At 43.7% G+C, this 51049-nt stretch carries 46 protein-coding genes, 4 pseudogenes and 1 riboswitch; of the genes and pseudogenes, 10 read left to right on the plus strand and 40 right to left on the minus strand.

Going from position 1 to position 51049, the window contains the following annotated elements:
* Positions 1-180: 180 nt before the first annotated feature.
* The 13 genes from BHE18_RS03360 to BHE18_RS03420 form a co-directional block, all read right to left on the minus strand.
* The gene (locus tag BHE18_RS03360; RefSeq protein ID WP_071617235.1) at positions 181-714 is read right to left on the minus strand and encodes a GNAT family N-acetyltransferase; all 534 of its coding nucleotides are present in this window, start codon (positions 712-714) and stop codon (positions 181-183) included.
* 731 nt (positions 715-1445) lie between these two features.
* Positions 1446-1727: a cupin domain-containing protein gene (locus BHE18_RS03365; protein WP_071617236.1), complete on the minus strand. Its 282-nt coding sequence runs from the start codon at positions 1725-1727 to the stop codon at positions 1446-1448.
* A gap of 50 nt (positions 1728-1777) precedes the next feature.
* Positions 1778-3067 carry a TRAP transporter large permease gene (locus BHE18_RS03370; protein ID WP_171910644.1) on the minus strand — a complete coding sequence of 430 codons (1290 nt, stop codon included), beginning with the start codon at positions 3065-3067 and terminating at the stop codon, positions 1778-1780.
* Positions 3064-3540 carry a TRAP transporter small permease gene (locus tag BHE18_RS03375; protein ID WP_071617237.1) on the minus strand — a complete coding sequence of 159 codons (477 nt, stop codon included), beginning with the start codon at positions 3538-3540 and terminating at the stop codon, positions 3064-3066. The genes BHE18_RS03370 and BHE18_RS03375 overlap by 4 nt, the downstream gene beginning before the upstream one ends.
* 69 nt (positions 3541-3609) lie before the next feature.
* Positions 3610-4632 (minus strand): TRAP transporter substrate-binding protein, encoded by a 1023-nt coding sequence (locus BHE18_RS03380; protein WP_071617238.1) that lies wholly within the window; start codon positions 4630-4632, stop codon positions 3610-3612.
* Between the two features lie 23 nt (positions 4633-4655).
* Positions 4656-5306 (minus strand): bifunctional 4-hydroxy-2-oxoglutarate aldolase/2-dehydro-3-deoxy-phosphogluconate aldolase, encoded by a 651-nt coding sequence (locus tag BHE18_RS03385; RefSeq protein WP_071617276.1) that lies wholly within the window; start codon positions 5304-5306, stop codon positions 4656-4658.
* A 17-nt stretch (positions 5307-5323) separates the two neighbouring features.
* The gene (gene hxlB, locus BHE18_RS03390; RefSeq protein ID WP_071617239.1) at positions 5324-5872 is read right to left on the minus strand and encodes a 6-phospho-3-hexuloisomerase; all 549 of its coding nucleotides are present in this window, start codon (positions 5870-5872) and stop codon (positions 5324-5326) included.
* Positions 5869-6492, minus strand: a complete 624-nt coding sequence (gene hxlA, locus BHE18_RS03395; RefSeq protein WP_071617240.1) for a 3-hexulose-6-phosphate synthase — start codon at positions 6490-6492, stop codon at positions 5869-5871. The genes hxlB and hxlA overlap by 4 nt, the downstream gene beginning before the upstream one ends.
* 9 nt (positions 6493-6501) lie before the next feature.
* Positions 6502-7455: a sugar kinase gene (locus tag BHE18_RS03400; protein ID WP_071617241.1), complete on the minus strand. Its 954-nt coding sequence runs from the start codon at positions 7453-7455 to the stop codon at positions 6502-6504.
* 18 nt (positions 7456-7473) lie between these two features.
* Complete coding sequence (locus BHE18_RS03405; RefSeq protein WP_071617242.1) at positions 7474-8475, minus strand: LacI family DNA-binding transcriptional regulator; 1002 nt, start codon at positions 8473-8475, stop codon at positions 7474-7476.
* A gap of 257 nt (positions 8476-8732) precedes the next feature.
* Positions 8733-8870 carry a hypothetical protein gene (locus BHE18_RS23540; RefSeq protein ID WP_235860241.1) on the minus strand — a complete coding sequence of 46 codons (138 nt, stop codon included), beginning with the start codon at positions 8868-8870 and terminating at the stop codon, positions 8733-8735.
* A gap of 103 nt (positions 8871-8973) precedes the next feature.
* Entirely contained in the window at positions 8974-9801 is an 828-nt protein-coding gene (locus tag BHE18_RS03415; RefSeq protein ID WP_071617244.1) for a permease prefix domain 1-containing protein, read from the minus strand.
* A complete protein-coding gene (locus BHE18_RS03420; RefSeq protein ID WP_071617245.1) occupies positions 9798-10139 on the minus strand; it encodes a PadR family transcriptional regulator in 342 nt (113 codons plus the stop codon). The genes BHE18_RS03415 and BHE18_RS03420 overlap by 4 nt, the downstream gene beginning before the upstream one ends.
* A gap of 496 nt (positions 10140-10635) precedes the next feature.
* Between BHE18_RS03420 and BHE18_RS22645 the strand changes: the two are divergent.
* From BHE18_RS22645 to BHE18_RS23730, 4 genes and pseudogenes are all read left to right on the plus strand, one after another.
* Positions 10636-10863, plus strand: a pseudogene (locus tag BHE18_RS22645) (BlaI/MecI/CopY family transcriptional regulator); the annotation flags it as partial.
* Positions 10841-11062 (plus strand): annotated as a pseudogene (locus tag BHE18_RS03435) (DinB family protein); the annotation flags it as partial. The pseudogenes BHE18_RS22645 and BHE18_RS03435, both read left to right, overlap by 23 nt.
* Before the next feature lie 870 nt (positions 11063-11932).
* The gene (locus BHE18_RS03440) at positions 11933-12760 is read left to right on the plus strand and encodes a type II toxin-antitoxin system SpoIISA family toxin (protein ID WP_071617247.1); all 828 of its coding nucleotides are present in this window, start codon (positions 11933-11935) and stop codon (positions 12758-12760) included.
* Positions 12761-12840: 80 nt separating this feature from the next.
* Positions 12841-12969 (plus strand): hypothetical protein, encoded by a 129-nt coding sequence (locus BHE18_RS23730; RefSeq protein ID WP_268876289.1) that lies wholly within the window; start codon positions 12841-12843, stop codon positions 12967-12969.
* A 107-nt stretch (positions 12970-13076) separates the two neighbouring features.
* On the opposite strand, the gene add is transcribed toward BHE18_RS23730, so the two are convergent.
* The gene (gene add / locus BHE18_RS03445; RefSeq protein ID WP_071617248.1) at positions 13077-14075 is read right to left on the minus strand and encodes an adenosine deaminase; all 999 of its coding nucleotides are present in this window, start codon (positions 14073-14075) and stop codon (positions 13077-13079) included.
* A 52-nt stretch (positions 14076-14127) separates the two neighbouring features.
* Positions 14128-14227: riboswitch (purine riboswitch) on the minus strand.
* 507 nt (positions 14228-14734) lie between these two features.
* The gene (locus BHE18_RS03450; RefSeq protein WP_071617249.1) at positions 14735-15094 is read right to left on the minus strand and encodes a hypothetical protein; all 360 of its coding nucleotides are present in this window, start codon (positions 15092-15094) and stop codon (positions 14735-14737) included.
* Positions 15095-15254: 160 nt separating this feature from the next.
* Here BHE18_RS03450 and BHE18_RS03455 point away from each other — a divergent pair, with 160 nt between their 5' ends.
* Together BHE18_RS03455 and BHE18_RS23115 are read left to right on the plus strand one after the other, a co-directional pair.
* Positions 15255-15455 (plus strand): hypothetical protein, encoded by a 201-nt coding sequence (locus tag BHE18_RS03455; protein ID WP_071617250.1) that lies wholly within the window; start codon positions 15255-15257, stop codon positions 15453-15455.
* A 19-nt stretch (positions 15456-15474) separates the two neighbouring features.
* Entirely contained in the window at positions 15475-15651 is a 177-nt protein-coding gene (locus BHE18_RS23115; protein WP_171910645.1) for a hypothetical protein, read from the plus strand.
* Between the two features lie 323 nt (positions 15652-15974).
* Here BHE18_RS23115 and BHE18_RS03460 read toward each other — a convergent pair whose 3' ends face one another.
* The 13 genes and pseudogenes from BHE18_RS03460 to BHE18_RS03520 form a co-directional block, all read right to left on the minus strand.
* The gene (locus BHE18_RS03460; RefSeq protein ID WP_071617251.1) at positions 15975-16634 is read right to left on the minus strand and encodes a hypothetical protein; all 660 of its coding nucleotides are present in this window, start codon (positions 16632-16634) and stop codon (positions 15975-15977) included.
* Between the two features lie 138 nt (positions 16635-16772).
* Positions 16773-18050: a TIGR02679 domain-containing protein gene (locus BHE18_RS03465; protein ID WP_071617252.1), complete on the minus strand. Its 1278-nt coding sequence runs from the start codon at positions 18048-18050 to the stop codon at positions 16773-16775.
* Entirely contained in the window at positions 18028-22143 is a 4116-nt protein-coding gene (locus BHE18_RS03470) for a TIGR02680 family protein (RefSeq protein WP_083573603.1), read from the minus strand. The genes BHE18_RS03465 and BHE18_RS03470 overlap by 23 nt, the downstream gene beginning before the upstream one ends.
* On the minus strand, positions 22136-23308 hold the full coding sequence (locus BHE18_RS03475; RefSeq protein ID WP_071617253.1) for a TIGR02678 family protein: 1173 nt from the start codon (positions 23306-23308) through the stop codon (positions 22136-22138). The genes BHE18_RS03470 and BHE18_RS03475 overlap by 8 nt, the downstream gene beginning before the upstream one ends.
* Positions 23286-24803, minus strand: a complete 1518-nt coding sequence (locus BHE18_RS03480) for a TIGR02677 family protein (RefSeq protein WP_071617278.1) — start codon at positions 24801-24803, stop codon at positions 23286-23288. Before BHE18_RS03480 ends, BHE18_RS03475 begins: the two co-directional genes overlap by 23 nt.
* Positions 24804-25374: 571 nt before the next feature.
* Positions 25375-26925, minus strand: a complete 1551-nt coding sequence (locus BHE18_RS03485; RefSeq protein WP_071617254.1) for an IS1182 family transposase — start codon at positions 26923-26925, stop codon at positions 25375-25377.
* Between the two features lie 163 nt (positions 26926-27088).
* Positions 27089-27694 (minus strand): flavin reductase family protein, encoded by a 606-nt coding sequence (locus BHE18_RS03490; RefSeq protein WP_328585868.1) that lies wholly within the window; start codon positions 27692-27694, stop codon positions 27089-27091.
* A gap of 37 nt (positions 27695-27731) precedes the next feature.
* Entirely contained in the window at positions 27732-28967 is a 1236-nt protein-coding gene (locus BHE18_RS03495) for an MFS transporter (RefSeq protein WP_071617256.1), read from the minus strand.
* 7 nt (positions 28968-28974) lie between these two features.
* Complete coding sequence (locus tag BHE18_RS03500; protein WP_071617257.1) at positions 28975-30480, minus strand: sodium:solute symporter family protein; 1506 nt, start codon at positions 30478-30480, stop codon at positions 28975-28977.
* 3 nt (positions 30481-30483) lie between these two features.
* Positions 30484-30735 carry a hypothetical protein gene (locus BHE18_RS03505; protein WP_071617258.1) on the minus strand — a complete coding sequence of 84 codons (252 nt, stop codon included), beginning with the start codon at positions 30733-30735 and terminating at the stop codon, positions 30484-30486.
* A gap of 43 nt (positions 30736-30778) precedes the next feature.
* Entirely contained in the window at positions 30779-31387 is a 609-nt protein-coding gene (gene leuD / locus BHE18_RS03510; protein WP_071617259.1) for a 3-isopropylmalate dehydratase small subunit, read from the minus strand.
* Positions 31384-32811 (minus strand): annotated as a pseudogene (gene leuC, locus BHE18_RS03515) (3-isopropylmalate dehydratase large subunit). Before leuC ends, leuD begins: the two are co-directional and overlap by 4 nt.
* Positions 32812-32819: 8 nt before the next feature.
* Positions 32820-34022, minus strand: coding sequence for a CoA transferase (locus BHE18_RS03520; RefSeq protein WP_083573602.1), 1203 nt, complete (start codon positions 34020-34022; stop codon positions 32820-32822).
* Positions 34023-34184: 162 nt separating this feature from the next.
* Here BHE18_RS03520 and BHE18_RS03525 point away from each other — a divergent pair, with 162 nt between their 5' ends.
* Both BHE18_RS03525 and BHE18_RS03530 read left to right on the plus strand, forming a co-directional pair.
* The gene (locus BHE18_RS03525) at positions 34185-34832 is read left to right on the plus strand and encodes a GntR family transcriptional regulator (protein ID WP_071617261.1); all 648 of its coding nucleotides are present in this window, start codon (positions 34185-34187) and stop codon (positions 34830-34832) included.
* Between the two features lie 18 nt (positions 34833-34850).
* Entirely contained in the window at positions 34851-35735 is an 885-nt protein-coding gene (locus BHE18_RS03530) for a hydroxymethylglutaryl-CoA lyase (protein ID WP_071617262.1), read from the plus strand.
* Between the two features lie 126 nt (positions 35736-35861).
* Here the strand turns inward: BHE18_RS03530 and BHE18_RS03535 are convergent, their stop codons facing one another.
* The 8 genes from BHE18_RS03535 to BHE18_RS03570 form a co-directional block, all read right to left on the minus strand.
* Positions 35862-37115 (minus strand): ATP-binding protein, encoded by a 1254-nt coding sequence (locus tag BHE18_RS03535; protein WP_071617263.1) that lies wholly within the window; start codon positions 37113-37115, stop codon positions 35862-35864.
* A gap of 34 nt (positions 37116-37149) precedes the next feature.
* Positions 37150-38046 carry a glycosyl hydrolase 2 galactose-binding domain-containing protein gene (locus BHE18_RS03540; RefSeq protein ID WP_071617264.1) on the minus strand — a complete coding sequence of 299 codons (897 nt, stop codon included), beginning with the start codon at positions 38044-38046 and terminating at the stop codon, positions 37150-37152.
* A gap of 99 nt (positions 38047-38145) precedes the next feature.
* Positions 38146-39210 carry a BtaManbiosPhlase gene (locus BHE18_RS03545; protein ID WP_071617265.1) on the minus strand — a complete coding sequence of 355 codons (1065 nt, stop codon included), beginning with the start codon at positions 39208-39210 and terminating at the stop codon, positions 38146-38148.
* 27 nt (positions 39211-39237) lie between these two features.
* The gene (locus tag BHE18_RS03550; protein WP_141771805.1) at positions 39238-40182 is read right to left on the minus strand and encodes an MTP-1 family protein; all 945 of its coding nucleotides are present in this window, start codon (positions 40180-40182) and stop codon (positions 39238-39240) included.
* Entirely contained in the window at positions 40160-41779 is a 1620-nt protein-coding gene (locus tag BHE18_RS03555; RefSeq protein ID WP_071617267.1) for an alpha-glucosidase, read from the minus strand. The genes BHE18_RS03550 and BHE18_RS03555 overlap by 23 nt, the downstream gene beginning before the upstream one ends.
* Before the next feature lie 22 nt (positions 41780-41801).
* Positions 41802-42632, minus strand: coding sequence for a carbohydrate ABC transporter permease (locus tag BHE18_RS03560; RefSeq protein WP_071617268.1), 831 nt, complete (start codon positions 42630-42632; stop codon positions 41802-41804).
* Entirely contained in the window at positions 42619-43497 is an 879-nt protein-coding gene (locus BHE18_RS03565) for a carbohydrate ABC transporter permease (protein ID WP_071617269.1), read from the minus strand. The genes BHE18_RS03560 and BHE18_RS03565 overlap by 14 nt, the downstream gene beginning before the upstream one ends.
* A complete protein-coding gene (locus tag BHE18_RS03570; protein ID WP_071617270.1) occupies positions 43497-44810 on the minus strand; it encodes an extracellular solute-binding protein in 1314 nt (437 codons plus the stop codon). The genes BHE18_RS03565 and BHE18_RS03570 overlap by 1 nt, the downstream gene beginning before the upstream one ends.
* Positions 44811-45324: 514 nt before the next feature.
* Here BHE18_RS03570 and BHE18_RS03575 point away from each other — a divergent pair.
* Positions 45325-46341 (plus strand): LacI family DNA-binding transcriptional regulator, encoded by a 1017-nt coding sequence (locus tag BHE18_RS03575; RefSeq protein ID WP_071617271.1) that lies wholly within the window; start codon positions 45325-45327, stop codon positions 46339-46341.
* Between the two features lie 5 nt (positions 46342-46346).
* Positions 46347-46880: pseudogene (locus BHE18_RS03580) on the plus strand (aldo/keto reductase); the annotation flags it as partial.
* A 368-nt stretch (positions 46881-47248) separates the two neighbouring features.
* On the opposite strand, the gene BHE18_RS03585 reads toward BHE18_RS03580, so the two are convergent.
* The 4 genes from BHE18_RS03585 to BHE18_RS03600 all read right to left on the minus strand — a co-directional run bounded on the left by BHE18_RS03585 (position 47249) and on the right by BHE18_RS03600 (position 50812).
* Positions 47249-47956 (minus strand): M48 family metallopeptidase, encoded by a 708-nt coding sequence (locus BHE18_RS03585; RefSeq protein ID WP_071617272.1) that lies wholly within the window; start codon positions 47954-47956, stop codon positions 47249-47251.
* Between the two features lie 3 nt (positions 47957-47959).
* Positions 47960-48448 carry a DUF1456 family protein gene (locus BHE18_RS03590; protein ID WP_071617279.1) on the minus strand — a complete coding sequence of 163 codons (489 nt, stop codon included), beginning with the start codon at positions 48446-48448 and terminating at the stop codon, positions 47960-47962.
* A 281-nt stretch (positions 48449-48729) separates the two neighbouring features.
* Entirely contained in the window at positions 48730-49830 is a 1101-nt protein-coding gene (locus BHE18_RS03595) for a metallophosphoesterase (protein ID WP_071617273.1), read from the minus strand.
* 292 nt (positions 49831-50122) lie between these two features.
* A complete protein-coding gene (locus tag BHE18_RS03600) occupies positions 50123-50812 on the minus strand; it encodes a copper homeostasis protein CutC (protein WP_071617274.1) in 690 nt (229 codons plus the stop codon).
* Positions 50813-51049: the final 237 nt, after the last annotated feature.

Here is a 51049-nt window from a genome sequence, read left to right on the forward strand (position 1 = left end):
TTTGGTCGCACTAATTATACCATTAGGGGGCTTTTTGATTTTGAAAAACCGAAGGTTCTTAAAAATAATTCACATGACAGTTAAAAATCAGACTTTTTCATCGGTCTCGAACCGTCCCCATGCTTCCATCCCATATTTTAGAATCGCGCCCGTTTGCTTAACGAACACCACATCAGCTTATTATACAAATTTACACATAAGAACATCATCAATATATTCACCATTATTTAACTTGTATTCTTTCATTAAACGACCTTCCTCCAAAAAGCCCATCTGCTTGTACAGGGAAATGGCTCTTTGATTGGTTGAAAATACCCCTAAACTTACCTTTTCAATTAATGGATTTTCTTCTGCCCAGCCTAATAATCCTTTTAAATGCGCCTTCCCTATTCCAATGCCTCTGTGCTTTTTACTTACCGACATTGAAACAGAGCCAGTGTGTGATAATCTCTTCCTACTTTGCGAACGAAATTCTATCGATCCGACCACTACACCATTTACTTCCGCTACGATAAGAGTTTCTTTTATGTTATCCAATATACTTTGTATTCGTTCTTTCTCCTTATGTAATGGCGTTTTCTCTACCTCTTCTGATACAACGATAAAATATTCACCCTCAGAAATAACAGATCTTCCAATATCCAAAAGCACCTCCGCATCCTCTAATTTCACATTTCGAATGGTGTATTCTGCATTATCTTTAAAGACTGGCATTTAAATCCTCCTAAGTGATGATCTTTAAGAAATAAATACGACATCGGAGTATAATATCCTTCATCAGCTATCTGGCTCCATTGTTAATGATCTGCTAAATCCTTTTACTCCGTTACCTATCTTATCCCATAGATTTTTCGACAAGTTGGTTGATAAATTGAAAAAGAGGAATGTATTTTTAGAATGTTGCACATAAATGCGGAAAAGGGAATGTAAGTGTCCTGATGGAGGGGTTTTGATTACTAAAAACGGGTCTTATTTGCTTATGACCACAGCCCAAGCCGGGCAATGAAACATTTTGTGAAGATTTGGGTCATATTTACTCCTAAAACGGGAAAAGTAGAGCAGGAGCCGGTCCCGCTCTACTTTTGATAGACAACTATCCTAAAGTTTTCCTCTATTTCGCTCTTACAAGCATAGCAGTTTCTTCAACAAACTCTTTATAAGGAGTATCCGGCAATGATTTAATCCCGTTTAATGCATAATCTGAATAACGAACAGTATTTTCCTGTTCCCCAAGTTCAAAATAACAGCGGGCAATGTATACATAAGTGACAGGTCAAAAGGGTGAATCCATTCCGGGATTTCTTTGAATTCCAGTAAGCACTTTAGTGCCGCCTCGTACTGCTTCGATACTCCCCCAGTCACCCTCTCCTCATCATGTATATCTTTACTTTTTCCTCAAAAAGAAAAAGCCCCAACCCCAAACCGGGCCGAAGCTCTTCTCCACCTTATCCCTCCAGTAAGTCCTTCCTAACCGGAGTAAACATATCCAAAATCACACACTCTTCGATCACCTTAACACGATGCTGGACGCTCGAAGGAATATACTGGGTATCTCCCACGTTCAGAATTCTTTTTTCTCCGTCTACTTCAAATTCCACTTGCCCTTTTTCTATGAAGCTTAGTTGTTCTTCGGGATGCTGGTCGATGTCGCCGACGAAGCCTTCCGCCAGTTCCACCTTCACGAGCATCATAGATCCTTCACTGCTCAATACTTCTCTTTTCACCATCGTGATTCACACTCCTTATTTAAATCCGTACATTATATCACACCGTGCCACTAAAACAGGCCTGGATTAATCAGCTTAGGAATATAGAAAGCCACGCCCGGTAAGAATGCGACGAACAATAGAACAACGAGGATAATCAATATATACGGCATGACTGCAGTGAAAGACTTCTCGATACTGAGATTGCCTATCTTTGCTGCCAGCAACAGACATAATCCGTAAGGCGGAGTGACGAGTCCGATAGCTAGAGTTATGACTACGATTAAGCCAAGATGTACTGGATCCATTCCGAATAGATTGGCTGTCGGCAAAATGACTGGTACGAACAAGATCATGGCAGGTATTGCGTCCATGAACGTCCCGATAAACAGGAAGAAAGCAATGATTATCAGGATGAAAACCCATTCTGACCCCACGTTGTTCACAAAGAATTCCTGTGCCTTGACCGACAATTGATAGTAGCTCATCAGTTCACCCAGGGCACTTGCAGCGGCCAAGGCAAAGAGTGACAGCGAGCTTAGTGCGAGGGTTTCCATAATAATCTTTGGCAGGTCTGATAATTTCATAGTTTTATAAAAAAACATACAAATCAATAACGTGTACAAGCAAGCAACTGCAGCTGCCTCAGTCGGGGTGAAAAATCCTGAGATAATACCTCCGATAATGATGATCGGTGTGATAAGGGCCGGTACCGTCTCATACACCAATTTGAAAAACTGACTGAATGTCGCCCTTTTCGATCTCGGGTATCCTTTTTTCAATGCCATGATATAAATGAAGAGCATCATGCCAAGCCCGATCAAAATACCAGGTACGATTCCACCAAGAAATAACGCTCCCACTGATGCGTTCGTCAAACCTGCGAAAATGATCATCGGGATGCTTGGCGGGATGATGACACCAATAGTGGAAGAAGCTGCAGTCACACCCACTGCCGTTTCTGTGTCATAACCCTGTTTCTTCATGTTCGGGATCAGGATTTTACCGACCCCCGCAGTATCAGCCTGAGCCGCTCCCGACACCCCTGCAAAAATCATCGAAACAAGTATGTTCGCGTGGGCAAGACCGCCCCTGATATGACCTACCATCGTTAAAGATAAGTCGATCAGCTTTTGAGAAATCTTCCCGTGATTCATCAGGTTTGCAGCCAGGATGAACAATGGGACCGCAAGTAAGACGAACGAGTCAATCCCGTTCAGCATCTTCATCGGGACCGTCACCTCAGGGATATAAGGAACCGTAAAGATACCGAGGAGAGCCACAACGCCGATGACAAAGGCAATAGGTACACCAATAAGCATCAAAACCAGAAATAATGCGACTAAACCAATACCGATCATACTTGCGCCCCCCTTCCTCTGAATGCTTTGATGCTACTGAATAATTGACTGCCTGAGTAAATCATCATGGTCGCCCCCGTGATAGGGATGGAAATCCAGACATATCCCATCTTCAATTCCGGAATCGATGTCCAATTATAATTCCAGAAGTTCTGAACTGCTATGATTCCGTAGTAAAACAGAGCAAACGAGAATAATAAAATAACCACGTCTATCACGATAAGTAATGACAATTTCGATTTCCCTTTCAATTTCCCGATAATGAAATCGAAACTGAAGTGTTCCCGTTTACTCACCATGACAGAAGCCCCCATAAATATTGACCATATGAATGAATAATTGGCCACTTCTTCTGTCCAGATGACTGATATACCAAGGTGTCTAGTGACGATTTGAACAATGATAGCCGTAAAAAAAACAAGTAAGAAAATAGCACCTATTGTCATCTGAATCTTTTCTAGAGTTTTAATCATATTAATCGATTTCCCCCTTTCAGAATTAAAGGGAAGGTACAGTTCGTCTCTTCCCTTTAACGAATGTGTTTACTTGAGATTTCTGATCTTTTCAAGCAAATCTTCTGCTCCCATGTCTTTGGCTGCTTTCTCTTGAAGAGGTTCTGCCAGCTTGATGAATGGTTCGCGGTCAATTTCGTTCACTTTCGCACCGTCATCGATTGCTTTCTCTTTGTACTCATCTTCCTGTGCATAAACGGCTTCTCTTTCTGCTTTCACAGAAGCCTCTGCTGCTTCGATGATGATATCCTGCTGTTCCTTCGAGTAGGAGTCAAATTTCTTTCCATTTACCAATAAGAATCGTGTAGTGTAATCATGCGCCGTTTCGGTGATATATTTTCCGTTGTCCGTTTTGTGGTGGTTCTGCTGAACGAAGTATGGATAGGAATTTTCAGATGAATCGACTACATTTTGCTGAAGTGCCTGATACAATTCTCCCCAAGCAATTGAAGTCGGGATTGCTCCGACTTTCTTCCAGTAGTCCGCCACTACTCCTGAAGTCTGCGTTCTGAAAGTCAAACCCTTCATGTCTTCCATCTTTTCAAGCGGCTTTTTACCATAGTAATGTCTTACCCCTGCAGACCAGTAACCGATCAGTTTGAAATCATTGTTAGACTTTTCGTTGATCAACTTAGCCATTTCCTCCCCGACTTCTCCGTCAACCGTCTTTTCCCAATGCTCGTAATTGTCAAAAAGGTAAGGCATCGCCAAAAGGTCGATTTCCTTTATTCCGGTCTGGGTCATGAAACCAGGTGACACGAGCACTACATCTGCTGCGCCAAGCTTCAGCTTTTCAACAAGCTCTGATTCTTCCGTTCCGATGGTCCCTGCGTGCACTTCAACTTCAATGTCGCCATTTGATTTACTTTCAGCGACTTCCTTGAATTCCAAAAGACCTGTTTGGTATGGATTATCTGGTGATGTCTGATTATGAGCCGCTACAATCTTGATTTTCTTGCCTGCTTCTCCCCCGGCTTCGTCACTTCCGCAACCTGCCAGAATTCCAGAAAGAGCCAATAATAGTACAAATGAAATCGAGAAAAATTTCTTCATCCTTAGTTCCCCCTTAAATTGGTTTAAATTGGTTGAACATCCTTTACCTTTTGAACGATTCTTGCATATTCGCGTGCTTTCTGAGTCAAGCGCTGAAAGTCTTCTTCATGATGTAATTGCTTTGTATTGACCAAATTGCTTCCAAGGCCCACAGCCAAAGCTCCAGCCTCGATATATTCTTCGATATTATCCAGGTTGATCCCGCCGGTCACCATCAATGGAATGGTCGGGAAAGGGCCGTGAATATTCTTGACGTAGCCCGGTCCGAATGTATTGGCTGGAAACACTTTGATCATATCTGCGCCAAGTTCATACGCCGTCAGGATTTCGGTTGGTGTCAGGGCTCCCGGTATGCTTGGTATTCCGTAGCGCTTTGTCATTCTCACCGTTTCAGGATTGAACGATGGAGAGACGATAAATTCACTTCCCGCCATGATGGCGGCTCTTGCCGTCTCCGGATCGAGGACGGTGCCCGCACCGGTCAGGACCCTGCCGTCCAGTTCCTCTCTTGCCATCTCAATCAATCTTGTAAACTTCGGAGTTTCAGCCGTAATTTCGATTACTTTCACTCCGCCTTCATACAAAGCATTAGCAATTGGAACGATGGTTTGAGGATTAGCTTCCCGGATGACGGCCACAAGTACTTCTTTTTTAATAAATTCCACTGGATTCACTGCATCACCAACTCCTTTCATTCTATATTTGCATGCCGTTTCACCATGGTTTCATTCGTGTCTTCCGGTTCAAGGGTGCCGATGATGATAGCATCCAGAACGAGATGAACCGACTGATCGAACTGGTTCCCAAGCGGCTGGATCGTCTCAGGTTCATTTTGTCCCCGGTATTTTGTCGCAGCCGGGATGCGAAGGATTCCATCACTGATCGACCCAAGTTTCGATTCCCGGTTCGTGGTCACGAGAAAGATCCGCGCCCCGATTTCTTTCGCCTTAGAGGCAAATTGTACAATCGCTCCGGTTGAGCCCGATCCTGAAATGGCAATTAACAAATCCCCTTTATCCATGCTCGGTGTGATCGTTTCACCAATGACGTAGACCAGAAAACCTCCGTGCATCAGGCGCATCGCAAATGCTTTGCCCATCAATCCCGAACGCCCTTCACCGTATACAAAGATCCGGTTTGCCTTTTTCAACTGATCTGAAAGATGAAACGCCTCTTCCTCTCTCACATTTGATAAAACTGTTATCATTTCTTCAGCTACCGTCGTTATGATTGATTTCATTCACTGATCAGTCCCTTCATCGCCCTTGCAGCCTCTGCCGGATCGCCTGCCTTCGTGATAGCGCTGCCAATTATGACCGTGTCGGGCCTTTTAGCAACAATGCCAGGCAGGGTCTCCAGTGTGATCCCCCCTGCGACTGCCGTTTCAAGTCCGCTGATTCCATGTGTCAGATCGAATAGGGTGCCGGTCCCTTCACCTGTTTCCTGCATGTCCTTTCCGATATGCAGACTGACAAGCGTGACGCCGAGTTCCTTTAATTCTTGAACTCTCTTTCTCTCAGAAACTCCCAATAGATCGATCATCACTTTCTTTCCTTGCAACTTCGCTACATCAAGGGTATCTATAATTGTCTTGTCGGCGGAGAAGGCCATGACGGTCGTGATATCCGCCCCTGCATCGAAGGCCTGGATGGCTTCGTGTTTGCCGGCATCACACGTTTTCATGTCTGCTACGATGGTTTTTTCCGGATACGCCTCACGGACCTCCCGGATGATGCTCATCCCATATTCCTTGATGACACCGGTGCCGACCTCGATCCAATCCACGTACGGAGCGGTCTTCTCCAGAATCTGAAAGCACTCTTCCCGGTTCAGGCGGTCAAGCGCCACTTGAATATTCATCCCATCACCCTATCTTTCCACTCTTTCTTTTTCTCCCAAATGGACAAGGACATCTTCCAAATATGGCAGCCCTTCATTATCACCCGTGACACTGACGACCATCGATCCGATGATGTTGGCGAAGTGCAGCGCTTTCTCCAGCGGCCACTTTTGTAAAATGCCGTAAATGAAACCTGCATCGAACCCGTCGCCTGCACCTACCGTATCCACCACTTTCTTCGCCTTCACGGCAGGAGCCTCGACATATTCACCGTTCATATATCCAACCGATCCTTCTTCACCTTTCTTGATTGCAAGATGAGAAATACCAAATGCCTTGCAATGCTCAATGATTTCGTGTGGATCTGCAGTTCCGAACAGTAACTCCGCTTCTTCCACTCCAGTTAAAAGGACGTCTACATATGGAAGAAAACTTCTTAGCACATCCCTTGCTTCATCCTCACTCCACAACTTCAGCCGGATATTCGGATCGCACGAAATCATCACCCCGTGCTTTTTGGCTTCCGTGATCGCATGCCGGATCAGCTCGATATTTTTCGTTTTATCCACTGCAGGAAAAACGCCGGTGATATGTAGGATCTTCGTATTTTTCAAAAACCCTTCTTTGAGAGTTTCCTTCGTTAACATCGTTGTGGGAGAACGGTCTCTATAATAAAAGGTCCGTACACTGCCATCCCCCAAAATCTCCTTGAAATTCAGTGAAGTCGGATATCCATCCACCAGTTCGACTTCGGAGACATCCACCCCTTCACCGCGGACGGTGTTATAGATATGCCTGCCGAATTCATCATTCCCAAGCCGGCTGATCCATCCTGTCTTCAGTCCTAATCGTGCACAACCAATTGCAAAGTTCAGCTCTGCTCCCCCGATTTTACGTTCGAAAGAAGAGACAAACCGCATCGGGCCGGTCGATGACGGATCAAGTGTGATCATCGCATCGCCAATCGTCACTACATCGTTCATGGGTAACACCCTTTCTGTCTAACAAGATTCTCGAATGATTAGCTTTGGATCAAACCGGAATACGAGCCCCTCATCTTGATCCTCTTTTTTCTGGATTTTGTTTAATAAAAATTCTGCAGCCTTCTTTCCGATTTCAAAAGTGGGCTGGGCAACGATCGTAAGGCCAGGCTCATAAAATGAGGCAAAGGACACATCATCGATCCCAATGATTGCGAGGTCCTCAGGAATCTTCACATTATGTTCTTTTACATATTTCAATATTTCAATGAGCGTCAAATCATTTCCCGCGAGTATTGCTTCAGGGGCATCGTCAAGAGAAAGCAACTCCCGAACCCCTTCTTTTATCCTGCTCACTTCAAGGCTCTTAATATAGTCATCCCTGATTTCGAGATCATTGGCTTTCATCGTTTCCTTATAGCCGTTGATCCTCTCCATCCTCGGGGTGACATTCCGAATCACGTTTGTAATGATTCCGATTTTCGTGTAACCCTTGTCAATGAAATGCTGTACTCCGAGACCTGCCGCTTTCTTATTATCAAGAAGCATGGATGGTATCGGAACATCCGGCACTGTCCGGTCAACGAACACGATCGGGTAGCCTTCCTTCTGCATCTCATTGTACAAGGCTGCATTATCACCGGTAGGCAGCAGGATGATGCCATCCACCTGCTTGGCGCGGAGCATCTCGATGTACTTCCGCTCCTTCTCCGGATCATCATCCGCGTTACAGACAATGGTATGGAAGTCTGCTTCGTGGCAAGTGTCTTCTATTGCCCTGATCACCTGAGTGGAAAAAGTATGCAGGATATTTGCTACGATCACTCCGATCGTCGTCGTAGACTTCTGCTTCAGGCTTCTTGCTACAATGTTCGGTCTGTAACCAAGCTCCCGGATCGATTCTTCTATTCTCTTCTTCGTTTCTTCCCTCATATAATCAAAACGATTATTCAAGTACTGGGAAACGGTACTCTTAGATACATTCGCATGCTGAGCAACATCAGCAATCGTTACTTTTTTCATTCACTACTCTCCAACTTTCATTTCCTAAACCGATTTACTAAATCGGTTTACTAAATCGATTTATTGAAATTATATGATAATTGAAAGCGCTTTACAATAGGTTTTTTGAAAATTTATATATGTAATATATTGGACATAAGAAAAAACGCGTGGCGGCCGCGTTTTTGAATCAAATGATATCATATAAAAAAATGCCCTTTCCCGGGAAAACATTGCTGTTTCCGGTGCGGGCACTATGTGTTTTTTTAGCAGGTTTTTCAACAATATGTGGAATCGTCTGCCTCGGCTTTAAAATGGACCCCAATCATTAAGAAAACTGATCCCATCACGATCCATATGAGCAGCAGCGGCATCATGAAACGGATCCATTTGGTCCATGATATTCCTGCTATCACCAGGTTCGCCTTAAGAATTCCGGAAATCCATCCCCCATTTTATATGCCTGTTCCGACTGGCTGTGCTGCCTGATTGTGGTTCAGCCTCAAAAGATATAAGAATTTACCGTATGTTCGCAGCTTCTTTTGTCTTCCTTCCACTTAACACATAAATTAAATAACCGACGACGTTCAATAAAACAAATGCAATGACCCAGCCGGCCTTTAATCGTCTGTGATGATAAGCCTTGATTGTTGCCCAAATCGTGAATAGAGTACAATAAATGGCAAACCCTGAAAATAGAATGATAGCCAGCCAATCACCGATATGTTTTGTTTCCATTCCAACATACCACTTCTCATCCCATATAGCATAAGGGAAGAAATCAGCTTGAAGCCATACAGGGTTCCTCACTTTTTGTTCAAAACGATAATCTGCTTTCGTGTCCTTCACATAGTCAGACACAAGATTGACATTGTCTACACTGCTTACATTATATATTTCAAGCTGCGAAATATGGTCAGTACCCTTTATTAAACTGCGAATTTCTGTTTTCATTTCCTCTGATATACTGTTTTTATCGCTTAAGATTTCGGAAATCTGTGAAGCAACTATCGAGTTTTCATCCGCATTATCTTGTTCGATGGACCATACATATCCGAATGCAGCTGCCGTAAAAAGAATGATAACGACAGCCAGATAGAGCACCCATTTTGCGAACGTTTTTTGCGCCTTGAATAACTCCCCAATGACAGATCGGATTTCTTTTTCTCCGCCAAAGCGTTCAATGGCAAGCTTAATCGCTTCTTGTTCGCTCTTTCCTTCCGATTTCAGTTCGTGAACTGCTTCTAAAAGATGACTTTTCATTTCTGCTTTTAAATCTTCAATTTCTTTCTTGTTCCCACGGACGTTATGATAGACTTCTTCGACATATGATTCTATTTGCTTCACGCTTTTTCTCCCCCTTCTAAGAACGAGTCAATTATTTTCTTTACAAACTGCCATTCCTTACGCTTATCTTCAAAGCCCTCTTCTCCCATTGGCGTGAGCTTATAATATTTTCTTCTGCCGCCTGGTCCCTGTTCGTCACCCCAGTAAGAAGAAATCCACTTATTCTTTTCTAATCGCTTTAAAGATAAATATAGCGTCCCTTCTTTTAATTCAAATTGTTCCCCGCTTCTTTCCCTTACTAATTTGGCTATTTCATAGCCATACATATCCCGGCTGTGTAAAAGCGACAAAATCAATGTATCTATATGACCCTTTAATACTTCTTTATTCACTTCCAAATTCATCCCCCCCCTTATATTAGTTATAAATTATATTACCTAATAATGCAAGGTATTAATTTAAAAAATATTAGCTTGCAGTGTTATTTCTTACTCTTCTTCTAACATTCCATGCCAGGATCATCAGCGCCCTTTAATTCTGTATTAGGTGGTTGCTCTGATGTTTGAGTTCTGCCGCCCGGCAAATTAAATTGATACGAACCTGGGATTTTTGAAAGCATAGTAACTAAATCTAATTCAGGGAGGGTTTTTGTCTTGTTTGGAAGAAATGGTTCTTAAGGGGGATCATTTTACTGTTTGTCACGGCAGTATCTAATGCTTTGCTGGGAGTGATTTTTTTGAAGATTGCTATTTTATCTGATATTCATGAAGGATTAAACCGGAAAAAAACAGGGGCTGATATTATGTCTGTTCTAAAAAAATGGATGGAAGCTCATTTGCCGGATGTGTTTCTGATAAGCGGTGACATGACTGCGGGTCCTGAAAAATCCCTTAACGCACGCTCCTTGACCGGCTAACACGTAAACAAGTCATCGCAGTCAACAAAGACAAGCGCATTTACACGTTCACACCGCTCTATTCCGAGCATGAGTGCCAGCGCGCTGAAGCCCGATCCTTAATCGACCGCATATACGGAGGGATCACCAAATCCCTCCTCGTCCAATTTATCGAAGACGAAACGCTGACCAAGGAAGAGCTTATTGGATTTTGCAGAACCTTATAGAAAGCAATTCATAGATACAATTAAGTCATTTTCGGAAGAAGACTTACATAATATAAAAATTGACCGTTCTGATTCAGGTTACATACGGGATTTGGGGGACATGCTGCTGCGAATCGCCTATCATGAATCCGTTCATACAGGTCAGTTATTGGATTACTTAAGATCAGCAGGGGTACATAGAATTCGCATATGGGATTAATTCCTCAACGGTGTATCACATAAGTGATGCACTTTTTCACTTTCAAGAATCCCATCCCGTCTTCCTTCACTTCCACTGCCTCCATCAGGTCGATTACAAACCGGTACACCCTTCATGCACTCCTCGAAAATAAATCCCCCGCTTCAACCACAGACTTTGTAATAAACATCGCTCATCATCTTCCCTTCGTTGATAAAATTGATCACTTCTACCGGGTCAAGGCACCTGTCCCCGCTATCTGAACCGGGACAATGAACCTGTCCCCCCGTCCCGTTTCAAAATACTTCTCTCAATACCGCAGGAATACCGCAGGGACAGGTACTCCGGTCTTTTTCATATTAACCGGCGCAATTCCCTTCACCCTTCTACGCAGAATAACCGGTCATCTGATTGCAGGAAATTCAAATCAATAATCTAAAGATTATTCGACAAGTTGCTCGGAAACAGAGGAAAGTGGCTTGAAAAATGAAAATTTGGCACGTAAATCTGGAAAGTGGCTCGTATATTTAAAATGTGGCTTGAAAAGGTTGAAAAGTGGAATGAAAACGAGGTTTGAGGCTAAATGCCGGTTTCTCTAACAGTCAAGAATCCTTTAAAACCGGTGTTTTTAACATGAGGTCTACTGGTTTATTAAGAGATTTGAATTATTTTAGACCATTTGTGCTGTAAAAAGAATAGAATCCAGCAAGAAACATAAGGGACAGGTACCCCGGTTCTTATAAAACGAAGTACCTCTCCCCTATGTTCCAACCCTAACTACCTAAGAAAACAGGAATCATCTTATTTTTTCCAAATAAAATACTAGAAACAGATACTTTACAACTGGCACTCTAAATAGGTTGGCAGACAGGAATAAGCAGGAGGGGTGACATGGCACTTAAGCTTTATATCGTGATTTTGCTGGGGTTTTCAGTGGCCAATTTAGCTTTTTTCATCTTCAAACCATTAAAATATCATTTGTCTCTCCGGACACTGCGGAAAACACTTTATACATTGTTTATTGGAGCAATATCCCTCGGTTTATTGCTGGATGAAATCCAATTGTCTGAGTGGGAGCTGATCCTGACCCTGACTGCAATCGTGATATTTATGGACATCGCCATCCTTCTGACTCCGAGCATCATGAAAATCTGGAGTGCTGAATTTCATTACACCGATTATGTCGAAGAGATCATCAAGACCAACGATAAGATTCATAAAGCCATGGTCTACCGGGTTGAAGCGATGTCTGAAATGATTCAAACGAACAGTGAGCTCCTTCCATTCAGGAATTACACGGACCAGGAGTTAAGAAACTATCTTGATCTATATGCTGCAAAGTTCGGTTTCGACATTCAGATTCACCGGGTACCCCAAATTGATTTTTCAGCAGGTGATTTACATCATGCATGGATAGAAGGATTGGCTGCTGATGAGATCGAAATGCTCGTTGAAACCCATCGGTTAACAGAAGGAATCAGGATGACAGTAGAACAAATCAAGACCATCAACAATTTTGACTTCGACAGTGAGGAAGAAGACGTGGAAGCCCTGGCACAATCAGCCGTCGTTTCCCTGATCGAGGACGAAAGCATGCTTGTACCGGTATTTATGGATACAGACCAGTTCATTGTTGTCTTAAAAGAGGAGATCGGTGAGGTGTTAGAGGTAGATGCAATCCACATCGCCAACTTAATCTATCTTTTCTACTCGCTTTAAACCGACATATTTAGATGTACACTTCTTCCCTCTTCATGAATAAGATGGAGGTATAGGAACTCGGACAGGAGTGAAAAAACATGGACAAGGACTCAAATAAGAAACCTGCCTCTAAAAAAGTAACGCACCTCAAAGGTGAAACCAAAATAGATAAGAAAAATAAAGAAGCACTTAAAATCATTAAATCGATTAAGGGGATGTTTGGTTAAAGAATATGAATCAACTAAAATGGCAAACATGAAAGAGATTAGGGACAGGTATAACGGTTCTTTACATCAAAAACCGTGGTACCTGCCCACAGGCTCGCTCTCGCCTCCTAATCCACCAAATACTTCCTCAACTCTTCTTTAATCTCATCCATCGCAAAGGAAGCTTCCACGCTGTTCATATAAATCTCCCTATAATCTTCATCGCTCATATCAAATTGATTCCAGACGATATTAAATTCCTTTGCCATCGTCGTATCGGATACCGTCCTATTGTCAGTATTGATGGTAATTTCGATTCCGTCCCTGTGGAAATCATATAAGGGATGATCCTCGAATCGGGTAACAGCTTTGGTCTGCACATTACTGGTCGGGCAGATTTCCAGCACGATCCTTTTATCTTTCACAACCCGATAGGCTTCTTCGCAGTCTTTGATATATACACCGTGCCCGATTCTTTCAGCCCCCAGCCATTCAACGGCCTCGAGCACATTTTTTCCGATCCCTGTTTCCCCTGCGTGGATCGTGACTCTGTAGCCATATTCCCTGGCGAGCGAGATGGGTTCAATGAATTGAGCGCAGAACCCTTCCTCTTCGGAAGCACATAAATCAATCGCGACGACTCCTTTTCCCAAGAAGGCCTTCCCCTTTTCCACGACCTCAAAAGCACGTTCAGGAGCCATCGTCCTCATGCAGGATAAAATGATATTCCCTTTAATATCGAATTGATCTTCTGCTTCCTGCATCCCCTCGATCACGCTTGCAATGATTTCTTCAACCGTTAATCCCTGTTGTGTATGAAGTAATGGCGCAAACCGCACCTCCATATATTTCACCTGTTCGTTAGCTGCGTCCTCAAAAAGCTCAAAAGTGATCCTCTTCAAATTTTCCTTTGTCTGCATAACGGCATTAGGGATCGAGAATTTCTCTAAGTATTCATCCAACGATCTGCAGTCCAGCGGAGCAATGAGCTCTTCTTTCATCTCTTCTATATCCAACGACAGGATACGGATCCCATCCCATTTGGCAATATCTATGATCGTTTCAGGCCGGACACTCCCATCCAAGTGGCAGTGCAGTTCAATTTTTGGCATGTCAGCAATATTCATAATTGGACCTCCTTAATTTTCATAAAAAAAATCCTGATTACGAAGAAAATACAAGAAAAAGTATCTTCTTCGTAATCAGGATTTTTTGGTTCCTGGTAGAGACCTCCAAACCATATTATTGGAGTTATACGAATGTGAGAATCGTATTCGGTTTTATATTACGATAATGAATTGTTCATTTTTTGTCAAGTGGGGAGCCGGGGGGACAGGTACGATGGCTCTATAGATAGGGAATTATATCAAAAGGTATTCCTTTGCTAAGACAAATTATTATAAGCACGTTTTTCCACACTTTCAAGTCTATCTCATGTGCCGGATTCTATCTCCTAATAAAATACACGACTCCAATGAAACAATAAACAACATCATCAAAAGAGCAGCAATTGTGTTGAAACCTTTTCAATAGGGAAATAAATCAACAACAAAGACCATTCTATTCTTCACCCGATGTAAGTAACTTGAATACTGAAAAGGAACCTTTCCAATAAATAGTTATTTATTCAACCCTCGTCCCCTGAAATAAAAGATCAAACATTACACCTATCAACCCCAAGAATAAAAGGACCGATCCGTAAACTGGACTATCCCCCAGAAATGTATAGTAGAAACCGATTCCTGTTGTAACATAAGCTATTGAAGCAATCGTAATCCTTCTGATATCATTCACCCCCATCATATTCAATGCCTGATCGCCCGGCGCGTCTCAGTCTTTTGATACTGTTAAACACAAAGAAAAACAACCATCCAGCCAAGAAAAAATACCCGATTACTGAATATAAAGACCATCGGGCCCCCTGCTGCAATTGCCTGATCAAATAGTCAAACTCATTCATTTCGTCTGCCCTGCCAATACTGTTCATCATGCCGACCGCGGGAATGGTAACCGTAAATAATATCGCTATAATAGGCAGCCATTTATGCTTCTTCATTCCTATACTCCATGCCGCAGTTCCGAATGTTGTTAAAAAGAAAAAATAATACACGGCCCAAAACCAAGCCGGAAGAGTAGCTCCAATCATATCCTTTCCTCCTAACAGGAAGTAAGCTAACCAAGTGCTTTACAAAAAGCAATTCATCCTATATACCACTATTCGATAGATTGGTTTAATATCCTTTTTTGCCATTCGGAAAATGGAATTTAATGCTAAAATAAACTTGTCTTTTATAGGGGGTATCACATTGAAAAAGATGATGATAGCAATTTTGTTCATACTTTTACTATTCGCCGGTTTTATCGGAGTGAGGTTTGGAAGTGCCTTAACACAGGAAGGGAATCCGGCACTTTACTTGGTTTCAGCTGCTAAACTTGAACTAGCCGGAAACGGGTACGAAAAAATATACGAAGCAGAAAACGAAAACCAGATATTCATCTGCACATGATAGCAACGATCCGTTAGCTATGGTTAAGGAATGGATGAAGAAAGCAGACTGGACATTTACGGAGCAAACCGGTTCGGGGTTGGAATTTGCAAAAGAGAATGAAGTCATCACGATTGAGACGAGACAGTATTCCAGACATTATGTTATATGGGATGTGCCGAAAGAAATAGTGAACAAACCACAGGGTAACCGATAAAAAGTTCTTGGGCCTGTCCCTGCAAGCTTCTTCATAGGGTAACCTGTCACTAATGAATGGCTATTTAGAGGGTATTTAAAGATTATTCGACAAGTTGCTCGAAAACAGCGGAAAGTGGCTTGAAAAATGAAAATTCGGCTCGTAAATCTGGAAAGTGGACCGTATTTTCAAAATGTGGACTGAAAAAGATGAAAAGTGGCTTGGAAACGAAAGTTTGGAAGATAAAACGGGCTCCGCGTTCTTCTCAAAATGCCTTTGAAACGAGGTTTTCAACCAGAGGTGCTAATGTTATATGGGGATATTTAAACCATCATTCATCCTTTCTAATTTGCAATAAATTTTTTTAGTAGTTTAATATCCGTGTCATGCTCGGCTACTTTCACAGCTACACTTTCGACTTTTGTTTGCTTTTCGGTATTACTGGCTACTTGCTCAGACACGTTATCTAATTTATTCATAATCATTTGTTGGCCGTTTTCAAGCCCTTCTAAGCGTTCATAAGCTACGCGTTGGCCACTTTCGAGTCTTCCCAGACGTTCATTACTTACTTGTTGACCACTCTCTACTCTTTCCAAACGTTCGTTACTTACTTGTTGACCATTCTCCACTCTTTCCAAACGTTCGTTACTTACTTGTTGACCACTCTCTACTCTTTCCAAACGTTCGTTACTTACTTGTTGACCATTCTCCACTCTTTCCAAACGTTCGTTACTTACTTGTTGACCATTCTCCACTCTTTCCAAACGTTCGTTACTTACTTGTTGACCATTCTCTACTCTTTCCAAACGTTCGTTACTTACTTGTTGACCATTCTCCACTCTTTCCAAACGTTCGTTACTTACTTGTTGACCATTCTCCACTCTTTCCAAACGTTCGTTACTTACTTGTTGACCATTCTCTACTCTTTCCAAGCGTTCATTTACAGGTTGTAGCTTTTCATCCAACAAAGTTGATAACTTTTGCATTAATTTTTTATATTCCATTTCCTCACCACCTAGTTCTATTATACCATTTATCTTTTGTGTGACACTATTAATTATGCAAATTATTGGGACAGGCTCATTGTTCTTATAAACTTTTTAAAATACCTCGGTGCCTGTCCCCGATGTTCTTAGCGAAGACTACTGCCGCCTTAGATCCTCTACCATCACCTCCACTAACGCTTCCTGATAAGCAGCTCTTTTTTCTCTCTGCATGACTTCAGCAACTTTATTTAAACCATGATCGCGAAGCTTATTCAATTGACTTAATCTTTTTTCGGTGATAACTTCTTCTGACATCGCTTCAAGATATGATCTTTCATCCATTCTCCAGAGACGAACTGATTCTGGAAATCTGCGTAATAAACGATCCGCAATAAGCATCCCTTCAGGATCAAGATCCCCTGAATAGTAAATTGTGACATCTGATAAAACTAGTAATTCAATCAATCGCCAGCCGGCAATTCGCAGTTGGCCGTGGGTACATACAATAGGAGCGTGCGGAGCCAAATCCATCAGTGTGGAAGCCACGCTTGAATTTTCCACCACCCACACTACATTGCGTTCATATGGGTAGACTTTATCAACTTTAATTAACTCTTTCAGCGGGAGATTCATGACTGTTCCCGATTCTTGTGCTGCTTTCCAAACAGGATGAACCCCCTGATCAGTCTCAGCCAATATGTTTTGACTGGTTACAAAACTCCATAAATCATCCCGTATCAATCCATAGAATCCAAGGAGGTCGTTTTCTTCTTCCGATGTTTTTCTAAAACCGCTCTCGCCCTCCTCCCTATTCATCTGATCGACAGTTAATAAATGAAGCAGCATTTTACCCAGTATCGCATTACGGTCGAATGCGTGGGGATTGCCCGTTACCTTTTGGGCAAATAAGGGAATTCGCAGGAACATTTTTTCTGCGATTAAAAATTCCCAAGTTGTTTCAAGGAAGTCAAGATAAGAAGACAATACAGCAGGGTCTTCCTTATACAAACCCCAAATCCATCTGGTGTCTGCCGACTTAGAAGAAAGCCAATCAATATACCATTCAATCTGTGGAAATCTCGCTTTCATTTCAGTTAAAAACTGCAATTCTCGTTCTTGCTCAAGTATCAGGCGATCCTTGTTCACTATCAATGACTCTTCAAAATAATCCTCCAGAAACGAAATCAGTGAATCATATTGATATCTTGTGCGCTGCAGCGATTTTTCAAATTTCAACAGCGTAATGGATTGTTTCCCTCGTAATTCTTCTACCGAAAATCCCGTCAGCCCGGAAATGGCCATCAACTCATCATCTGTAAATGATTTCAGGCTGACCGATCCCCCGATCCTGCCGAGGGACTCATATTTCTTTTTGAACAAGAGAAACAGCTTTTGAAAGGCTGTCTCCCCCTTAAATAAGCTCAAGTCGTTCATAGATCTCTTCCTCTTCCTGTTGAACTGGCTTTTTCTGAACCCCATCCCATTCATAGCGCATGACCGTTACGAAGTCTGCGTTTTTAGGACGCAGCAGATCAGCGATTGAAAGGGATGGCACCGTATCATAATCCCCCCACAATGCCTGGGAGTTCATGATATAGTTGAAGCCCAATTGCTCGATGACTTCAAACATATCCCTGATATTATTATCGTCCACACCAGCAAAGGCTTCGTCCAGTGAAATGATATACGGTGCGAAGTCTCCTGCTTCCTTATATCGTGAATAGGCAGCAGTGAAAAGCGGGATATACATGGCCATCGCCTTCTCCCCGCCAGAGAACTGGAAAAATGCATTATTCGTTAATTCTTTCTTGATTCCTTCATTCTCACGTTTATAAGAAAGGATAAAAGTAAACCATTTCCTGTAATCCAATACCTCTTTCAACACCTGATGAAGGGTCGATCCTTCATTACGGAGTGTGATCAATTCCTTGGCTTTCGCGATTCTGGATTGAAAGTGCCGGGTGATTTTGCTGAGATCATCTTCATGAAGATGTTTGCTGTCGCGTTCGAGCAAGCTGACAAGTTCCGCTGTATCCATCTCCTCTTCAGATTCCGCTGTCTGTGCTTTCCACGCAATCGAGAAGATCAGCCCCGATGAATTGTCACGCGCCGCCATGATCTTGTCCATCTGACGGACCCACTTGGCAGCCCGCTTAATTCGGCTCCTGAGGATCGTGCCGATATGATTCAGCATAATATCCTCGTACAGCTTCCGGTCCTGTTCATCAAGATTGCGATCTTGTTCTTCGTAGGTTTTGGTCAGGATATCAGCAAGATAATAAGGATTGACCTGACTGCCGTTATAAGAGAAGCGAATCTTCCGTCGATCCTTATGCGACCTGTACTCTTGCAGGAACGGTTCAAACCGCTCATCCTGTATCTCACTCATCCACTGGGGCATGTCTCTTTCGTCGGTATAACTTCCCATTCTGTACTCTGACAGCATCTGCTGCTCTTCAAAAAAAGCTTTGGTCAGCTGTTCCAGAATTTTTGGTTTTTCATTATCCGCAAGAACTTCCCCGTAAGCTGACAAGATATGTTCCGCATCCGGCACATCCACTTCCACAAACTGATGGTGGATTTCCTCCATTACGTGCTGTTTCCACAATTCGCCCATCTTTGTCCAGAACTCCAAGTCCTCTGCGTCCCTCTCCAAATTCTCATCCACCCGTTCTAATTCGGCTGATTTTTTTGGAGTGGTCTTTCGAAGCATCTCCAGCTCTAGCTTTACATCTTCATACCTGCCCTGAACACGTCTGATTTCGCACCTGATTTCTTCCACGCCTTTTAAGGTCAGCTGCTGTTCGATGGACTCGATTCCCCGAAGCAATTTATCTCTGTCACCCTGCTCCACGTTGATGTCACCTTTCAAATCATCCAGCTCTTCTTCTATTTCATGGAGCAAGGAGGATAGATCTTGAATCCGTTGACGGCTTGCTTGCAATTGAACAAGTGCATTTTCAAAATTGTTCAGATCCCCTTCATATTCCTTCATCAAACGTATTGTCTGTGTCACGCTCTCAGTGGCCAGCTCAAACGAGAAACGACTGCTGTATTCATATAGTTCCTGCTTCAATCGGCTTAGGGCCACCTGTACTTCTTTCCACTGGCGATCGGTTTGATCCAGGAGTGCCTGTTGGACGTTCCGTTTTTGTTCAAGCACTTCATACTCTTTATGGATGTCACGCAGAACCTCATCAGATGGAATCGATTGCTGCCATTCTTTCACATTACCCAGGGTCTGTGATAACCTTGAAATCTCCTGCATCACTCCGTCCCGTTCTTCTTTCAGATGCTCAAGTTCTGTTACGAGAAGTGCGATTTGCTCCTTTAAATGACGTTTTCTTGACGCCCTCCCAATGAACTTTGATGGACCTTCTTCCGGTGCATGACCTTTCAAAATCCCCATCATGTACGACCCATCTGGATCGATCACGAATGCTCCGGCTGTTTCTTCTAGCGGAATGGAACGAAGGACATCATCCACCTTTTGCATAGAAATAGCTGAGTCACCTTCCACATCCGGTTTTAGATAGTCAGCAAGCGTCTGCGTCATAAGCAGCGGCTCTGCCACCAGTACCGAATCTTCCGTCGGGGTGATCTCTTCCGCTGTAATAAGGCTGTCCAGGATCCCCGTCTGCTTAAGTACCGCTTCGATCCGGGATTTTTCCCCTTCCGTCACACCTTCCTGAAACTCCACCGCTTCATAAAACGGAACCGCCGCATTCCCTCTCCCCTTAAGATCTTCACGGTGCAGGGAAGTTCCCTCAGATCGCGTGGGTTCGATCATTTTTTGCTGTTTCAATTGTGTCATCTGCCTGTTCTTTTCTTCAATAGCATCGTCCAATTGCTGTAGATGATTTCTCTTTTCAACCATTTTGGTCCGTACCTCTTCCCGGTACTCATCCAGATTTTTGAGCAGTACCCCTTTCACTTGTTCATAGGAACACTCTTCGTAAAGCCCTTGAACAGACCGGGCCACCTGTTGGCGCTGACCATCCGTGAATAAAAGCTTATCATGCTCACTAATCCAAGTGAAAATGGCAGATTCCAACTTTTGCTGTTCTTCCGTAAACCACTCTTCGGTATGGTTCATTTGCTGCAGGATCTCATCCACTTTTTGTTTTTTCGCAGACGACTCCCGTTCAAGTTCACGGTACCTTTCCTGCTGCCGAGTTCGATCTTCAAGGAGCTTCATCGCTTCTGAAAGGACATCCTGATGAGCCGACACTTCTTTCTTCCAGACGGTAAAGTCGTACACATCTTCTCCCATCCGTTCGAAGTCGGACAGGTTGACGATGTGAGCTGGAAAATCACATTCCTCTGCCAGTTCATTCATTTCATCCAATAATTCTTCAACCTTACTTTTGGCTTTCCATTCACGTTCCTCCAAGGAACCAAGCTCTTCCTTCTTTTTCATATAATCGCGGTGCTTTCTGTCCCTTTTCTCCTCCAAGCGAATGACCGAGTCTTTTTTCCGCAATGATTCCTTTTCAAGATCTTTCTTTTTCGCTTCAAGTGACCAGACTTCATGGCGGTTCAGCTGATCCTTTTGTTTTTCAAGAAGGTCCTGCTCATCCGACAAGCTCACTTCTTTGACCTCAAGGTCTGAAATTTCCACTTTCAAATCTTCTTTGTTTTTCTGTAGTTCTTTGACCGCTTGTTCTTTCTGGACAACCTTCTTATTGGCTGATTGCCACTTTTCCGCTTGTTCAGCAAGTATATAACGGTTATAGCGATCGTACACCCGTAGCACTTTATTGATCGATTCCTTTTGCATCGCCAAGCGCTCAAGCTCCTGTTGTGCCTGATCCATGTGATCGATACTATCGGATAAATAACGGATTTCATCATCGGTCAATGGCGGCAAGGCCGATTCCAGGATTTCATAAATCACCGTTGGTTTGAAGTCTTTTGAAAGCTTGGGACTTCTCAATTGAATCAATAATTTGATTAGATCCTCATAGGCATCCGTTGATTGGAAGCCGAAGATGTGGCGATTCACAAGCTCCATGTACTCCCTTTGGGACTGGACGACCTCTCCCCCTGTCCCAATCCGATTCTTCAGTTCCTTTTCAGACATGGGAATCTTTTCACCTGAATGCTTTAGGGTGAGGGGAAAATCAATGCCAATCCTCCGATTATCCGTGATGACGAAATACCATGATTTCATCTGTTTATTCCTCTTTGCCTGCATGCCGATTCCGGTTGTCAAATATTGACCTGTACTTTTCTTTACATATTCCATAAACAGATATCCCGTCCGCTCATCACGATCGACAATCCCTTTTTCCCCAAGGAGATAGTCTTCCATCCGTCTCGCCTTTGAACCAAATGGATCCAGCCTGTCCGGGGACTTCCTCCCATCCAGCAGCACAGGAAGAAAACTCTGCATTGTAACGGACTTCCCCGATCCGTTGGCTCCGCGAAGCAGCAGCTTTCCGTCTTTAAAGTCAAAGGTCTCTTCATCGTAATACCAGAAATTCACGAGACCGGCACGGTTCAGTTGCCATTGTTCATTACTCACTCTCATCATCCTTTCCAGTAAAATCATCCGGATATTTCCCCGCAAGTATTCCAAATAAAGGCTTGATATAAATCATTGCCTCGCTCTCATCCGTCTCTGCCATCATCCAGTTTTTCATCGAAGATAGACATTCCTTCCTTATTGTCTCCACCGACGCTTCACGGAAATATTTCGACCATCCCGATTCATTCTGCACCTTCAACTCCATGATCAATTGATCGAAGTCTCCTGTTGTCAATAGTAAATCCCCTGATTCAAGGGGCGAGAATGAAGAACGTTTTTCGTACAGCAGAAATGACAACTGCAATAATACATCGGTCACCGCTTTATTGTCTGGAAAATACTCATACTTGAAATGGGGTTCCTGTGAAGACAGAAATGCCGTATTTTTAAACAACCTCAGGCGGTAATGGCTGTGTTTCTCGATATCTTCCGCCATACGATTCCGAAAGTTCCGGATATAAATAAAATCAGGATCGTTCGTCGATTTTCTATGTACGCCAGGCGAAAAGAACAGTTGTCGATAAACCCGCTTCCTCCGCTCATCTTCCTGTTGGAACTTCCAATCTTCCTGAAGGAGATCCTGCCAGCAGGTAAACTGAGTCAAGTCTTCCGGAAACGACCGGATGAAATATTTACTGTAAACCGTCGTCTCATACAGCACCTCATGTTCATCGTCATGATCAAACTTTTGGATATTCCCGTCGACTGTGCGGATTAAATGAAGGTCCGTCATTGTTTTAATCGTCCGGATAAGGGACTTCCGGTGGGTATACACCGTCCAATCGATTCCTTCTTCACCCTCATAATCATGCCTGATTTCATCTGCCAGCTCCGACAGAAGAAACTGTTCACCCACGGATTTTTCCTCAAGAAACGCCATGGCATAACAAAACAAAGCATAATCCCGCGGCTCCTGGAAAGATGAAATACCCATCCATGGCTCAGGCTCGACCGGAATTTTCTCAAGCTTGATAAAATGCTGATGGACGATTAATAAGAGACCGAATTTGTCATCAAGATATCGTCTCAATACCTTTTCCCGTTCACGGATCAATTGATACTCCTGAGGATTTTCACTCCTCAATATCCAGAACTCATGCAGCAGAAGTTCAAGCCCTTCAATCGCTTTTTCATCAAATTCAACCGTTTGTACCTGTTCCAATCGATGCCCCCCCTTTCATTTCAAATGTCACATCCGGCATCTTCAACACGCCATCTTCGGCTTGCAGGATCGTCAACCGGTCACGATGCAGGTGAACGCTAACCGTAAACCCATAATCCGTCTTAACAACCTGGTTCTTACCGGCCATCGCCTTACCGATCCAATTCAAGATCACTTTCCGAACGAACGGCTCCACCACTCCAAGCTCGGAGATGATCATTTTTTGATTCGTGAACAGGGTTTCAATAATCGTCCTCTCCTGTTCCTTTTCAGCAAGATACTCCTCTATCAAAGCTTTTTTCTTTTCCTGATTCGACACCATCGCCCCGGGCTTCGTTTTTTCCTTATACGACCTGATACGCGGTTTGATTGGAAGGATGATTGGTTCTTCATCCCAAATATCACTGTGGATATTTTCTGTTGTATCTTCTTCAATTTTCAAATGCCTGATCGTTATTGACCCAAAGACCACCGCCGATAATTGATGTGCCTCTTCCATCGTCCGGCTTTCGCTGAAGAGCCCGGCCAAATGAAGATAATCTTTCTTTCGGCTTTGATGACTGTGATGCCGCTCGCTCATGCGCTGCACATAACGGGTGATCCGCCTGATCATTTCATTTGTCTGCAGCTGCAGCATCTCGAGTTCGCTCGATTGGCTGTCGTTCCCGATGAACCACGACCTCATCACCCGCCAGAAATCGTGAAACTCCTGATACCAATCCATCACCGTCTCATCACTGATTTCCTCAAGTCTTGGTATCTGCCTTCTGTACTCTGCAAGCTTATCAAAGAATGGAGACACAATCTTTTGATCCATCCGCTCAAGCTGATCCGAAATCTGGAAGGATGTTTTCTGCAGCGACACAATAAAATCCCTTAAATAGGTCGTAAATTGATTCTTATACACGAGGAATGCCTCACTCTGCATACGCTGCTCCGTTTGTTCACTGTTGATATACGCAATATAATCCGCCGTGTTCGTCCGGATCGTGCGGAAATATTGCAGAAGGTCTTCCCATAGGAGCATGTACGTCTCCGAAGATCCCAACAGACCCTTTTTCAACTCATGATCCAACTTGTTAACGGATTCAAGCAATCTGTCAAACTGGGACTTCTCCAGAGAACCACCGAAACTCTCTCCGCTCTTCTTCTCAAGAGTCGCCACCATTCTCTCAATCTCAATCGTATAAGGCGTCGACTGATAGCGGAAACGCTTCTTCTTATACTCTTCGATCGTCTTCGCGATCGTCATATCCTGCCTGGCGTTTAAATTCTTCCACTTCACCAGCTGAGCAAGCTGGACAAGAAGCTGCTCCTCCTCATAATGCTCGTAATGAGGGAGGGATCTCATATAATCCAGTACCTCTTCAGGTGAAATGAAGTCCCGCATCCGTTCATGCTGCAAGTAAAAGTATCGTAGAATCGTTCGGTATTCAGCCGCATTCTCCGCAGTCAGATAACTCGCTTCGATAAGCTTTTTCATCGGTCCTTGCATGTTCCATGCACCTCTTTTCATGGCCATCATTCTTGCCTCAATTATGTATGTATATGAAATAATTATAACAGTTGAGGGAGCCGGCGGTAACCGGAAACCACGGAGACAGGTACCCCGGTACTTTTTTAGATAAGAAGCCTCGATATCTGTCCCTGCAGATTGTCGCGGCTCACACAGCTTCCTGATTCAATAACATCCATTCAAAGATTATTCGACAAGATGCATGAAAACAAAGGGAAGTGGAATGAAAAATAAAAATCTCGCACGTAAATCTGGAAAGTGGAATGTATTTGCAGAATGTGGCACGAAAAAGATGAAAAGTGGATCGAAAACGTGAGTTGAAACAGAAACCAGCTCCTCATTCATCTAAAAATCCCTTAGCACCGGGGTTTTCAAACATGAGTTCCACCCCCCATACATAAATTTACTGATTTTTCTTCCATCTATGCAAAAAAATGTGCAAAATCCAGCACAAATACAAACTGGACAGGCATCCGTTTTCGTTTTTAACCAAACAAAAAACCGCAGGACCTGTCCGAGACCACTGAAAAAGTCGCTTTTTTATCGGCTGCTATCCACATAATTTTACATTTTGATTAACAATCACGAAAAAGTTCAAGAAAATGGAATTGAATATAGGAAAAACACCCTTTTTAGAGGATAGTATTGCTGCTATCCTCTTTAAATTTACCGCTAACGCGGTCAGTTTTGCTTGTAAGGTCATGCTTTTGAGGCCGTACCCCTTGGCACGACCTAACCCATGAAAATTCTTCATCTCGCCATTTTTTCCTTCTTGGCGAGCTCTTTTCCTGTATTCCTCTTTAAACTCTTCTTTCTTTTGTTCCTGGCTATAGCCATAAAATTCAGGAGTGTTGATACCTACTACCAGGACTTTACCTATAGCTGTGCCGGAAACACACGTATCCCTAACGGGACAATGACGGCACTTTTCCTTTTCAAAATAATACCGATAGCCTTCTCTGTCCTTTGATTTTCTAAGACTCTTTCGTGTCGTAGAGTTTCCTTGAGAACAGAACCATTCATCTGAATCTTTGTTGTAACTGTACAGATCTTCTTTAATTCTATAAGCCATTTCACTTACGGGTATGTATGCCTTCGCTTTTGCTTCGTTAATTTTGTCGAGAATTGGTTTTCTGAAATAAGCTTTATCCCCAAGGATTTTTTCAATTTTTATGCCGGATTTTTGAGTTAACTCTAATAAATCATTAAACTTACTTCCATCGACATAAGCTCCATTGTCCACATGAACAGCCGTAATAATCTGCTCATCCGTAGTGATCATATATTCCATTTTGTAACCAAAGAAATGGGCAGTCTTACTTTTATGTCCTACTCGGGCATCTTGATCCACAATGGAACGGACCCCTTTTTGTTCCATGAATTTAGGGTCATTGAGAATGCCCTTCGCGTTTTCAAGTAATTCACTTACTTTTGGAGTTTGGGTCAAGACGACTGCTTTTTCCACTTGATCAATGGTATCTTCAAGATAAGATTTCATTGTAGATTTTGCTTCTTTATGATTCTCTATTTCTTTATAGTTTGGAATATCTTGATTGATTTCCTCCGGAACTTCGCCATATTCAACCTCTATCGTTTTGAATATTTTTTTGGCGAGTCTCTTCATGACTCTTTCAGCCGTGCATTTGAATGTATTCGCTTCTGTATGAGTAGAATCAATGCTTAGACCAGTTCCTTCAAGGATTCCTTTTTCTACACACTGCCTGACGACTTCGATGATTACTTCATCAACCGTAAGGTTTCCTTCTAATTTCTTCTTTCGAAACTTAGTTAGAAGACTTGAATGGGGCAATTCATCTTCTGGGTTAATCCCCAGAAAGTACATGTAGGCAAGGTTTAATGATGCATCCAATACCACTCGTTCATCAGATAAATTATATAAATTCTGTAGAACTAAGAGTTTGACCATAAGCTCTGGTTCTTTGGCTGGTCTTCCATAATACTTACAATAAATGTTCTCGAGTGCTTTATTGATAAAACTAAAGTCCACTTCATCCTTGAGTAATTTTAGTTTATGATTTTCGGGGATTTTATTGTATAATACGGAGTAGATGCTTAACTGCATGTCTTTATCTTTAAGCATAAAAGAAAACCTTCCTTCTTGGTTATTTTGTTGTTTTGGTCGATAACAATTATACCAAATTAGGAAGGTTTTCTTTTTGTTTTTTACTTTTTACAATTTTTAGGAGTTGTTTTTCAGTGGTCTCGGACCTGTCCCCGCGGTTCTTCTAACAACAATCAACCCCTCACCTCGGCAAATAAAAATAATCCCCCATCTCACTATAATTACCCGCCAGCCTTCCAAGCGGCTGCAATCTATCCAAGTTAATCTTATAGTTTCCTAAATAATATTCTTCATCAATATGGTATCTCAGCATCCGGCCTATGATTAAGTGGTCACTTCCAAGCTTGATGATCTGCTCAAGCCTGCACTCCATTTGGATCGGTGCTTCTTTTACTCGTTTCGGCCTCACCACGACACTGTCAACCGCCGTTACCCCCGCCGCTTCGAACTCATTGACGCTGCTCGGGAGGTTTTCCGCGCTTTTCTGCATCTTATTCCCAAGAAATGCGGGCACGACATTAATCACGAATTCTTTTTGCCCCCGGATATTTACAAGCGTATCCTTCTCCGTACCCTCCCTCTCTCCCACACCAGGTCCGACTGAAATCGAGAGCATAGGCGGATTCCTCGAGGCCACCGAAAAAAAGCTGAATGGTGCGAGATTCATATCACCCGATTCGGATATTGTGGATACCCATGCGATAGGCCTCGGCACAACCGATCCGCTCAACAGCTTATAGACTTGTTTTTCTTCCAATTCTTCAGGATTAAATTCCACAATTCCCATCACCTTTCATGCACAATGTGCAATCTGAAACCTGCACCTAATATGCCGCTTTCTTTTTTAACTCCAAAATCAATAATAGCAGTAACAAAAATACAACAATCATCACGCCGACAATCATAAGCCATCCAGCCGTAAAACTTCCGAACGAATCGACGATGAAGCCAAACAGCGGCGGCAATGTGATAACACCCAATGACCCAAGTGTGATACTAAATCCGCTGGACAGCCCGGAAAACCTGACATCCACTACCTCACTTGCCACATTCATCCAGAGCGCATTAAAACCGGATATGGCAAATCCAAACACCATCGTGATCGGGATCATCATCAGAAATGTGGTAAAGGAAGGCAGGAAAGCCAGGGTCAGACTCGCCACCCCGGCTATTCCCGAAATGATCATCAGCACAATGACACGTTTCCCTTTAAACAGCCGGTCACTTATAAGCCCCCAGACAATCCGGCCGATCGATCCGCAAATCTCTGAAATGACTAGAAGTACACCGGATAAAAAGAGCGAGATATGCAAGTATTCATAACAGTAGATGACAATATAGGTGACCAGGCACAGCTGGGATCCGCTCAATCCCATCGCGCTGATACTTACAATCATCAGAGGTTTATTCGTGAGCATATGTTTCATTGAATAAACAAAACGGCTCTTCCCCTGACTATTCGTTTCCCTAACTGAATCATGATAAAGGGTAAAAGTAACCACTCCGCCAATAATCAGCACAAGACACGCTATGGCAACTACATGCCTCCACCCATAAACCGATGCCAAAGGCAGAAGAACCAGCCCTGCAAGAGCTGATCCTGTGGTAATGCCTGTCTGCTTGATTCCCATCGCAAATCCGCGTTGGGTCTTCTGGAACCAGTGAATGATCCCTCTGTTTGTTACCGGGTGCATCGCCCCGTACCCCAATCCTCCAATGGCAACGAGGAGGAGGACGAACCCGAATTGATGGGAGAATGTCATGAGAATGAAGCTGCCGCCTACACATAATGAGATAACAAGCAGCAATTTTTTTGAACCGGTTTGATCGACGACAAATCCTACTGGAATGGAGGCAAGTCCCTGACCCAGAAAGAGGGCAGCAGGCAGCATGCCGATTTGAGATTTAGTCAGCTCGAGGTCTTCCCCAATCAGGACACCCAGCGGCCCAACACTTCTTCCGATAAAAGCCACCAGTAATTGTGCGAGGAGCAGGCATGCCAGCATCCTCCAAGGTTCCCGGTAAACTTCCCTTTTCATCTGTTGATGAACTGTATTCATAGCCCTACTATGCTTTCATTTTTAAAGACATCGGTTCATCCTCAATCACCGAGCTCTTTTTAGAAACGGGAACGAGTAGGGATCCTGCTACACAAATCAGGAAGTTAAGGGCCAATCCAACGACTCCCCCGTGGATTCCGTACACAGTTTTGTGTCCCGTAAAAGTCAGGAACCCTGCAAGTAGTGCACCAATCAGCATCCCCCAGAATACAGAGTGCTTGTCCAGACGCTTCCAGTAAAGTCCCAGGACGAACGCTGGGAAGACCTGAACCAATAATTCGAATTTCAAGACAAAGATTTCATACAGTGTCCCAGGAGGATTCCAGGCAATCCACAAGAGTAGGAAAACAGCGATGATGCCTCCGATTTTTCCGACCATTACCTTTTTATGCTCAGAGGCACCCGGGTTGATGAACTTACCATATACATCATTTGACAGCATGGAAGAGAAACTGAGCAATACAGAATCGGCAGTCGAAACGATGGCGGCCACAATCCCTCCGAAGAAGATGATCATCATCCAATAGAAGAATGGATTGATCGCCGCGATATCATTCGCCATGAATCCAACGATTTGTTCGGATCCCCTTGTGTCAAGACCCGGGTACAGCATAATGGCGATGATCCCAATGACGAAAACCAAGCCTGTAGTGATAGGCGGCATCCAAGCCATACGGGAGAATGATTTCTTCAATGTCTTCTCACTTTGAGCGGAATAAATTCTCTGAACTGCATGAGGATAGATACTGGCACCAAGCCCTACAAGCAGCAGCATGCTAAACCAGTTAATCGACACATCCATTGGTGGAACCGCGGTTTTGGCAGGTTCCATTTCATTGATGTAGCGGGTTACATCCGCAAAGTTTCCTCCGACCAGGTATAATCCCCCGATCAGGAATACGATGATCCCAACCATCAGGACCAACCCCTGCATGACATCCGTGAATGCGACCGCTTTCATCCCGCCCATCCACTCATATGCGAGCATGACGAAAATGAAGACAAGTACCGCAACCTGATAAGGAACCGTCCCGCCAGTCATGCCTGATACGGCTTGTCCGATGGCTACCAGCTGCTCTAATAAATAGTTGCCGAGTCCCCAAAGCATGAGGAAAATGCTGAGAAGTGTGACTGCTTTGGATTTAAAACGGTGCTCGATCCAATCTGTCGGTGTGACAAAGTTCTTCCGTTTCGCTATGACATAGAGCCTCGGAGCGAATAACAGATAAATACCGATAATGATGGTCATGAATGAAATAGACTGAAGCCAGGAAAAGCCTGTCCGATAGGCAGAGGGCGCATAGCCTACAATGGTATTCCCGCTGTACTGAGTGGCATACAGTGTGAAAAATAAGGCTATGAATCCCAAGTTCCTTCCAGCTAGATAATATCCGGACAAACTGTGATGCAGATCCTTTTCCCCTCTTCCGGAAAAATACCCAATGACGAGCATGATAACAGCAAATGCCGTCAGGATGATAATGCCATCCATTCCTGCAAACGTTAAATCCATGTTTTATTCTCCCCCTTTCATCTGCTCTTCTTCATCCTCTACGATGTTCCATTGCGTGACACACAGCCAACTCAGGTAACCGCACAGCAGGATCGAAAAGACGGTAGAAATAAAAGCCCATAACGGAAATCCAAGGATGAACGGTTCAACTGCACTGGATGGAAAATACCAAGGGACAATTGCAAGCACAAGCAACAATAAACCTATCCAGATCCACACTTTACGGATCGGTTCCTTGATTTGATTCTGTTTCATGATTTTCCTCCTATCACATTTTTAACTCAACAACTCTTTACGACTAAGATTTGAGGCTATAATGGATGCTGTGATGTTTTTCAAAGGAGTCAATAATTTCTTCATTTTCCAAAGTAGAATCGATCTCGTCCAGTCCCTTTAACAGCAATTCCTTACGGTAAGGTTCCACGGTCAAATGACTGTTGAAGCCTCTGTCATCCGATACGGTCTGCTTCATAAGGTCCACGTTCAGTTTGTAACCAGGCGTGTGCTTGGAATTCCTGAAAAGAACCTCGACCTCCCTTTCCTCCAGAACAATCGGCAGCAAACCATTCTTAAAGCAGTTATTGTAAAAGATGTCTGCAAAGGAAGGCGCAATAATTACGCGTATACCGAAATCAGCGAGCGCCCATGGAGCATGTTCCCTTGAAGAGCCGCAGCCAAAGTTCTTTCCGGTTAATAAAATAGGCCCATCACGGTAGATTTCCTGATTCAGAACGAAGTCCTCTTTCTCTTGTCCATTTTCATACCGCCAGTCATAGAAAAGAAATTCCCCGAAGCCTGTCCTGTTTATTCGCTTAAGAAACTGCTTCGGAAGGATGGCATCCGTATCCACATTGATCGCATCAAGCGGAATCACTTTCCCTGTCAGCTCAGTGAAAGCTTCTGTCATGGTCGCGCCCCCTCCCTTGACTGAGATTCCCATTTCCGCACATCTGTAAAATGCCCCATGATCGCGGCAGCTGCCGCCATTTCAGGACTCACCAAATGTGTCCGGGCATTTCTTCCCTGTCTGCCTTCAAAATTACGATTGGACGTCGATGCACACCGTTCACCCGGCAGCACAATATCGTCGTTCATCCCCAGGCACATACTGCAACCTGATTCACGCCATTCAAAACCCGCTTCTGTAAAAATGGAATCAATCCCCTCTCTTTCAGCTTGATGTTTCACTTGTTGAGATCCAGGCACGACTAATGCCGTCACGGAATCAGCCACTTGATATCCCTTTACAATGCCGGCAGCTTTCCGGAGATCTTCTATCCGGCTGTTGGTACACGACCCGATAAACACTTTATCGATTGGAATGAAATTCATCGGTGTTCCCGGTATCACCCCCATATACTTCATGGAATTCTCTGCAGCTTTCCGCTGCTCTTCTGGCAGCTCATTTAATGAAGGAACAAGTGAATCGATCCCAGTGACCTGGCCGGGATTGGTCCCCCATGTCACCTAGGGAACGACTTCAGATGCGTCCACTTCAATCGACAAGTCAAAAACCGCATCACTATCCGTATAAAGCTCTTTCCATTCTGTAAGAGCCTGCTCCCACTCTCCATCCACCGGCGCATATTTCTTTCCTTTCAGATAATCGAACGTCTTTTGATCCGGCTGAATGAGTCCTGCTCTCCCTCCCATTTCAATCGACATATTGCAAACCGTCATTCTCTCTTCCATTGAAAGACTGCGGATCGCCTCACCCCGATATTCGATCACATGTCCAGTGGCAAAATCATGACCGAACTTCCCGATGATCGTGAGGATGAGATCCTTCGCAGTCGTGCCAGCCGGAAGGGAACCGCTTACATTTATTTCGAGCGTTTTGGACTTGTACTGCTTCAACGTCTGAGTTGCCAATACATGCTCGACTTCACTCGTCCCAATTCCGAAGGCAAGCGCCCCGAACGCACCGTGAGTGGACGTATGGCTGTCTCCGCACACAATCGTCTGACCGGGCTGGGTCAATCCAAGTTCAGGTGCAATGACATGGACAATCCCCTGAAATTCACTTTCTAAATCGAAAAGCTCGATTCCAAACTGTTTGCAGTTTTCTGCCAGCGCCTCCACCTGCTCCTTCGCAAGTTTATCTTGAAAAGGGGCGGATCGGTTCCTCGTGGGTATCGCATGATCCATCGTCGCAAGTGTCAAATCCGGCTTCCGAACATACCGCTTCTTCATCCTCAACCCTTCGAAGGCTTGGGGAGAGGTCACTTCATTCACCAAATGAAAATCGATGTATAAGAGAGAAGGCAGCCCCTCTTCTTCCCGTACGACATGATTGTCCCAAATCTTTTCATATAACGATTTAGCCACCATTTTCCCCCCTATACGATATTCTCATTCTCCAACTCTCTTAATTGTTCTTCCTGAAGTCCTAACAGCTCGATATAAATCTCTTCATTGTGCTTGCCCATCCGTTCTGCACCAGGTTCTTTGACCTTCCCCGGTGTACGGCTCAGCTTTGGTACAACGCCCGGCATCGGGAACTCACCCAGCTCCGGGTGCTTGACGTTGATGATCATTTCCCTTTCCTTATAGTGAGGGTCCTCCAGGATTTCCTTGGCTGTGTAAATCAATCCTGACGGAACGCCTTTCTCTTCTAAAATATGCAGGGCATCCTTCGCATTGAGCGATTTGGTCCACTCCTCGATTAAAGAATCCAAAAGTTTCATATTTTCTCCTCTGGCGTGATGGGTTGCAAATCTTGGATCCTCACTGAGTTCCGGCTGCCCCATTGCCTCGCATAAGCGTTTAAACACCCCGTCGGCATTTGCCCCGATCACGATATAAGTCTTATCCAATGTAAAATAAATATTGGACGGCGCAACACCGGGCAGGATATTCCCCATCCTCTCCCTTATGTAACCAGCCAGCATGTAATCCGGGATCAGGCTTTCCATGATGGAAAAGACAGATTCATAGAGGGCCGTATCCACCACTTGCCCCTTCCCTGATTTCGTTCGTTCATGGACAGCCACGAGACACCCGATCGTAGCAAATAAAGCTGTAAGAGTATCCCCTACAGAGACCCCTATCCTTGATGGCGGACGATCTTTGAATCCTGTCACATTCCTCAGGCCACCCATTGCTTCCCCGACACTTCCGAACCCGGCACGGTCCTTATAAGGGCCTGTCTGGCCGAACCCGGACGTTCTGACCATGATCAATTTCGGGTTGATTTCAGACAGGGTTTCATAAGAGAGATTCCATTTCTCCATCGTCCCAGGTCTGAAATTTTCGATGACGATATCCGCTTCTTTGACGAGTTCTTTTAAAAGATTTTGGCCTTTTTCTTCGCGCAGATTCAAAGTGATCGATTTTTTATTCCTGGACTGGATCGGCCACCAGAGACCGACTCCATCCTTTGATTTCCCCCAATTTCTCATCGGGTCGGCTTTCCCCGGCGGTTCCACTTTGATGACCTCGGCACCAAAGTCAGCTAGCAGCCTTCCGGTGAAAGGTCCTGCCAGCAATGTTCCAAGTTCTATGACACGTAAACCTTCTAAAGGTAGCGTATGTTCTGCCAATTCCATCCCTCCTGTTTGAATTTTCTTAATCTTGTATACAAATTTAAACGCTTGTATACAATAAGTCAATAACTTATTTAAAAAAGTGTAAATAGACCGCTTACATCATAAAAATATTGTGTTTTCAAAATAGTTTGTATACAATAGGTGTGAGGTGTTGACATGGATGCATACGAATACATAAAAGGGGCCATCATTGACGGGAAATTCGAACCGGGTATGAGACTGGGAGAGGAATTCCTCGCCAAGGAATTAAACTTGAGCAGGACCCCCATCCGGGAGGCCATCAAACATTTAGAAGCGGACGGTTTGGTCGTTCCTTTAAAACGCGGAGTCGGAGTGAGGAACTTCACCACAGAAGACATCCGTCAGATTTACGACCTGCGTATGATCCTGGAAGGATATGCGGCAAGTCAGGCTGCCATTTACAGGACGGATGACGACATTCGGAAAATGGAAGAAGCGAACATCGTCTATGAAAAAGTCATCAATGAACATGTACAATCGGATATGGACAGCATTAAAGAAATCGTGGCTGTCAATCAACGATTTCACGAAGTCATCATTCAAGCCGCGAACAATGCTCATATCCACTTCCATCTTTCAAAGGTCGTGGTGGTCCCCATCGTATATAGATCATTTTATTGGTACAACGACTACCAGCTTAAGCAATCATTAGAAGTACACAAAACAATTCTGCAGGCAATTCGCAACAAAGAACCGGAGCGCGCCAAAATTGCGATGCATGAACATATCTATCAAGGCCGCGACCATGTGTTGAAGCATTTGGAAGAGATAAAAAATAGTTGATTATGAGGAGGAAGAGAAATGATTGAGATTTGTGAGGTTGGTCCACGGGATGGTCTTCAAAATGAGTGCAAGATGGTTACGACAAAAGCCAAAGTAGAACTGATTAATCGTTTGATCGAAGCTGGTATCACCTACATTGAAGCCGTTTCATTCGTTAATCCGAAAGTCGTTCCTCAAATGGCTGATGCAGAAGAGATTCTCCTTCAGCTCCCGAAAGACAAGGGTGTCAAATATGGAGGCCTCGTCCTCAGCCGCTCGGGTCTCACTCGTGCTCTTCAAACGGATATCGATTATTTACACGTCGTCACCACAACGAGCGACACATTCAACCTTAGAAATGCAAAGCGGACGGTCGATCAGGCCGTTTCCGAATTAAGTCAGGTCATCAAAGAAGGCGTTCAGGCGAACAAAGAGGCCGTCGGTGTCCTCGGCACTGCATTCGGCTGCCCTTTCGAAGGGGAAGTCCCCCTGGATAAAGTACTATTTGCAGCGGATGAATTTATGAAAGCCGGCTGTACATCACTTACCCTCGCCGATACAACTGGAATGGCAAATCCTATCCAGGTACAGACTGTCGTTAATGCCTTCAAAGACCAATTCTGCGAAGACCTGTCATTGGGTCTACACTTTCATAACACGCGCGGACTCGGACTCGCCAATACCCTCGCAGGCTATCAAGCCGGCGTCCGCCTATTCGATTCCTCCATCGCCGGCATGGGAGGCTGCCCATTCGCCCCTAAAGCTGTCGGCAACGTGTGTACGGAAGATATGGTCAATATGTTTCGTGGGATGGATGTTGAAACGAATACCGATCTTGAAAAGCTTCTGGAAACATCAAAATGGCTGGAAGGCATCATGGGACGACCGTTGGATGGGATGTTGATGAAGGCGGGGATTGCTTAAACCAAGGGAACAGATACTCCGGTTTTTAATCAACCAGGGAGGGGTTATCTCGATTGAAAACCGGCCCCCTCCCCTTAGAACAAAAAAGAAAACGGCGTTGACCCACTTAAGGTCAACGCCGTTTTCTTATGCCCCAACACCCGGAAACTCAATCACAAACTCCGTCCCCACCCCTTCCTCACTATCCACACTAATCTTCCCATTAAAGGAATGGATGATTTGATAGCTGACCATCATCCCGAGGCCCGTCCCCTTTTCCTTCAAGGAATAATAAGGGGATCCAAGTCGCTGGACCTGTTTCGGGTTCATGCCGATTCCCTGGTCCTTGACGGTGATCCTGATGTGTCCGTCGGCAGTTTGATGACATGATAGCGACACGGTTCCGCCATCCGGCATGGACTCCACTGCATTTTTCAAAATATTGAGCATGGATTGGTTAAGCTTCTGTGGGTCTGATCTCATCCAGCAGTCATCCTGGATGTCTATTTTAAATTCAACCTGCTGATTCACATTGAAGGTTTGAAGCAGCGCTGCTGTGCGCTCTAATTGTTCACTGACATTGACGGTTTCATAGGTGCTGTTCGAGGGCTTTCCTAAAGCGAGAAAGTCGTGGATGATTTCATTGGCCCGGTCTAATTCTTCAATCGACAGCTTGATGTATTCTTTCTGGTGATGAGGAAGATCGGGTTCATCGAGGAGCTGAAGAAATCCCCTGCTCACCTGCATGGGGTTGCGGATCTCATGGGCAAATACACCTGTGAGCTCACTGATCACCCTGAATCTCTCCGTGTCCTGGACTTCCAGCCTGAGCTGGTGGATCTCACGGATTTTCTCGATCATCACGGTACAGAACCACGTGACGACAATTGTAAATAGCAGATGAATACCCTGTACTTTCAAAACGGGGAGAGAGAATCCATTCAAGCCCGCAGATACCATCATGCCGCAGAGACAGTACAGGAACGATAATCCCGTTGCAATGATAATCCTTCGTTCCCTGTTCACACGTAAAAATAATCGCTGAACGTACAAAATGACAGGAAGCGTAAGGATGAGCACAACGACCGTCGTCACAACCCCGATGCTGATTCCGAAAGTCAGGCGGTATAGAATGATCACGGCTGACAGAAACACGCCGGGCCAAACCCCGAGGTATAACGTTCCGAATAATAGAGGGATAAACCGGATATCGAGCCTTGCCCCTCCGCCGTATTCAACGGGAAAGGACATGCACAATAGGATGGACACTCCCCATAAAAGGGTCATGAACATCTTGATCGACCGGTCCTCTTTCACCTTCTCCAGAATAAACGTAAAGTAACTGAAGATCGGGATAACCATTAATGTAAACTGCAGCAGGAAATCTTTTACTATACTCATCAGGGCACCATTCGCCTTCTGTTCTAGGTATCTTCTATTTTAGCAAAAATTCAGAAAGTATGGGTGATTCGACCTTATTATTTTGAAAAAACCGTGTTACCTGGCACCGTGGCTTACTTTTAAATGAAAAAAGTAGAGTGGGAACCGTCCCCACTCTACCCAGGGTAACGAAAGCCTTTTCCCCTTCAACCTTTGCACTTCCAGTGAATTTTTCTTCACCAAAAGACAGCTCTACCCGAACTTGATAGTCTTTTCCTCTTCTAAAAGCACCCACTTCAACCTCTACATCAACTTCTGCCTTGTCTTCGGAAAGAGAGGTTGTTTTCGCAAACACAGAATGAATGCTGGCATATGTCCGTTTTTTCAAATGAACATCTTTCCAAATACCCGCTGCTACAAGCCGTGGGCCCCAGTCCCAGCCCCAATGGCTTTGATTCTTCCTCGTCCAGATCCGTTCCTTGCTGAATCCTGACCAGTAATTTTGAACCTTCTCATTCACATGCACATCGATGGGATCGAATTTTACAGCAAGGACGTTTTTGCCTTTTTTCAATTCCCTTGTCACTTCAAAGGAATGGCTGATGAACATATTATCCTTTGAACCAAGTTCGACTCCATTCAGGTAAATCGTAGCAAACGTATCGAGCCCCTCAAACAGCAAATCATATCTTTCATCCTTATGTTCTGTTCCGTCGAATTCAAAGGTGGTACGATACCACCAAACCTTTTCCTCTACCCACTGACATTTCAAATCATTTTGGCCATAGAATGGATCGTCGATTAACTTTCGGTCAATCAGGGTGGAATGGACGTCACCAGGAACAGAAGTGGTCATCCAAAAGTAATCAATAAACTCAGGTGCGGCCACCTCCAGTTCACGTGCGTCCCCCACATCGAATTGCTTAATCTTCCAGTTTTTATTAAGCTTCATAGAAACAGAACCTTTCATAATAGAGTCACGACAGAACACAAAACCTTTACTAAGATAAAAGGCCAAAATCATTACCCGATTTTGGCCTTAATATTGGAATTATTTTAAATAAGTTAATGAATCCATGATTTCCTGCAGGCTTAGCTCAGCGCATGCCATTGAAGTATCGGCAACACCGTAATACATTTTTACAACATCGCCTTCAACGACCGCGCCGCATGAGAACACGACATTTCCGAAGAATCCTTCGACTTCATAGTCTGCTTCTGGCTCAAGGATCGGCTTGTCAGAGCGAGCAATGACCTTTGTTGGGTCTTCGAGGTCAAGCAATACAGCACCCATGCAATAGCGGTGGTCCGTCGTTGCGCCATGGTAAAGCTCGAGCCAGCCTTTTTCCGTTTTTAACGGAACAGCTCCGCCACCCATGCGGGCACTATCCCACATACCCTCGCGCAGGCCTAATAAGTATTTGTGATTTCCCCAGTGCAATAGATTAGTAGATTCAGCAATCCACATCTCAGGCTCACCAACACTTCTTGGTACTGGGCGATGAAGGGCATAGTACTTGCCGTTGATTTTCTCAGGGAAGATTAACACGTCCTTGTTTTCTGGCGCGAAAATCATGCCATGGTGCTCAGTTGTGACAAAATCCTTTGTTGAAACCATGGATTCGCCAACACCAACAGGTGATACTGCACTGAAATAAATATAATAAGTATCTTCAATCTTTGTAATCCTTGGGTCTTCAATTCCGAATGTCTCAAGCTCATTTGAAGGGTACACAAAAGGCTTTTCATCAATCGTAAAGTTGTGGCCATCCTTACTGCGGGCAATCCTCAAATACGATAATGAAGTCAGATAAGCGAAACGGTTCGACTCTTCTGCTTTTTGAATCGTCCGCGGATCTGAAAAATTATAAGCAGGATCATTTAAATTGAATTCCAAAATTTCAAGCTCGTTCTTTTCTGGATTGTAAACAGGTGATTTCACAATTTCAGGATTCTCACTGATCGGACGCTCTGCGACACGCAGCAGCATGATGATTTCATCATTAAATGTCGTAATCCCCGCATTGAAAGTGCCAATCACTTCAAAGTCTTCGCGATGCGGTTTTACATCCATCGGTGTCACTACCGGATTCTCTTCATATCTATATACATTCATGTTGTAATCTCCTCAATTCAGTCAGTTTTATTGCTCGTATTGTAAAAATGGATCTGCAATCGTGATTTTTTGCGCTGCGGCATCACTGATTCCTGCATAGATATCAGCTGTGCCGTCCGCTTTCCGGACAATTCCGCCGCTGAACACAACATCGACCAGGTCCGGTCGCTTCGAGGCACCCGGAAGGAAATTGCTTCTCGTTGCAATCAGCTCCATATCTGAAAATACTCCTGTTTCCGGATCAAGCGCGAACACCATCGGATAATAATGGCGGTCTCCGGCTGCATCGAACGAAGCAACGTGGCCAAGTACACCAACCAAGTCATTTACAAGCAGGTGCGGCTCGTTCGCTCCGCCCCATTCTTCATCAATGAACTGATCTTCAAAAATAGGAGCCTCATTGATGACTTCAAGCGTCAATTCCTCCAAGGAAGAGATGCGTGCCCAGCCAATCTTCCCTCTGCCGCCCTTTTCACCCTGCGGTCTTGTCAGCACACCGATGCTGCCATCAGCCAGCTCAACAAGGCGCAGATCCTTCATGCCATCTGGCCCCTTCGCAAACTCTTTTAAACTTGCAATGTTCTTTCCTTTATAAAACACAGTACGCCATCCAAGTGCATTTTCGATTGTCGAATGCGGGAAAATCTGTACGCCGCCGAGGACTAACTCACCAGCAATCCTTGTGTAAAAAGGATCCTGCAATTCAAATACAGGCGCGTTTTCCCGCGGAACCCATTCACCGTTTCTTTGGACGAAGAAATAAACGCTGGAATGCTCGCTGTCACGTGATTCCACGCGTCCGGCAATGACCTGCTCACCCTCATCTTCAAAAGGAGCTGAAATATTATAGACATCCTTATCACCGACACCAGTGAAAACGATTTTCTCCGGATTAACCGGCTGCACTTTTGAAGAAAACTCCTCCAAAAGCTGTCCGCAAGTTTTTACCTTACCTTTTATTAAGACCGTCATTCCCAGCATCCTCCTTTAAAATAATGACTTCATTTGCTGATATCGTTAGTACATCATTGCTTCCAAGCGTTGACCGCTTGTTCGAAATCAGCAGTTCCATGTTTTTCAACTCTAACTCAAGGGATTGCTCTTCCTCAGAAAAGTTCAGAGCAACGAAGGTCCGTTCCCTCTCGTTGCTTCTCATATAAGAAATCATCTTATCCTCACAGCGCAAGAATTCATATTCTCCCGTTTGAAAGGAAGTATGTTCTTTACGCAGCTTCAACATTCTTTTATAGAAAGAAAGCATGGAATCAGGATTGCGCTCCTGGATTTCCACATTTGTATGAACAGCATCCTCAGGCACCGTGATCCAAGGTACTGTTTCGGAAAAGCCAGCATGTGTTCCGGAACTCCATTGCATTGGAGTACGAGATTTATCACGGCATCGTTCGTTTGCGGCAACCAGCGCTACCTCTTCGGATTTACCAGACTTCAAGGCCTCTTCATAGGCGAGGCGCCCCTGGACATCAATCATCTTCGCAATGTCATCTGTCACCCAATCCCTCATGCCAAGCTCATCACCCTGGTAAAGGAACGGCACGCCCTTTGCCGTAAGCATCAGCGCAGCAGCCAGCTTCGCACGCTCCTCATCACCGCCAAATCGTGAAATATGGCGTGACATATCGTGGCTAGAGAAGAACAGAGTAGCAATTTGCTCGGAATCATACGCTTTCTCTGTTTCCACTAATTGCTCGCAAATCTTTTCTGCATCAAACTCGGCAATACTTCCAATGTTGAAATTAAAGGATACATCAAGCTTGTTCCGCCCTGAGTACCGTTTTAATATCTCGATATCCTCAGAACCGACCTCACCAACGAGGAATTTATCCTGATATTGATGAACCACATAGGCAATTTCCTCGATAACGGTTAAGATTCCGTCCTGGTCCTTGTCGTACAAATGGATTTGTTCATTGTTTTCATGGTCAAAAGGATTATCGATAAAGGAATCGTTGATCGTCAGGAAGTTGATGACATCCAGTCTGAACCCATCCACGCCTTTTTCCAGCCAAAACCTCATGACATCATACATCGCATTTTTGACTTCAGGGTTGGCCCAGTTCAAATCCACCTGTTCCTTAGCAAAAGCATGGTAATAATATTGACCGGTTGCCTCATCAAATTCCCATGCCGTTCCGCTGAAAAAAGATTCCCAGTTATTCGGTTCGTCTCTCCATATATACCAATCACGCTTGGGGTGATCCTTGGAGGACCTTGATTCCTTGAACCAAACATGCTCGGAAGACGTGTGGTTCAATACGATATCGACTATGACTTTGATATCTCGCCTATGCGCCTCCGCGATAAAAGCTTCAAAGTCCTCCATCGTCCCATAAACCTCATCAATACAATAATAATCAGCAATGTCATAGCCATTATCAACCTTCGGCGATGGATAAAAGGGAGTGAGCCACAGCCCATCTACCCCGAGCTCCTTGAGATAATCCAGCTTGGAGGTGATTCCCGCAAAATCCCCCAGTCCATCTCCGTTTCCATCCTTGAAACTTGGCATATATATTTCATAGAAAGCTGATTGCTTCCACCATTTAACCATTTGCTTGAACTCCAATCTTTGGTTACTTAAGTGTAAATTGCATTCCCTCTTGGAACTTCTTCGCGAAAAGCAAGAAGATGATGATAATCGGCAATGTCAATAATACGGATGCAGCATACATCGGTCCTGGATAGCCGCCATACGGGCCGAACATTTGTGATAAAAGTACGTTTAACGTAAGCATGTTATCACTCTTCGCAACAAGCATATCCCATAACAGCTCTGTCCATCTTTCCATGAACAAGAACAAGAAGATCACGGTAGTAATCGATTTTGACATTGGCAGTACAATCTTGAACATGATTTGCATTTCGCTTGCACCGTCCAATTTTGCCGCTTCAATGAACGTATCCGGGATTGCCTTGAAGAAGTTCGTGTACATGAACACTGCCCATAAGCTCATCGCCTTTGGCAGGATCATTCCCCAGTAAGAGTCGTACATTCCGACCTTTTGGATAACCAAAAATGTAGGAATTAGCAAGATGATTGCCGGGAAGAACATTTGGAATAAGACCACGTTATTGATCGTATCTCTTCCTTTAAAATGTATCTTCGCTAGCGCATAAGAAACCATTACCGCTGAGACCATCATCAAAATGGTCGAACCAGCTGATACGATAAAGCTGTTAAAGAAGGCATTGATCCACGGGCGAGGGATGACAGATTCTCCGCCGCCAAGCAGCCATTCCCATGACTTCAATGAATATTCAGTCGGGAAGAATTTCTTATCGACCTGACTCCAATCAGCAAAGGAATTCAACACCATATAGATATATGGATAAATCATGATTAACAATAGGACGAGCGCAAACAGGTAACGAAAAACCAATCCTTTTTTCTTAGGTCCAACCATTTCGTTTCCCCCACAGTTCTAAGAGTTTTCGAATGATGTAAATCGCAATAAACGTTACAATCGATGCGATGATGGCAATAGCAGAAGCGTATCCTGCTTGCAGATTGGAGAATGCTTTAGTGAAAATCTCCATCTGCCATGTATTCGTGGCAAAATCCGGCCCACCTCCGGTTAACTGATAAACTTCTGTGAAAATACCAAATGTAACACCAATCGATAAAATCAATACAGTAAACAACGCTGGATAGAGGAGCGGGAACGTAATTTTCCAAAAACGCTGCCAAGGTGTTACTCCATCAATCATCGCTGCTTCATAGACCTCTTGACTGATGCTTCCAAAGCCCGATGTTAAAATCAACGCGTAATAGCCGGTGAATTTCCAGGCAATAATCATGGCTACAACAAAGAGTGCAGAAAACGGTGTTCCAAGCCAGTTAATATCGATATCCAATGTACCTCTAAGGAATTCATTCAGCGGACTGTTGTAAGACAAAATCCCTTTCACGATCAGCGAGGAAACAACTCCCGAAGCCAGGTACGGAAGAAAGAATCCGATTAAAAACAATCCTCTAAATCTTGGAAGCCCTTGAACAACCAATGCCACAATAAGGGAAAAAGCAATAACTAGTGGAACAAACACGCCCATAAATTTAAAGGTTACAAAGAAGGCGCTCTGCACACCCTGACTTTTGAGTGCCTCGGCGTAATTCTCCATTCCGACGAAATTATACGTCGGCGAGATTAAGTTCCAGTCTGTCACAGATAGAAACAGTGACCAGACAAGTGGTATCAGGAAGAAAACAATTGAATATAAAAGATAAGGACTGGCAAAAAGCCAGCCCAACCATCCTTGGTTCTTTTTCATTATTTGAGAGCCCCCTCAATGGCCTCTTGCATATCCTTCCATGCAGCTTTCGGATCTTTTTCTCCTTTTACCACTGGATTGAAAGCTTTCTGGCCAATCAATGTCTGAATCTCATTGTATTTAGAGTTATCCATAGGCGGTATTGCATTTGGAACGGCAGCAGCGTATGGCTGTAATGCCGGGTTGTTTTCAAAGAACGCTTTGAAAGTATCGTTCGTTGTTAAGTCATCACGTGCCGGTGGCAGGTTTGTCTTTTCAAGCCATTTCAAATCATTTTCAGGATTTGAATAGACCCACTTAATGAATTCGCCCGCAGCCTTTTGTTGTTCTTTCGTTGCTGAAGCATACACGACAAGACCCTTTGTATCTGCGAATGTCTTAACGTTTTCTGTATCCATTCCGTCTGGAACTGGAGGCAATGCTAACGCATAGGTTTCATTCAATTTCATTTTTGGGAATTTCTCTTTCCAATAAGAAATTGTCCAAGGGCCAATATCCGTAAAAATTCCCAATCCGCTTTCAAATGGATCTTTAGACTGCCTAGTCATTAAAGCATCTGCTTTTTGCAGCTCATCTACAAATCCAAGAACTTGCTTTCCTGCTTCTTTATCTGCAGTGAAATCAGTTCCCTCTACGAACTTGTTGCCATCAGATGCTGCATTATAGAGCATGAAGAAATCGAACCATCTTTTCCAGCCTGTTGGATCAGCAAGGTCTGGTTTAGCCCAAACATATTTGTCGGGGTGCTTTTCTTTCAATTTCTTCGCAACTTCCAGCATTTCACTATATGTTTTTGGTGGTTCATTAAAGCCAAGTTCCTTCAGGACATCCAATCTCCAGCCAAACAACATCGCATTCGAGTAGATTGGCAATACGTATTGGTGGCCGTCAGCAAACTGCCAGCCTTTCATTGTATCTTCCATATTTCTCTTTTTCTTAATTTCATCCCAGCCTTCTAGTTCATCCAACGGTAAAATCGCTTTACTCTCAGACAGTTGAGCAGCAAAACCACGGTTGATATTCTCTGACATCGTTGGTGCACTGCCGCCAGCAAGAGCTGATTGGATACCAGCTTCAGATGTCGGGCTTTCCTTCATCGGGCTTACGTTCACCTTGATATCCGGATGTTCTTTTGAGAACTCTTCCGCTACTTCCTTCCAATACACTTGCTGTGTTGGGTTTGGAGCCGCCCAGAATTCGATTGTTGTTACGCCGTCTTTCGTGCTTCCATCGCTCTCATTACTACAAGCTGCAAGACCTGAAACAGTCAATGATGTAGCAAGGACTAGAGAAGCCGCTTTTTTGAATTTCATCCGATATTCCCCCAATTATTAGTACGATTTCCTAACTTTATGTTTTCAGTAATGATTCTTGAAAAATGCAAAACTATTAGTCTAGCTTTTCTGAAACGGATGTTTTGATAGCGCTATCATAACTTTACAAAAAAAAGTATAATCAATAGTATCCGGGTTACGTTTTTAGATGATTTACCTCTTACCCCTCATTTCTAAAGATTTTTTAAAATCATTACAAGAAAATATGTAATTAATAAATAATGTAATTAGTAACTTTACAAATACATTATCACACCTTACTTATTATCTGTCAAACGCAAATTAAATTTAATTTTCTGTAAGGTTGACTTTTTCATGTAGTGGTTAATCTTCCAATCCAATCAACCGCCTTACATATAGAGGCGTATTTAACACCTATAATAATTTGAAGAATTACAATGATAAGTATGTTGCTAAAAATAATTTGTAACGTTACAATATAATTACAAAACAAATTACTATTATTCACTTTGATTAAGGAGAAGTTTTATATATGAAGAAAAAAGTAACGATGCAGGATATCGCTGACCGCCTGAATATTTCTAAGAATTCTGTTTCGCAGGCTTTGTCGGGTAAGCCTGGGGTTAGTGAAGAAACAAGGATGTTAATCCAAAAAGCCGCAGATGAGTTAGGGTATAACTATTTGAATAATAGAAACAACCAAAAGCCTAATGAGAAAAAAGGAATCAACATCGCCCTTATTGCCTCTGACTATGCTTTTTCTCTTAAAAGCTTTTTCGGGGAAATTTACCTCAGTGTGGAAAAGGAAATGAGGACACGCGGCTGGAATTTATTAATTGAATCAATCGATCAGGATTCAAAGGACAAGTTAATCCTTCCCTCCCTGCTATCGAATCATCAAATCGATGGGATTTTAATTCTATCTCATATTAGCACCGATTATATTTCAAAGATTATTAATACTGGAATCCCGACTGTGATGATTGACCATCACTCTCCATACCTGCAGGCAGATGCTATTTTGACGAACAATCGCTTTGGCGCCTATAAGGCAGTTGAGCACCTGATTCAATTAGGACATCAAAACATTGCATTCGTAGGAGATATAGAGGTTTCCCCAAGCTACCAGGAGAGACTGGAAGGCTATATGCTTGCCCTGAAAAAACATGGAATAGAACCAAGTCAGCCTCTATTATTTACAGACGCAAAGGAAAACCAGGAAGAAATAAGTGGATTTGTCGATCGACTGTCTTATATGCCGACTGCATGGTTTTGTGTAAACGATGGACACGGGTTCCTTGTCCAGTCCGTACTGCAGCAAAAAGGATTCAACATTCCTCAAGACATATCAATCTGCAGCTTCGACAACGGTCAGTTATCCCAAATCGCCACACCAAAAATTACAACAGTTAATATTGATTTAAATTACTATGGTAAAAAAGCAACCGAACAGTTGAGCTGGAGGCTTAATCATAAGGATGAACCTATCCACGAAATTCTGCTGCCCACCACATTGATCGTTAGAGAATCAACCGCTGTTAATAAGTGAACCACGCGGGCAAAGCAAAATACATTAGTGCTTCTGCTATGTACTCATGGCAGTTCCAAAAGGCATTACATGCAGCAGAGAAAAATGGCTGGACTAAGTTTGTCTCTATGCAGAATCATTTAAACCTCCTCTGCCGGGAAGAGGGAAGGGACATGCTGCCGCTATGCAAGGAAGAAGGTATTGGTGTCACTCCATATACCCCTCTCGCATCAGGGAGATAAACTCGTGATTGGTCAGAAACAACCTACCGTTCTGAAACTGATCAGATTCAAAAATCAAAATATGAAGTGACTGCTGATGCAGACCGCCTGGTTGTAGAGCGGGTTGCAGCAATCGCTGAGGAACGAGACGTTCCTCGCAGCCATGTCGCACTTGCCTGGCTGCTGCAAAAAGATCAAGTAACTGCTCCTATTATCGGTGCAACAAAAATTTCTCACCTCAAAGGTGCTGCAGGTGATTTATCGATTAAGCTGACAACTGAAGAAGTCGCTTACCTTGAAGAACCTTATGTACCCCATTCTGTGGTTGGTGCTTTATAGATATAACTCTAAATCTTTAACGACCCTACTTTTGCTGCAAGTGAATTAAGAAAAAGACTTTCACATTCTCACTACAATAAATAACATCCCTAACATTTTTTATGTTGGGTATGTTGGGGATGTTTTATATACTCCTTGCTTTTAGTAATTACCAATTCTTCAACCTTGGAAGGGCTAAATTCTATTCGCTGGAATCGTTCCCCTCCTCACCCATCTATCCCACCAACACCCCATACACCTTCAAACTCTCAACACGAAAATCCAACTCATTCCCCTTCGCATACTCCGTCTCCAACATCCCAATCCCTCCCCATTTATCATCATCTATCCATGAGCCAAGGGACCTGTCCCCCCGGCTTTCCACCATGCTACACCGTCATCTTCCAGCTGGATGCAACCAGCCAGTTTTCTCTTTCTTTATAATCCGGCACGATTTTTCCAACAAGACGCCAGAAAGAACGGTCATGATTGAGATGCACCATATGACACATTTCATGGACGACTACATAATCGATCACTTCCCGGGGAGCCATAGCCAGCTTCCAGTTGAATGTCAGCTGCCTTTTCGCATTACAGGTTCCCCATGTTTTGGTGCTGTCTGTAATTCGGAAGCTATGCGGCTTTGTTTTAAAATGATGCTGGTGTGAAGAAATACTTTTCTCTACTAACGCTTTACACTGTTGATAATAAAAACGTTTTAAAGCCTGTTTGATTCGTTCATCCTGCAGTTGTTTAACATAGACATGGATTGTCGTTTCATCAAACAGGACATGATCCTGCGGGTTGGATGGATCGTGATGGACTTCTATAGGAAAGACCTTACCTAAATACAGAAACTGCTCACCCTGAACATAGACCTTTTCCTGGGGCCCATTCAGACGGTCCTTCCTTTCTTTCGAATTCCTCAGAATCACATCCCATTTATCCTCTACGAATTGAATGATCGACTCGTCCGGCGTGCCTTTCGGGGCATGCACCTCGACATTTCCATAACCATCAAGATAAATACCGATGGATTTTCGATTTTTGTACTTAATATCAAAATGTATCGTCTCACCTGAAAAAGTATGATTCATGATTTATCCCCTGTATCTGATCGTTAATCCTTTTAAGAAATTCCTGGCATATCGGTCTCCACAAATTTGGTAATTCTTGTGGCCTTCTCTCCGTAAAATGGCACTCATTTCGCCTTTGGTGACCTTCACACCCGCATCTTCCAGGATGTCGATCATATCTTCACTTGTCAAAGAGAGCGCAATTTTCACTTTCTTGAGAAGAAGATTATTTACGTGTTCATACGTTATTGCCGGCCGTTCAGGCTGTCCCGGTTTAGGCTCCTGTTTGCCTCTTTTAAATGTAATGAATCCATTTAAGAAAGACTCGAACATTTCATCATCACATGGTATATGATCTTCCTGTAGATCATCCTCTTCCACTGATTTGGTCAGGACCTTCATCACCTCATCTTTAGAAAAATCCATGCCGCCAAGCTTGAAAATCTCTACCATCTCTGTATTTTTTATATCCAAAGCATATCGTAAACGAATCAATATATCGTTGTTATCAATATTCATGGGTTGACCTCCTGTTCATGATCTTGACACTGAATCACTAGCTTACCACTTTAGAGGCTTTGTTACATAGTATTAATTGGAGGGAAATCGAAATATACAATTCTGGTTTGGTACAAGAAACGACTTTGATGTATTTGTTTACATAATATTATTATATTAAGCTCATTATCGTTCACTGGGGACGGTCTTGTATTTCGAAAGCAAGAGAACCGTCCCCATGCTGCAATATACTAAAAGGGCTTAGAGAATCATTCCTCTAAGCCCTTTTAGTATAGTTATTGAAACTCCACCTGAATACTGACAATTTCAGACCGCGTCCCAATCCGTATCGGCGGTCCCCAAAAGCCGAAACCGGATGTGACGATGGAGTGCATTTGTTCCTTTTGCAGATGTCCCCAATCATTTTCGTAAATGGCATTCGTGAACAGGCTGCCTGGAAAGATCTGCCCGCGATGGGTATGGCCGGACACCATCAAGTCGATGCCTTCCTGCTGGGCGGTCTCAAGACCATATGGCTGATGATCCATTAAGATGGTTGGTTTTTCATCATCCACTCCATCCATCAGTGAATCCAAAGGTAATCGTCCGTCGTCGATTCGGTCTTTGCGGCCGACCAATGTGAATTGTCCTTGGACATCTGCTGTCTCGTCATACATGACGGTGATTCCACCGCGCTCCAACGCTTCGATCAATTCCTTCATTGTGCCCTCATGACGGTCATGGTTGCCAAGTGAGGCATAGACCCCGAGTGGTGCTTTCAACTCTGATAATACCTCATCAATGTTCTGGTCGAGGAATGGCTGCACATCATCATCGAAAAGATCGCCAGGCAGGAGCACGATATCCGGATTGAGGGCATTGGCTTTTTTCACAAATCGCTCCGCATGATCTTTCCCTGACAGCAGGCCAAAATGCATATCCGCTGCCATCACAATATGTAGTTTTTCAAGTGAAGAAGAGCCTTTATCAATCTGGATTTCATAGTCGCGGACCACTGGGCTGAAGGCGTTATAGCTGCCATAAACCATAAAGAAGATCAGAAGACCGAGAGTAATGAAGCCTGCCCACTTCTGCGTCCCATGCCGCGGCAGCCGGGTGAGCCGCAGAAGGATGACCGTTAGATGGGCAAGCGGAACCAGCAGCAGGAGCAAGTAAAAGCACGCCATCCAGTAAGCTCCTATGATGTTGATGAAAGTGAGTCCTGTCATACGCCCGACAATAAATGAACTGGCTGCCATTATGACGATCACGCTATAGAGAATCTTGAAACGTCTGCTTGATGACTCCGGGCGCAGCCAATGCAGCCCCCGCCAGCCGATATAGTAGACAAGGCCACCGTAAAGCAGCAGTGTAATGAGCATTACAACAATCAACATAAGTATTCTTCATGCTCCTCTAATTTTTTATTTTGACCACTTCCCTTTTTATCGTACCAAAGTACTCCCGAAAGCACTACGATCAGCTCTCTATGCTATGCTGCTTGCAGGACTATTCAGTTGAATGGATTCAAAAGACGGCTTTTGCTTTTACCCTACTTTATGCGGCAAATCAGACAATCCAGAAAAACTTTTATGATTAAGAGGTTCATTTTTTTGTAAAAAGAGAAAAGTAGAGAGGGAACCTTCCCCATCTACTTTTGTTGTGTTGCTTTTCGCATTTTTGTTGCCATTATACTTGTTTACCTTTTAAAAGTTGAACAATTTCCTTCGCTTTATCCAGATGAATCCCTTCGATCAGACTATGATTTTTTCGCACAGCTGTACCAAAATGATAATATCCTGTAATTACTGTTGAATGAACAGAACAAATATTGCTTGCATTTAATCCACTTCCAACCAAAATTGAAACATGCTCGCAAACTGTTTTCATTTCCTGTATGGTTCGCAAGCGATCGGAAAATTCACCATTTCCGCCAGAAGTTAAAATCGTTGTGATTTCTTTGTATTGAGCCAATGTTTTTGCCGTCTGAACGGGATTGTTTGTAGAATCAATTGCCCGATGAAATGTAACTTCCAACCCGCTGCATTCGGTCAATAACTCTTCAAGCATAGGTTGGTTGACTTCATGATTCTCATTCAGCACTCCCAGTACTACACCATTTGCACCTAATGAACGGATGATGTTTATATCATTTTTCATTATTAAATTGTCGTCATAAGAGTAACAAAATGATTGACTATGCGGTCTTACCATCACATTGACCGGAATGCTTACACGGTTAACTGCTGCTTCGATTAAGGAGTGACTTGGAGTTAAACCGCCCTCTGTTAAAGCGGATACCAGCTCAATCCGATCTGCCCCGGATTGTTCAATTAATAAAGCATCTTCTAATGTTGTCGCAATATATTCTATGTACATCGTATCAACCTTTCTTATGCTGCTTTCTTCACTTCTTTAGGTTGATTGGGGACGGTTCTCATCCTACCTAAAAAGCAGAGGGGAAATCGCCCCCGCTATGTCCTGCCTTTTCGTATTATAAGGTTGACCAGAATTCTAGATATTTCTGGTTGACCTTTTTTTATATGGTCTTATTATAACAGTAGCCAGGGTAGAACGTCCCTGCCCATGGGACTTAGATCCCGTCAGTTAAACCGT

It is taken from the genome of Rossellomorea aquimaris (assembly GCF_001877785.1).
In the GTDB taxonomy this organism is placed as follows: domain Bacteria; phylum Bacillota; class Bacilli; order Bacillales; family Bacillaceae_B; genus Rossellomorea; species Rossellomorea aquimaris_A.

Coding starts and splice junctions, on each gene's coding strand:
- BHE18_RS03575 (WP_071617271.1), top strand. CDS start 45,325: ATGAAGAAAAAAGTAACGATGCAGGATATCGCTGACCGCCTGAATATT.
- BHE18_RS03540 (WP_071617264.1), bottom strand. CDS start 38,046: ATGAAGCTTAATAAAAACTGGAAGATTAAGCAATTCGATGTGGGGGAC.
- BHE18_RS03380 (WP_071617238.1), bottom strand. CDS start 4,632: ATGAAGAAATTTTTCTCGATTTCATTTGTACTATTATTGGCTCTTTCT.
- BHE18_RS03545 (WP_071617265.1), bottom strand. CDS start 39,210: ATGAATGTATATAGATATGAAGAGAATCCGGTAGTGACACCGATGGAT.
- BHE18_RS03560 (WP_071617268.1), bottom strand. CDS start 42,632: ATGGTTGGACCTAAGAAAAAAGGATTGGTTTTTCGTTACCTGTTTGCG.
- BHE18_RS03585 (WP_071617272.1), bottom strand. CDS start 47,956: ATGAATCATACTTTTTCAGGTGAGACGATACATTTTGATATTAAGTAC.
- BHE18_RS03400 (WP_071617241.1), bottom strand. CDS start 7,455: ATGAACGATGTAGTGACGATTGGCGATGCGATGATCACACTTGATCCG.
- BHE18_RS03495 (WP_071617256.1), bottom strand. CDS start 28,967: ATGAATACAGTTCATCAACAGATGAAAAGGGAAGTTTACCGGGAACCT.
- BHE18_RS03370 (WP_171910644.1), bottom strand. CDS start 3,067: ATGATCGGTATTGGTTTAGTCGCATTATTTCTGGTTTTGATGCTTATT.
- hxlA (WP_071617240.1), bottom strand. CDS start 6,492: ATGAATATTCAAGTGGCGCTTGACCGCCTGAACCGGGAAGAGTGCTTT.
- leuD (WP_071617259.1), bottom strand. CDS start 31,387: ATGACAGAAGCTTTCACTGAGCTGACAGGGAAAGTGATTCCGCTTGAT.
- BHE18_RS23730 (WP_268876289.1), top strand. CDS start 12,841: ATGGACAAGGACTCAAATAAGAAACCTGCCTCTAAAAAAGTAACGCAC.
- BHE18_RS03480 (WP_071617278.1), bottom strand. CDS start 24,803: ATGCAAGGACCGATGAAAAAGCTTATCGAAGCGAGTTATCTGACTGCG.
- BHE18_RS03375 (WP_071617237.1), bottom strand. CDS start 3,540: ATGATTAAAACTCTAGAAAAGATTCAGATGACAATAGGTGCTATTTTC.
- BHE18_RS03500 (WP_071617257.1), bottom strand. CDS start 30,480: ATGGATTTAACGTTTGCAGGAATGGATGGCATTATCATCCTGACGGCA.
- BHE18_RS03530 (WP_071617262.1), top strand. CDS start 34,851: ATGATTGAGATTTGTGAGGTTGGTCCACGGGATGGTCTTCAAAATGAG.
- BHE18_RS03405 (WP_071617242.1), bottom strand. CDS start 8,475: ATGAAAAAAGTAACGATTGCTGATGTTGCTCAGCATGCGAATGTATCT.
- BHE18_RS03440 (WP_071617247.1), top strand. CDS start 11,933: ATGGCACTTAAGCTTTATATCGTGATTTTGCTGGGGTTTTCAGTGGCC.
- BHE18_RS03600 (WP_071617274.1), bottom strand. CDS start 50,812: ATGTACATAGAATATATTGCGACAACATTAGAAGATGCTTTATTAATT.
- BHE18_RS03485 (WP_071617254.1), bottom strand. CDS start 26,925: ATGCTTAAAGATAAAGACATGCAGTTAAGCATCTACTCCGTATTATAC.
- BHE18_RS03365 (WP_071617236.1), bottom strand. CDS start 1,727: ATGGTGAAAAGAGAAGTATTGAGCAGTGAAGGATCTATGATGCTCGTG.
- hxlB (WP_071617239.1), bottom strand. CDS start 5,872: ATGAAATCAATCATAACGACGGTAGCTGAAGAAATGATAACAGTTTTA.
- BHE18_RS03565 (WP_071617269.1), bottom strand. CDS start 43,497: ATGAAAAAGAACCAAGGATGGTTGGGCTGGCTTTTTGCCAGTCCTTAT.
- BHE18_RS03555 (WP_071617267.1), bottom strand. CDS start 41,779: ATGGTTAAATGGTGGAAGCAATCAGCTTTCTATGAAATATATATGCCA.
- BHE18_RS03360 (WP_071617235.1), bottom strand. CDS start 714: ATGCCAGTCTTTAAAGATAATGCAGAATACACCATTCGAAATGTGAAA.
- BHE18_RS23115 (WP_171910645.1), top strand. CDS start 15,475: ATGGTTAAGGAATGGATGAAGAAAGCAGACTGGACATTTACGGAGCAA.
- BHE18_RS03570 (WP_071617270.1), bottom strand. CDS start 44,810: ATGAAATTCAAAAAAGCGGCTTCTCTAGTCCTTGCTACATCATTGACT.
- BHE18_RS03460 (WP_071617251.1), bottom strand. CDS start 16,634: ATGGAATATAAAAAATTAATGCAAAAGTTATCAACTTTGTTGGATGAA.
- BHE18_RS03550 (WP_141771805.1), bottom strand. CDS start 40,182: ATGACGGTCTTAATAAAAGGTAAGGTAAAAACTTGCGGACAGCTTTTG.
- BHE18_RS03465 (WP_071617252.1), bottom strand. CDS start 18,050: ATGAACGACTTGAGCTTATTTAAGGGGGAGACAGCCTTTCAAAAGCTG.
- BHE18_RS03505 (WP_071617258.1), bottom strand. CDS start 30,735: ATGAAACAGAATCAAATCAAGGAACCGATCCGTAAAGTGTGGATCTGG.
- BHE18_RS03525 (WP_071617261.1), top strand. CDS start 34,185: ATGGATGCATACGAATACATAAAAGGGGCCATCATTGACGGGAAATTC.
- BHE18_RS03535 (WP_071617263.1), bottom strand. CDS start 37,115: ATGAGTATAGTAAAAGATTTCCTGCTGCAGTTTACATTAATGGTTATC.
- BHE18_RS03490 (WP_328585868.1), bottom strand. CDS start 27,694: ATGGGAATTGTGGAATTTAATCCTGAAGAATTGGAAGAAAAACAAGTC.
- BHE18_RS03595 (WP_071617273.1), bottom strand. CDS start 49,830: ATGTTGATTGTTGTAATGCTCATTACACTGCTGCTTTACGGTGGCCTT.
- BHE18_RS03450 (WP_071617249.1), bottom strand. CDS start 15,094: ATGATTGGAGCTACTCTTCCGGCTTGGTTTTGGGCCGTGTATTATTTT.
- add (WP_071617248.1), bottom strand. CDS start 14,075: ATGAATATTGCTGACATGCCAAAAATTGAACTGCACTGCCACTTGGAT.